Source organism: Pseudomonas sp. FW305-28, assembly GCF_017351395.1.
GTDB classification, from domain to species: Bacteria; Pseudomonadota; Gammaproteobacteria; order Pseudomonadales; family Pseudomonadaceae; genus Aquipseudomonas; species Aquipseudomonas fluorescens_AA.
This window is the reverse complement of record NZ_JACNDD010000053.1, coordinates 1-41,642: the sequence shown is the minus strand read 5'-3', so window position 1 is coordinate 41,642 and position 41,642 is coordinate 1. Positions and strand designations below refer to the sequence as shown.

The following is a 41,642-nucleotide window of genomic DNA, read 5'->3' as shown; positions in this document are numbered from 1 at the left end:
ACAGTAGCCAGACAAAAAAAGACCCCGCTCAACCTGGTTGAGCGGGGTCTTTTTTTACCGGTATCGCTTAAGGACGCTTGCGATTGCTGATCAACGTACCCACACCCGTATCGGTGAAGATCTCCAGCAGAATCGCATTCGGCACCCGGCCGTCGATGATCAGCGAGCTGCCGACGCCGCCCTGTACCGCTTCCAGCGCGCAACGGATCTTCGGCAGCATGCCGCCGTAGATGGTGCCATCGGCGATCAGGTCATCTACCTGCTGGGTCGACAACCCGGTCAGGACCTTGCCGGTCTTGTCCATCAGGCCGGCGATGTTGGTCAGCAGCATCAGCTTTTCAGCTTTCAGTGCCTCGGCAACCTTGCCCGCCACCAGGTCGGCGTTGATGTTGTACGACTCACCGTTGGCGCCCACGCCGATTGGCGCGATCACGGGGATAAAGTCGCCCTTGACCAGCAGGTTCAGCAGGTCGGTGTTGATGCCGACCACTTCGCCCACATGACCGATGTCGATGATTTCCGGCTGGGTCATCTCCGGCGTCTGGCGGGTGACGGTGAGTTTCTTCGCCCGGATCAGCTCGGCGTCCTTGCCCGTCAGGCCAATGGCGCTGCCGCCATGGCGGTTGATCAGGTTGACGATGTCCTTGTTGACCTGGCCGCCGAGGACCATTTCCACCACATCCATGGTCTGTGCGTCAGTCACGCGCATGCCGTCGATGAAGTGGCTCTCGATGGACAGGCGCTTGAGCAGGTCGCCGATTTGCGGGCCGCCGCCGTGGACCACCACCGGGTTGATGCCCACGGCCTTCATCAGCACGATGTCGCGGGCGAAGCCGGTTTTCAGCTCCTCGCTTTCCATCGCGTTGCCGCCGTATTTGATCACCAGGGTCTTGCCGACGTAGCGTCGGATATAAGGCAACGCTTCGGACAGGACCTTGGCGGTGTTGGCGGCGGCTTCGCGTTCGAGGGTCATTCAGGGCTCCGGTAGTGCTTCAAAAAATCAAAACGGTAGTTGGAGATCAGGTGCAACACGTTTGAGTTGGGTGTGGAACACGTCCTTGATGCGCTGCAGTTCGGCCTCGTTGTCGGCCTCGAAACGCAGCACCAGCACCGGGGTGGTGTTGGACGCGCGGACCAGGCCCCAGCCTTGTGGGTAGTCGACCCGTACACCGTCGATGGTGGTCAGTTCGGCGCCTTCGCCCCACTGGGCGTCGTGCAGTGCATCAATGATGCTGAATTTGCTCTCTTCGGTCACATGGATATTGATTTCCGGCGTAGAAATATCGTTCGGGAAGGTCGCGAACAGCTCTTCGGCCGTGGATTTTTCCTTGCTGAGGATCTCCAGCAGGCGCGCGGCGCTGTAGATACCGTCGTCGAAACCGAACCAGCGCTCCTTGAAGAAGATGTGGCCGCTCATTTCACCGGCCAGCAGGGCGCCGCTCTGTTTCATTTTTTTCTTGATCAACGAATGACCGGTTTTCCACATCAGCGGGCGACCGCCATATTCCTTGATCAGCGGGACCAGGCGACGGGTGCACTTAACGTCGAAGATGATTTCGGCGTTCGGATTGCGCGCCACCACGTCGCGAGCGAACAGCATCAGCAGGCGGTCGGGGAACACCACGCTGCCGGTATTGGTCACCACGCCGACGCGGTCGCCGTCGCCGTCGAAGGCCAGGCCCAGGTCGGCGTTGGTTTCCTTGACCTTGGCGATCAGGTCTTGCAGGTTTTCCAGTTTGCCCGGGTCCGGGTGGTGGTTAGGGAAGTTGCCGTCCACGTCGCAGAACAGCGGGATGACTTCGCAGTTCAGGGCTTCGATCAGTTGCGGAGCGATCACGCCGGCCGCGCCGTTGCCGCAGTCGACCACCACTTTCAGGCGTCGGGAGAGCTTCACGTCCTTGACGATCTCGTCGTTGTAGCGCTCGAGGATGTCGACCTTGGTCACGCTGCCCTGGCCGCTGCTCAGGTCGTTGGTCTTGAGGCGGGTGTGCAGGGCCTGGATCTGCTCGTTGGCGAGGGTGTCGCCGGCGATGACGATCTTGAAGCCGTTGTAGTTCGACGGGTTGTGGCTGCCGGTGAGCATGACCCCGGACTTGCCGGCCAGCACGTTGGCGGCGTAGTACAGCGCAGGCGTGGGCACCAGGCCCACGTCACTGACGTGGCAGCCGCTGTCGGCAACGCCTTTGATCAATTGTTCGACCAGCTCGGGGCCCGACAAGCGGCCGTCGCGGCCGACGCACACGTTCGGTTCACCCTGGGCCAGGCTCTGGGAGCCAATGGCGCGACCGATCCAGTAGGCGGTTTCGGCGGTGAGGGTTTCCGGTACCACGCCACGGATGTCGTAGGCGCGGAAGATGCTATCAGGGAAGATCGGGGCGATTGCGGCTGGGGTGTTCATGGGCGGGGCGCTCTATCAGGAAAGTGACTGGACAGGCCGACGCTGGGCGTCGGCAGGCTCAAGCTGAAGGGTATGACGGCGTTTTTGACAGAGAGTTCGTGGTGGGAAATTGCCATGAGACAGCGTTACCTCGGCCTCGCTCGCCTAATACATTGATTCCGGATGGGAAACCTAGCAGAAAGCCATTGCGCATTTTTTGTCCTGAAACAGAAGCTTAACAAACGGGCCGGGCAGGACGCCCGGCCCGGAACTGCACGGTCAATGGCTGCCGGAGTGCCCGAAACCACCGGCGCCGCGCTGGCTCTCGTCGAATTCCTCGACCAGTTCGAAGTGGGCCTGGACCACCGGCACCAGCACCAACTGCGCGATGCGCTCGCCCACGGCAATGTTGAAAGCCGTTTGGCCGCGGTTCCAGCACGACACCATCAGTTCGCCCTGGTAGTCGGAATCGATCAGGCCCACCAGGTTGCCCAGCACGATGCCGTGCTTGTGGCCCAGGCCCGAGCGCGGCAGGATCAGCGCGGCCAGGCCCGGGTCGCCGATGTACACCGACAGGCCGGTAGGAATCAGCAGGGTCTGGCCTGGTTCCAGGATCGTGTCCTGCTTGAGCATCGCCCGCAGGTCGAGGCCGGCGGAGCCCGGTGTGGCGTATTGCGGCAGCGGGAATTCGCTACCGATGCGTGGATCGAGAATCTTGGCTTGTAAGGCGTGCATGAAAATTAAACCTGGTTCAGACGTTCGGCGATAAAAGTGATCAGCTGGCGGGCAATCTTGCTCTTGCTGGTCTGGGCGAAAAGCGTGGCGTGCAACTGGCGGTCGATCACGCTGCAGGCGTTTTCTTCGCTGTTGAAGCCGATGCTCGGATTGGCGACGTCGTTGGCGACGATCAAGTCGAGGTTCTTGTCCTTGAGCTTGCGGGCAGCGTAATCGAGCAGGTGTTCGGTCTCGGCGGCGAAGCCGACACTGAACGGACGGTCGGGGCGGGTGGCGATGCTGGCCAGGATGTCCGGGTTGCGCACCATTTGTAGTAGCAGGCCGTCGCCGCTTGTAGGGTCTTTCTTCAATTTTTGCGGGGCAACGACTTCGGGGCGGTAGTCCGCTACCGCAGCCGAGGCGATGAACAGGTCGCAGGGGATGGCCGCTTCACAGGCCGCGAGCATGTCCCGGGCACTGACCACGTCGATGCGCGTGACCCGGTCCGGGGTTGGCAGGTGCACGGGGCCGGTGATCAGCGTCACCCGGGCGCCGGCTTCCACGGCGGCTTCGGCCAGGGCGAAGCCCATTTTCCCGGAGCTGTGATTGGTGATGTAGCGCACCGGGTCGATGTTTTCCTGGGTCGGCCCGGCGGTGATCAGCACGTGCTTGCCGGTCAGGGCCTGGCGCTGGAAGCAGTCGGCGGCGCACTGGGCCAGGTCCGTGGCTTCGAGCATGCGCCCCATGCCGACATCGCCGCAGGCCTGGCTGCCGGAGGCCGGGCCAAAGACTTTCAGGGCGCGGCTTTCCAGCAGTTGCAGGTTGGCCTGGGTGGCCGGGTCGCGCCACATGGCCTGGTTCATGGCGGGTGCGACGGCGACCACGGCGTCGGTGGCGAGCACCAGGGTGGTCAACAGGTCGTCGGCGATGCCTTGGGCCAGGCGGGCGATCAGGTCGGCCGTGGCCGGGGCGATCAGCACCAGGTCGGCCCACTTGGCCAGTTCGATATGGCCCATGGCGGCTTCGGCCGCCGGGTCGAGCAAGTCCAGGTGGACCGGGTGCCCCGACAGGGCTTGCATGGTCAGTGGGGTAATGAACTCGCTGCCGCCACGGGTCATGACGACCCGTACTTCCGCGCCCTGGTCGATGAGTCGGCGAACCAGCTCGGCGCTCTTGTAGGCGGCAATGCCGCCGCCGACGCCCAGAACGATGCGTTTCCGATACAGCCGCTGCATAGGCCTGCCTTTCGATTTCAGTGGTCAGTGCAAGGCGAACCCCTTGGCAGCAGCTGCCAGGGTGCAAATCACCTGCAAAAAAGATGGGCTACGATATCACAGCGACCGCTACGGAACAGCGGCGCCCACAATCAGGGAGATGCCATGAGTATTCGCGATTGGCCTGTGGCCGAGCGGCCGCGGGAGAGGTTACTGGCGCTGGGGGCGGGGAGTCTTTCGGACGCCGAGCTGCTGGCGATTTTTTTACGAACCGGCGTGTCCGGCAAAAGCGCGGTGGATCTGGCGCGACAACTGTTGATTCAATTTGGCAGCCTGCGCGCGCTGCTTGAAGCGGATCAGATCACATTCAGTAACCACATGGGGCTCGGGCCGGCGAAGTTTGCCCAACTGCAGGCGGCTCAGGAAATGAGTCGGCGGCATTTGGCTGAACGGGCGCGGGAAAAGACCATGCTGGAAAGCCCGTTGGCGGTTCGTGAATACCTCAAGTCCATGCTGCGTCACGAACCCCACGAGGTGTTCGGTTGCCTGTTTCTCAACGCCAAGCACCAGGTGCTGACCTTCGAGGCGCTGTTTCGCGGTTCTATCGACAGCGCCAGTGTCCATCCCCGGCAGGTGGTCAAGCGCGCGCTGGCCCACAACGCCGCTGCGTTGATCCTGTGCCACAACCACCCCTCCGGCAACACCGAGCCCAGCCAGGCCGACCGGGTGCTCACCGAGCGGCTCCAAGAGGCCCTGGAACTGATCGACGTGCGGGTGCTCGACCACTTCATTGTTGGCGATGGGGAGCCGCTGTCGATGGCGGAGTATGGGTGGATGTAGCCAGGGTCATGCTTGAATAATCCCTTGTGGGAGCAAAGCTTGCTCGCGATGACGTCGACACATACAACACTTCTGTTGGCTGTAAAACCGCTATCGCGAGCAAGCTTCGCTCCCACAGGCTCCCACAGGAGGGGACTGTGGTTACTTGAGGCTGACCTTGGAGTAATCCTGCCGTCCAAACGGGCTCACCGCATAACCCTGCACATCCTTGCGGGTCAGTGCGAAGGCGGTGGGGTGCGCCAGGGGCAGCCACAGGGCCTGCTGCTGGATCTGGGCCTGGGCCTGCTCGTAGAGCTTGGCACGCACGCCTTGTTCGCCGGTGGTCTTGCCGGCGCTGATCAGTTTGTCCAGGTCCGGGTTGCAGTAGCGGGCGAAGTTGGTGCCGGACTTGAGCGCCGCGCAGGAAAACTGCGGTGTGAGGAAATTGTCCGGGTCGCCGTTGTCGCCGGCCCAGCCCATGAACAGCAGGTCATGTTCGCCGGCCTTGGCGCGGCGGATCAGTTCGCCCCATTCGATCACGCGGATTTCCGCCTGGATGCCGATCTGCGCCAGGTCGGATTGCAGCAGCTGGGCGCCAACGCTGGGGTTGGGGTTCAGCAGGCTGCCGGAAGGGCGGGTCCAGATGGTGGTCTGGAAGCCTTCCTTCAAACCGGCCTTGGCCAGCAGGTCGCGGGCCTTCGCTGGGTCGTGGGCATAGCCGGGCAGGCTCTTGGCGTAGCTCCAGGTGTTGGGCGGGTAGGGGCCGTTGGCGGCTTCGGCGGTGCCTTCGAAGACGGTCTTGAGGTAGCTGGCCTTGTCGAAGGCCAGGTTGATGGCTTGTCGCACCTCAGGCTTGTCCAGTGGCGGATGCTGGCTGTTGATCGCCACGAACGCGGTCATGAAGGCGTCGGTCTGGGCCACGCTCAGGGTCGGTTCCTGCCGGGCGGCCTGGACGTCCAGCGGCTTGGGCGACAAGGCGATCTGGCATTCGTTGCGGCGCAGTTTCTGCAGGCGCACATTGGCATCCGGCGTGATAGCGAAGACCAGCGGGTCCACTTTGGGCTTGCCGCCGAAATAGGCGTCGTTGGCCTTGTAGCGGATCGAGGCGTCCTTCTGGAACCGGCTGAAGATGAACGGGCCGGTGCCGACCGGCTGGTTGTTGAGTTTTTCCGGCGTGCCGGCCTGCATCAGTTGATCGGCGTATTCGGCCGAATAGATGGAGGCAAAGCCCATGCTCAACGTTGCCAGGAAGGTCGAATCGGCGTGATCGAGGGTGAAACGCACGGTCAGCGGGTCCAGGGCGTCGATTTTCTTGATCAGCGCCGGCAATTGCATGGACTGGGCGTGGGGGAAGCCGCTTTGCGCGACCTTGTGCCACGGGTTCGCCGGGTCGAGCATGCGCTCGAAGCTGAACTTCACGTCCTCGGCGGTCAGGTCGCGGCGCGGCGTGAAGTACTCGGTGTGATGGAACTTGACCTGTGGCCGCAGCTTGAACACGTAGGTCAGGCCATCGGTAGAGATCTCCCAGCGCTCGGCCAGGCTGGGGACCACTTTGCCGCTGGCGGTATCGAAATCCACCAGGCGGTTCATCAGCACGTCGGCGGAGGCGTTGGTGGTGGTCAGGGAGTTGTACTGGACGACATCGAACCCTTCCGGGCTGGCTTCGGTGCAGACGCTCAGGGCGGCGGCCCAAGCCTGCGGGGTGATCAGCAGAGGGGCGAGCAACAACGGTAGGGCAGCGAGGCGCATGGTCGGTTTCCTGTGCAAGTCGAAGGCCCATCTGCGAGTGCAGTCTGGAAAAAGCCTACCCTAGTGGGCTCGCTGCCAAATGACTATCCCCTTTTTGCATTTTCCGGCACTCTGCGGCGACGGGATGGGTGGCCAGAACCTGCCGCACGTGAAAAAAACCTGCGTGCAGCGACGAGCGGTCAGGGGCCGTGCCAGCCTCTGCCCCAGCCGTCCGGGGCGGTGAGCCGATGTTTCTCCAGGAAGACAAATCACATCGGCTGTTGTTGCGCTGTGGTCTTTCTGGTATAAAGCAGCGCTCTTTTCTAGGGGCCCGGTTCCTTCACTGTAGGTGTAGCCGGTAAGACCCTTAAAGAAACGCGGCGCCTGGCGCCAAATGACTGAGAGATTAAGCGGCCAACCCATGCCGGGTTGGGCATGTGGTTTTAGAGGGCTGAGGCATGTCGAGAGTCTGTCAAGTTACCGGTAAGGGTCCGGTGACTGGGAATAACATTTCCCACGCAAACAACAAAACCCGTCGTCGTTTCCTGCCGAACCTGCAGCATCACCGCTTCTGGGTTGAAGAAGAGAAACGTTTTGTGCGTCTGCGCGTATCTGCCAAGGGCATGCGTATCATCGACAAGCGTGGCATCAGTGTCGTGCTGGCCGAACTTCGTCGCGATGGCAAGGTTTAAGGGAGCTAATCATGCGTGAATTGATTCGTTTGATCTCGAGCGCCGGTACTGGTCACTTCTACACTACCGACAAGAACAAGCGTACTACCCCGGACAAAATCGAGATCAAGAAATATGATCCGGTTGTTCGCAAGCACGTGATCTACAAGGAAGGCAAAATCAAGTAATTGATTTTTCCCTCTTACGAAAAAGGCCCGTATCGCGAGATACGGGCCTTTTTTGTTGCTCAGGTTTCGTGGTCAGCAACGAGAGGGGTCAACCGCAGTGGATGCTGACAATGATCCTGTTGGCATCGGTGTGCAGGTTGATGCGTCGCGGACGCAGGTCCCAGCTCGAAGGATACTTCGGCCCCGTGGCGCGTACGGGAGCCCCATTGGCCAAGGCGCGAACCTCTTCAAGCAGCTCGGGGGTGCATTTTTGGCCGATGGTGTATCGGGCGATGGCCAGGTCGCATTGATCGGGTAAGACGGGCATGTTTGCCTCCTTGCAAATGATAGGTCAGGGCGCTCACTCGTCGGGTTGGCCGCACGTCCTGTGCGTAGCCGTCGCGACGATAAAATGTGTGACGCCCGCGAACAGTCTCATCTGCTTCGCGGGTGATTGACCAGCGCTAGAGTGTCAGCTGCTTTTTCAGTCGGGCTCAGGCCTTCTGCTCGAACACCACGTAGATCTTGCGGCAAGGCTCGAGCACTTCCCAGGTGCCCTTGAACCCGGCCGGGATCACGAAGCGGTCGCCGGCCCGCAGGGTCTTGGCGTTGCCATCGTTGTCCCGCAGCACGGAGACGCCCTGGACGATCTCGCAGTATTCATGTTCGGTGTAATTGACCGTCCACTGGCCGACGGCGCCTTCCCATACGCCAGCGTTCATTTGCCCACAAGGGCTGCTGTAGTGGTTGAACACGGTTTGCTCGGGATCGCCCTTGAACACCTTGGCCGGGTCCGGGCGATAACGTTCGGCGGTGGTATTGGCCTGGCTGAAGTCGACGATGTCCTGAATGCTCATGCGGGTGATCCCCAGTGATCGCTTGGAAGGCCTCGAGTCTATGTTTATTAAAACGAACATCGCAAGGTCGTTTGCCACCGTTGTGTCAAATATATTGAAACATGACCGGCCGCTGGTTTAGGGTGGCGGGTGCCCTATGCCGAAAACAGCGCCGAAAACAGGCTGGCCGGGCAGAATTCTTTTGAGCGCTGCGCATTGCGCGGCGTTCGTACTCAATAAGAGGAGGACACACGCATGACCACCCTGACTCGTACCGATTGGGAACAACGCGCCCGCGACCTGAAGATCGAAGGCCGCGCCTTCATCAACGGTGAGTACACCGATGCGGTGTCCGGCGAAACGTTCGATTGCCTCAGCCCGGTCGATGGCCGCCTGTTGGGCAAGATCGCCAGCTGCGACGTGGCCGACGCCCAGCGTGCTGTCGAAAATGCCCGCGCCACCTTCAACTCCGGCGTCTGGTCGCGCCTGGCGCCAAGCAAGCGCAAAACCACCATGATCCGTTTCGCCGGCTTGCTCAAGCAGCATGCCGAGGAACTGGCGCTGCTGGAAACCCTGGACATGGGCAAGCCGATCAGCGATTCGCTGAACATCGACGTGCCCGGCGCGGCCCAGGCCTTGAGCTGGAGCGGTGAAGCCATCGACAAGCTCTACGACGAAGTGGCGGCCACCCCGCACGATCAACTGGGCCTGGTGACCCGTGAGCCGGTGGGTGTCGTGGGGGCTATCGTGCCCTGGAACTTCCCATTGATGATGGCCTGCTGGAAGCTCGGCCCGGCGCTGTCCACCGGTAACTCGGTGGTGCTCAAGCCGTCGGAAAAATCCCCGCTGACCGCCATCCGTATCGCTGCGCTGGCGATCGAGGCCGGCATTCCGAAAGGCGTGCTGAACGTGTTGCCAGGCTACGGCCACACCGTCGGCAAGGCCCTGGCCCTGCATATGGACGTCGATACGCTGGTGTTCACTGGCTCGACCAAGATCGCCAAGCAACTGATGATCTATTCCGGCGAATCCAACATGAAGCGCATCTGGCTGGAAGCCGGCGGCAAGAGCCCGAACATCGTGTTCGCCGATGCCCCGGACCTGCAGGCCGCCGCCGAATCCGCTGCCAGCGCCATCGCCTTCAACCAGGGCGAAGTCTGCACCGCTGGCTCGCGACTGTTGGTGGAGCGCTCCATCAAGGACACGTTCCTGCCGCTGGTGATCGAAGCCCTCAAGGGTTGGAAGCCGGGCAATCCCCTGGACCCGGCCACCAACGTCGGTGCCCTGGTCGATACCCAGCAGATGAACACCGTGCTGTCCTACATCGAGGCGGGCCATAGCGACGGCGCCAAACTGGTGGCCGGTGGTAAGCGCATCCTTGAGGAAACCGGCGGCACTTACGTCGAGCCGACGATTTTCGACGGTGTGAGCAACGCCATGAAAATTGCCCAGGAAGAGATTTTCGGCCCGGTGTTGTCGGTCATCGCCTTCGACACCGCCGAGCAGGCCATCGAGATCGCCAACGACACGCCATATGGCCTGGCCGCAGCGGTATGGACCAAGGATATCTCCAAGGCTCACCTGACCGCCAAGGCCCTGCGTGCCGGCAGCGTATGGGTCAACCAGTACGACGGCGGCGACATGACCGCACCGTTCGGTGGTTTCAAGCAGTCGGGCAACGGTCGCGACAAGTCGCTGCATGCATTCGACAAATACACCGAACTGAAGTCGACCTGGATCAAGCTCTGACAGTGACGGCCCCGGATCTTGTCCGGGGTCTCATGCAGCGCTGATTCCCTCTGTGGGAGCGAGCTTGCTCGCGATAGCGGTACGACAGTCGACGACCTTGTTGAATGTTGCGCCGCCATCGCGAGCAGGCTCGCTCCCACATTGGTCGGGGATGAGCGGAAGATTGGCGGTCAACACACATCCCCTGTGGGAGCGAGCTTGCTCGCGATAGCGGTACGACAGTCGACGACCTTGTTGAATGTTGCGCCGCCATCGCGAGCAAGCTCGCTCCCACAGTGTTTTGGGTGATGGTTGAGATTGATAACTGTCCACAGGAGCGTGGAAATGCGTTGGGCAACCTATTTCGCCGTGCTGGCGTCTGTCCTGAGCGTCGGCTTGGCCCTGGGCGTGAGCATGCCGTTGGTGTCGCTGCGCCTGGAGGGCTGGGGTTATGGCTCGTTCGCCATCGGTGTGATGGCGGCCATGCCGGCGGTGGGGGTGTTGCTCGGGGCCAAGGTGTCGAGCCGGCTGGCGGCGCGGTTCGGCACGGCGGCGTTGATGCGCCTGTGCCTGTGGGGCGGTGCGGTGTCCATCGGGTTGCTGGCGCTGCTGCCCAGCTATCCGGTCTGGTTGCTGCTGCGCTTGATGATTGGCGTGGTCCTGACCTTGGTGTTCATTCTGGGGGAGAGCTGGATCAACCAACTGGTCATTGAAAAATGGCGTGGACGGTTGGTGGCGCTGTACGGCAGTAGCTACGCCCTGAGCCAGTTGTCCGGCCCGTTGCTGCTGGGCGCGCTGGGGACCGATCATGACTACGGGTTCTGGGTGGGCGTCGGCCTGCTGTTGGTCGCACCCTTGCTGTTGCTGGGCCGTAGCGGTGCGCCGAGCAGCGAGGCCGGCAACGTTACGTTCGGCGATTTGTGGAGGTTTTGCCGTGGCTTGCCGGCGATTGCCTGGGCGGTCTCGTTGTTCGCTGCGTTCGAGGCGATGATCCTCACGTTGTTGCCGGTGTATTGCCTGCGCCAGGGTTTCACGGCCGACATTGCGCTGGCGATGGTCAGCACCGTGGTGGTCGGTGATGCCTTGCTGCAATTGCCCATCGGCGCCCTGGCCGATCGCGTGTCTCGCCGGTCGTTGTTCACCGGATGCGCGGTGGCGCTGACGTTATCGAGCCTGGCGGTACCCCTACTGATCGATACGTTGCTGATTTGGCCGCTATGGGTGCTGTTTGGTGCCAGCGCAGGCGGGTTGTTCACCTTGTCGCTGATCCTGATCGGCGAGCGTTACCGCGACGATGCGCTGGTGCGGGCCAATGCCCATATCGCGCAGTTGTGGGGGATCGGCTGCCTGGTCGGCCCGCTGGTGGCGGGAGCGGGCAGCCAATGGGTCAGCGGACATGCGCTGCCGTTGTTCATGGCGGCCGGGGCGTTCGGGTTGGTGATCCTGCTGTTGCGCCAAGGGGCGTTCGGGGCAACCCAAGCGGCCTGAGCACACCCAAATCCCTTGTCACAAAAGCGGGCTGCCTCTAAAGCATCCGCTCCAACCCGACAGTCGTGGCGAACCAGGCATTGAACCGGCGCCACCAACTGCCCGGTTCGCGGTCCAGGTCGTGGATCTTGCCGTTGTCTTCGGTGGTCCATACAAGCTTTCCATCTTTCAGCCTGGCCTGGTAACTCAGGGCCGGCGCCATGCCTTGCAAGGCCAGCTCGCGGACTTGGCCGGCGAGTTCCGGGCTGTCCACCAGCACGCCGACTTCGGTGTTCCACAGCACTGAGCGCGGGTCGAAATTGAACGAGCCGATGAAGGATTTCTGCTGGTCGAAGATGATCGCCTTGCTGTGCAGGCTGGAATCCGATTCGCCGTAGGATTTGCTGTAGAACAGATGCGGGCTGCCGCCGGTGTCGCCCGGTTGTCGTCGCAGTTCGAACAGGCGCACGCCATGTTGCAGCAGGGCCTTGCGGTACGGTGCATAGCCGCCGTGCACGGCGGGCACGTCGGTGGCTTCCAGGGAGTTGGTCAGCAGGCTCACCGACACGCCGGCATCGGCGCGACTGGTCAGGTACACCAAGCCTGGCTGGCCGGGGACGAAGTAGGCGGAAATCATGATCAGTTCTTTGCTGACGCCCGTCAGTTCGGGGGCCAGTTGGGTGGTCAGCAACAACTGAGGGTCCGGTTCGTCCTTGGCCAGCACCTTGCTGGGTGCGTCCCACAGCGCCTGGTTCCAGGCCCAGATCAACTGGTCGCGCCAGGTGTCCAGGCGCGGTTGGGTCTTGTAGGCGGTCAACTGCTGGTAGAGCGCGTGGTTTTCCTTGTGGGTCTGCTCCAGGGACTCTTGCAGGCGCAGGCGGCTGTTGGCCAGGTCCTTGGGCGTGGGGCGATGGGACAGGAACTGTTCGATGGGTTTGCTCAGGGCGCTGTTCCAGTACTGGTCGAAGCTATGGCCCAATTGTTCGGCCACCGGACCGACACTGAGCAGGTCGATGTCGGTGAAGTTCAGGTTGGGTTCGGCGTCGAAGTACTCATCGCCCAGGTTGCGACCGCCGACGATGGCCATGCTGTTGTCCGCCAGCCACAGCTTGTTGTGCATCCGGCGGTGTTGCAACGACAGGTCGAACAGGCGTCCGAGGCCGCGAGTCACGCCGGTGGCGCGTCCCAGGTGCAGCGGATTGAACAGGCGGATCTGGATCTGCGGATGGGCGGCGAGGGTGGCGATGATCTGATCCTGGCCATCGCTGGTGGTGTCGTCCAGCAGGATCCGCACGCGTACGCCCCGGTCGGCGGCCTTGAGCAGTTCATCCACCAGCATTCGCGTGCTGATGCCGTCATGCACGATGTAGTACTGCAAATCCAGGCTGCCTTGGGCGTGGCGAATCAGCTCGGCCCGGGCGGTGAAGGCCTCGGTGCTGTCCGACAGCAGCCGAAAGCCCGAACGCCCTTCATGGGCGGCGGCCTGGGCCTGGACCGAGCGGCCGAACGAGGATTCGGTGGCCGGCAGGGCCTGGGACGGCTCGCGGGTGATATCAAGACCGGCGCAGCCGCTCAGCAGTGAGCCGACTAACAGTAGCGCAGGCAGGATCGGTCTGGATCTCACGTAGGATCGTTCCGCTTGTTCACGTTGATCGGCTATTGGGTGCTGCTTCCCTGGATAAAGTTCAGACGACGTCGCGCTGGGTTTCGTTCAACAGCGCGATAGCGGCGGCTCCGACCTTGCGCACGGCCTCTTCGATCTGGGCCGTTGGCTTGGCAGCGTAGTTCATCCGCAAGCAGTTGCGGTACTTGCCCGATGCCGAAAAAATACTGCCGACGGCCACCTGCACGCCTTGGTCCAGCAGCACCCGATTGAGCTTCAGCGTGTCGAAGCCGTCGGGCAATTCGATCCACAGCATGAAACTGCCCCGTGGGCGACTGGCACGGGTGCCCGCTGGAAAATAGCGGCTGACCCAGTCGATCATCACGTCGCGATTGCGCTGGTATTGCGTACGCATCCGCCGCAAATGGGGTTCGAAATGCCCGCCCTTGAGAAACTCGGCAATGGCAATCTGCGGCTGTGGCGCGGTAGAGCCGGTGCTGATGTATTTCATGTGCAGCACCCGCTCCAGATACCGGCCTGGCGCAACCCAGCCAATGCGCAGGCCAGGCGCCAGGGTCTTGGAAAACGAACTGCAGAGCAGGACGCGACCGTCTTCATCGAAGGACTTGATGGTGCGTGGACGGGGGTATGTGTAGGCCAATTCCCCATACACATCATCTTCGATGATCGCCACGTCGAAGCGCTGTGCCAGGTTCAGCAGCGCGCGTTTATTGGCGTCGGGCATGATGTAGCCCAGCGGATTATTGCAGCTGGGGGTCAACTGTATGGCCTTGATGGGCCATTGCTCCAGGGCCAGCTCCAGTGCATCCAGGCTGATGCCGGTGAGCGGGTCGGTGGGGATTTCCAAGGCCTTCATGCCCAGGCCCTTGAGGGTTTGCATGGCCCCGTGAAAGCTGGGTGAGTCCACGGCGACGATATCGCCTTGTTCGCAGGTGGCGCGGATGCTGACCGACAGGGCTTCATGACAGCCGGTGGTGACGATCAGGTCGTTGGGGCCCAGTTGGCAGCCGGAGTCCAACGACAGTCGGGCGATCTGTTCACGCAACTCGAGGTTGCCGTAGATGTTGTCGTAATACAGGCCGGGCATGTCTTGCCGGCGGCTGATCTGCGCCAGGCTGCGCAGCAGCGGTTTCATGGTCGGCGAGTTGATGTCCGGCATGCCGCGTCCCAGTTGCACCACATCCGGGCGCGGTACGGCGCGTATCAGCTCCAGCACCTGGTCCCACTGGGAAATATCCACGGGGCGCTGGGCCGGACGGCCTACTACCGGCAGGTCTGGCAATTCGCGGCCCACGGGTACGAAGTAACCGGACTTGGGTCTCGGCATCGCCAGCCCACTGTCCTCCAGCACCCGATAGGCCTGCTGCACCGTACTCAAGCTGACCCCATGTTCGGTGCTCAATGCCCGCACCGACGGCAGCCGGTCGCCGGGGCGGTAGAAGCCCTGTTCGATGCGGGTGCCGAGCAGTTCGGCGAGGTTCACATAGAGGGTCATGGTGCGCTCCCGATGAGATGGACAACTGCGACCGATACAGTTGGATTGGAAAATGACAATTCAGTGGCGGAAATACCGAATCTGTATGCTTATAAAAGGAATAGGTTGAATCTGTATTGCTTTTAGCCGTTCGCGCATCATGAAACCTCTGGCTACCCAAGTAAACAGGAGCGATCAAAATGAACGGCTTGAGCGATGTGCGGCTGACGTTACACAGTCAGGAACTGGCGGCAGGGCAGGAGAAGGGGCTGCGCAGCGCGACATTGCGCAATTCGCCGTCCGGCCTGAGCCGCTGGGCCCTGTTCTGGCATCGTCTGCATACACGCAGGGCCTTGTTGGAACTTACACCCGAACAGTTGCGTGACGTCGGGCTGAGTCGGGAGCAGGCGTTGGAGGAGGGGCTCAGGCCGTTCTGGCGGCTTTGAAGCAATAGGAACCCGGTGGCGAGGGAGCTTGCTCCCGCTGGGCTGCGTAGCAGACCGTCTTTTTGCGGTTGCTGCGCAACCGAGCGGGAGCAAGCTCCCTCGCCACGGATCCAGGACTAAACCAACTCTTTCAACCGATGCCACAACATCCCCAGCGCCAACAGCGGTGAGCGCAAGTGCTTGCCCCCCGGGAAGGTCATGTGCGGGACCTGGGCGAACAGGTCGAAACCGCTGCTGTGCTGCCCGCTGATGGCTTCGGCCAACAGTTTGCCGGCCAGGTGCGTGGCATTCACCCCATGGCCGGAATAGGCCTGGGCGTAATACACATTGGGCTGGTCCTTCAGCCGGCCGATCTGCGGCAAACGGTTGGCACCAATGCCGATCATCCCGCCCCATTGATAATCGATTTTCACATCCGCCAATTGCGGGAACACCTTGAGCATTTTCGGACGCATATAGGCGCCAATGTCCTGCGGGTCGCGGCCGGAATAGTGACAAGCCCCGCCGAACAACAAGCGGCGATCCGCCGAAAGCCGGTAGTAATCCAGCGCTACCCGTTGATCACAGACGGCCATGTTCTGTGGCAACAGCGCCTGTGCCTGGGCCTGGCTCAAGGGCTCGGTGGCGATGATGTAGCTGCCGGCCGGCAGGACTTTGCCGCCGAGTTGCGGATTGAGTCCATTGAGGTAGGCATTGCAGCCCAGCACCAGCGTCTTGGCACGGACCGAGCCCTGTTGGGTGTGCACGTTCACCTCAGGGCCGTAGTCGATGCGCGTGACCGCCGATTGTTCGAACAGTCGGACCCCCAATTGCTGCGCCGCGGCGGCTTCGCCCAGGGCCAGGTTCAACGGATGCAAATGGCCCGAACCCATGTCGATCAGTCCGCCGACGTAGCGATCCGAACCCACGACGCTGTGCATTTCGTCGGCTTGCAGCAGTCGGGTCGGGTGGCGATAACCCAGGCTGCGCAATTCTTCGGCGTCTTCGGCGAAGCCTTCCAGGTCGCTGGGTTTGTTGGCGAGGTCGCAGTAGCCCCAGGTAAGGTCACAGGGGATTTGAAAACGCTCGACGCGCTGTCGGACGATTTCCACGGCCTCGAGGCCCATGAGTTTCATCTGGCGCACGCCGTCGGTGCCGATGATCGGCGCGAACTGGTCGAGGCCATGACCGACGCCACGGATCAATTGGCCGCCGTTGCGCCCGCTGGCCCCCCAGCCGATCCGGTGCGCTTCCAGCAGCACCACGCTCATGCCGCGTTCGGCCAGTTCGATCGCCGTGTTCAACCCGGAGAACCCGCCGCCGACGACGCAGACATCCGCCCGCAACTCACCCTGCAGCAGCGGATGGTCCGGTTGCGGCAGGCTGCTGGCGGCGTAGTAAGAGGCGGCGTGCGCGTGGTTCGGGACCGGTTGCTGAACACGGGCGTTCATGTGCGTAATCCTGATTGTTGTGTTTGAGAAATTTTACGGAGCATAAGCCGGGGCTTCCTTCCTGGGCAACACCGGTCGGTTTGCGCTGTCTGGCACGCGGCCTTTAAGGCAGAATCCCGGTTTGTCCCTCTCGGTAAACGCCTCGATGAGCTGCAACAGTCAGAAGATCCGCACGCTACGCCAGCAGATTCCCTCGTTCGAGTGCGTACCGGGTTGCCATGACTGCTGCGGTCCGGTCACCACCTCGCCCGAGGAAATGGCCCGCTTGCCCCGCAAGACTCGCGCCGAACAGGACGCGGCCATGGACGCCTTGGACTGCGTGCACCTGGGGCCCAACGGTTGCACCGTCTACGACGAGCGACCGCTGATCTGCCGGCTGTTCGGCACCACGGCGACCTTGCCGTGTCCCAATGGCCGGCGGCCAGTGGAACTGATTCATCCACGGGTCGAGAAGCAGATTCATGAGTACATGGCCAGCACCCGGCAGGTGTTGGTCTAGTCGCCAGGAGACCGAGTCGCCGACTTCGCGAGCAAGCTCGCTCCCACAATGGATCTCGGTTCGTTCGCAAGAACGTGCTCACCCCTCACCTGTTTGGGAGTGAGCCTGCTCGCGAAAGCGGTCCGGAGCCAGGCTCAATCCGGAATCGGCAGGTTCAAGCTTTCCTTCACTTCTTCCATCACGATGTAACTCTTGGATTCGCGCACGTGGGGCAGCTTGAGCAGGATGTCCCCCAGCAGCTTGCGGTACGAAGCCATCTCGGAAATCCGTGCTTTCACCAGGTAGTCGAAATCCCCTGACACCAGGTGACATTCCAGCACGTGAGGCAGTTTCAGCACGGCGCGTCGGAACTCTTCGAAGGTGTCGCCGGATTTGTAGTCGAGGCTGATCTCGACAAATACCAGCAGGCTGCCCTTCAAGTGCTGCGGATTGAGCCGGGCGTTGTAGCCCATGATGATGCCCTCGCGCTCCAGGCGCCGAACCCGCTCGGTACAGGGCGTGGTGGACAGGCCGACCTTTTCCCCCAGCTCGGTGAAGGAGATCCGCCCGTCCGCCTGGAGAATGCGCAGGATGTTGCGGTCGATCTTGTCCAGCTCGCGTTTGGTCTGGGTGTTGGTACGCACAGGTGATGCGCCTCCATGAAAAGGGGTTTTGCCGAGAATTCTCGCCAAATATAGGTGTTTATATAGTGAAAAGCACTGGCTGATCTTTTTTACACTGCGCCCATCAAAGCTTTGTACAACAAACGTCAGCGGTTCATCCGCGATGAGGGCATCAACATGCGCGTTCTGGTCTTGGGTAGCGGCGTCATCGGTACCGTCAGTGCTTATTATCTGGCTCGTGCCGGGTTTGAAGTGGTGGTGGTCGACCGTCAGCCAGCACCTGCCATGGAAACCAGTTTCGCCAACGCCGGCCAAGTGTCGCCGGGTTATGCCTCGCCATGGGCCGCGCCGGGCGTGCCGCTCAAGGCCATCAAGTGGCTGCTGCAACGGCATGCGCCACTGGCGATCAAGGCCACGGCCGACATCGATCAATACCTGTGGATGGCGCAGATGCTGCGCAACTGCACCGCCAGCCGCTATGCCATCAACAAGGAACGCATGGTGCGCCTGTCCGAGTACAGCCGTGATTGCCTCGACGAGCTGCGCGCCGAAACCGGCATTGCCTACGAGGGCCGTAGCCTGGGGACTACACAGTTGTTCCGCACCCAGGCCCAGCTCGATGGCGCGGCAAAAGACATCGCCGTGCTGAAGGAGTCCGGCGTACCGTTCGAAGTGCTCGACCGCGAAGGCATTGCCCGGGTCGAGCCGGCGCTGGCCAATGTCACCGACATCCTGGCCGGTGCCTTGCGCCTGCCTAACGACCAGACCGGCGACTGCCAGATGTTTACCACGCGCCTGGCGGAAATGGCGGTGAAGCTGGGTGTGCAATTCCGCTTTGGCCAGGATATCCAGCGCCTGGACTTCGCTGGCGACCGCATCAACGGTGTCTGGATCGACGGCAAGCTGGAAACCGCCGACCGCTATGTGCTCGCCCTGGGCAGCTATTCGCCGCAATTGCTCAAGCCCCTCGGGATCCGCGCGCCGGTGTATCCGCTCAAGGGTTACTCCCTGACCGTGCCGATCACCAACCCGGCGATGGCCCCGACCTCGACCATTCTCGACGAAACCTACAAGGTCGCGATCACTCGCTTCGACAATCGCATTCGGGTGGGCGGCATGGCGGAAATCGCCGGTTTTGACCTGTCCCTGAACCCGCGTCGGCGTGAAACCCTGGAGATGATCGTCAACGACCTTTATCCTCAGGGCGGCGATCTGGCCGAGGCCAGTTTCTGGACCGGCTTGCGTCCGACCACCCCGGATGGCACGCCCATCGTCGGTGCCACGCCCTTCAAGAATCTGTTCCTGAACACCGGCCACGGTACCCTCGGATGGACCATGGCCTGTGGTTCCGGTCGCCTGTTGGCCGACCTGATGGCGAAGAAAAAGCCGCAGATCAGCGCCGAAGGCCTCGATATTTCCCGTTATGGCAGCAAAACCCAGGAGTCTGCAAAACATGTCAATCCAGCGCCAGCTCACCAATGACCGCATGAGCCAGGTTGTCGTGCACAACGGCACCGTTTACCTGGCCGGGCAGGTCGGCGACGACATGAACGCCGGTATTGAACAGCAGACCCGCGAATGCCTGGCCAATATCGAGCGTTTGCTGGAGTTGTCCGGGACCGACAAGACGCGGCTGTTATCGGTGACGATCTACCTGAAGGACATCGAGGCTCACTTCGCAGGCATGAACGCGGTCTGGGATAAGTGGTTGCCCAAAGGCGTCGCCCCGGCCCGGGCCACGGTGGAGGCCAAGCTGTGTGAACCGCAGATCCTGGTGGAGCTGTCCGTCGTGGCTGCGCTGCCTTAATACCTGCCTAAACGATCCCTCTTCCGGCGCTGGGTGGTTCACCCTGCCAACCTGCGCCGGTTTTTTATTCATGACCGCCTAGAAGCCTGCCGCCATGCGTCCTGCCCGTGCCCTGATCGATCTCCAAGCCCTGCGTCACAACTACCAATTGGCCCGCGAAGTCACGGGGGCCAAGGCCCTTGCGGTGATCAAGGCCGACGCCTACGGGCACGGTGCGGTGCGGTGCGCCGAGGCGCTGCAGGCCACGGCGGACGGGTTCGCCGTGGCCTGCATCGAAGAAGCCCTGGAGCTGCGGGCCGGTGGGATCCGTGGGCCGATCCTGCTGTTGGAGGGGTTTTTCGAAGCCGATGAGCTGCCGTTGATCGTCGAGCATGATTTCTGGTGCGTGGTGCATTCGTTGTGGCAACTCGAAGCGATTGAAAAAGCCGCGCTGAGCCAGCCGATCACGGTCTGGCTCAAGCTCGATTCCGGCATGCACCGGGTCGGCCTGCATCCGGCGGATTACCAGGCGGCCTACCGTCGCCTGCTGGCCAGCGGCAAAGTGGCGAAGATTGTCCTGATGAGCCACTTCGCCCGTGCCGATGAACTGCACGATCCCAGCAGCACCGAGCAACTGGTCGTGTTCGAGGCGGCCCGTCAGGGGTTGGCGGCAGAGATCAGCCTGCGCAACTCCCCAGCGGTGCTGGGCTGGCCGCAGATGCCGAGCGACTGGGTGCGGCCGGGCATCATGCTCTACGGCGCGACCCCCTTCGACGAACCCAACACTGTCGCCTCGCGCCTGCAACCGGTGATGACCCTGGAATCGAAGATCATCTGCGTGCGTGAGTTGCCCGCCGGTGAGCCGGTGGGCTACGGTGCTCGCTTCGTGACCACGCAACCGACCCGGGTCGGGGTGGTCGCCATGGGCTATGCCGACGGCTACCCGCGCCAGGCGCCGAACGGCACGCCGGTGCAGGTGGATGGGCAGCGCAGCCAGCTGGTCGGGCGGGTGTCGATGGACATGCTGTGTGTCGACTTGACCCATGTCCCCCAGGCCGGGCTCGGCTCGACCGTGGAGTTGTGGGGCAAGAACATCCTTGCCAGTGATGTCGCCAAGGCCGCCGACACGATTCCTTATCAGATTTTCTGCAACCTGCGGCGGGTGCCACGGCTCTATTCCGGGGGCTGAGACGAAGCGCCACCTACCGAAAGTCGCTTCACCGCACAGGATTCGGGTCAAAGTGTTGTAAATACTGAACGCTGTCGCCATGATAACGCTCACTTTCCTCACAACCTGATTCCCTGGAGGCTCCAGCATTGGACGTCGGTGAACGACTGCAATCCATTCGTAAACTCAAAGGCCTTTCCCAGCGTGAACTCGCCAAGCGCGCGGGCGTCACCAACAGCACTATTTCGATGATCGAGAAGAACAGCGTCAGCCCCTCGATCAGCTCGCTGCGCAAGGTCCTTGGCGGGATTCCCATGTCCATGGTCGAGTTTTTCTCCGAAGAGATCCTTCAGGAAAAACCGACCCAGATCGTCTACAAAGCCAACGAACTGATCGACATCTCCGATGGTGCCGTGACCATGAAGCTGGTGGGCCGGGCGCATCCGAGCCGGGCGATTGCCTTCCTCAACGAGATCTATCCGCCGGGTGCCGATACCGGTGAAGAGATGCTCACCCATGAGGGCGAGGAGACCGGGATCCTGGTGGAAGGACGGCTGGAACTGGTGGTCGGCGTCGAAACCTTCGTGCTCGAGGCTGGCGACAGCTACTATTTCGAAAGCACCAAGCCCCACCGTTTCCGTAATCCGTTCGACGTGCCGGCGCGACTGATCAGCGCAGCCACGCCGGCCAATTTCTAGACCAAGAGGCGCCAGGCCCGCGTGGCAAAGGCGCCCACCTGTTGGGCTGTCATGACAAACAAGACCCTTGCGACTTTGGGGTTGTTTCAGAGTGACAGGCTTACCGCTATACTTGCGCCCGCCTGCAAACCGTGGCCGCAGGCGTGACTAGCCACCATTGAGGGTGTACGCGTGAACCTAATTATGAAAATGCTGGCTGCACCAGCAACCGTATTGGCCCTATGGGCTGCGACCGCTCAAGCGGCGCCGAACGACGAAATCGCCAAGCGCCTTGAACCCGTCGGCCAGGTCTGCGTCCAGGGCAAGGAATGCAAGGGTATGGAAGTCGTGGCCTCGGCCGGCGGCGCCGGCGGTGCCAAGGCGCCGAAAGACGTAATTGCAAAGCATTGCAACGCTTGTCACGGCACGGGCCTGCTGGGCGCGCCGAAAATTGGTGACAAGGCTGCGTGGAAAGAACGCGCCGATCACCAAGGCGGTCTCGACGGCATCCTGGCCAAGGCCATTACCGGCATCAACGCAATGCCACCTAAAGGCACCTGCGCCGATTGCTCGGATGACGACCTCAAGGGCGCCATCAAAGAGATGTCCGGTCTGTAATACGCCGGCATCCTTCACAAAAAAGCCGCTTACGAGCGGCTTTTTTGCGCCTCGGATTTTTCGGGACTGTTCATCGCAACCAAGACCCGGCAAGCTCGGTCCAACCCACATTCATGGAATGTCCTGGAGGGTCCGATGGTGCAGTTGTGTTCAATCGAACAGGCGGTGGATGACGTGCTCGAGCGCCTGCCCGCGCATATTCACCTCGGCATGCCCCTGGGGCTGGGCAAGCCCAACCTGTTCGCCAACGCGTTGTACCGGCGCATCGCACAGCTGCCAGAGCGACAGCTGACGATCTACACCGCCCTGAGCCTGGGCCGGCCCAACCTGGGCGATGGTTTGCAGAAGCGCTTCCTCGAACCCTTTGTCGAACGGGTCTTCGGCGACTATCCCGAGCTGGATTACCTGGTCGACCTGCACCAGGACAGTCTGCCGGCCAACATCCGCGTCCAGCAGTTCTTCATGCAGCCCGGCAGCCTGTTGCACAGTGCGTCGGCCCAGCAGGACTATGTCAGCAGCAACTACAGCCATGCGGCCCGGGACATCAACGCCGCCGGCTTGAACCTGGTGGCGCAACTGGTGGCGAGCGCCCCGGAACACCCGGACCGTCTGAGCCTGAGCTGCAACCCGGACATCACCCTCGACCTGCTGCCGATGATCGCCAAGCGCCGGGCGGCCGGGGAAACCATTCTCCTGGTCGGCCAGGTGCACAACGACTTGCCTTACATGCCGGGCGACGCGGAAGTCGGCATCGACACTTTCGACCTGTTGATCGACGAGAAGGACAGCCACACGCTGTTTTCCACGCCGAACATGCCGGTGGGTTTCCAGGATCATCTGATAGGCCTGCACGCCAGTACCCTGGTGCGTGACGGCGGGACATTGCAGATCGGCATCGGCGCCATGGGCGACGCGTTGACGGCGGCGCTGCTGGCGCGTCAGGCCGATAACGCCGGTTACCAGGCGTTGCTGGCGGACCTGAACCTTAGCCAGTGGGCGCAACTGATCGAGCGCGAGGGCGGGGTCGAGCCGTTTGCCAAAGGGCTGTACGGTTGCAGTGAAATGTTCGTCAACGGTTTGCTGGTGCTGGCCGAGGCCGGGATCATCCGGCGCAAGGTCTACCCCGACGAGCCGACCCAGGAACGAGCGAACGCCGGAACCCTCGACGAGGCGGCACAACCCGACGGCATCTGCATACACGGCGGCTTCTTCCTCGGCCCGCGCAGTTTTTACGAGCGCCTGCGCGAGTTGCCGCAGAGCCGTCGTCTCGAATTCAACATGACGCGCATCAGTTACATCAACGAGCTCTACGGCCAGGAGCCGCTCAAGCGCCTGCAGCGCCTTGATGCCCGCTTCATCAATACCGTCTTCACCATGACCCTGATGGGGGCCGGGGTGGCCGATCAGTTGGAAGACGGGCGGGTGCTCAGCGGCGTGGGCGGGCAATACAACTTCGTTGCCCAGGGCCATGCGCTGGAGGGCGGGCGCTCGATCCTGCTGCTGCGCAGTTGGCGCGAGGCCGGGGGCGAGATCAGCTCGAACATCGTCTGGGAGTACGGCCATTGCACGATTCCCCGGCACCTGCGCGACATCGTGGTGACCGAATACGGCATCGCCGACCTGCGCGGCAAGACCGACGCCGCGGTGATCGAGGCGTTGCTGAACATCAGCGACTCACGCTTCCAGCCCGGGCTGATCGAGCAGGCGCAGAAGGCTGGCAAATTGCCGAAGGATTTCCGCCTCGATCCGCGGTTCGCCGACAACACGTCGGAGCGGTTGCAGGCGATCCAGGCCCGGCATCCGAATCTGTTTCCCGAATACCCGCTGGGCTGTGATTTCGACGGGGTCGAGCGGGACCTGTTGCGGGCGCTGAACTGGCTCAAGAGCAAATTCAAGCTCACCGAGATCCTGGAGTTGGGCAAAGCCGCGCTGGATGCGCCGGAGCCCTGGGAATTTGCCGGGCATCTGGAGCGGATGCAGCTGACCAGTCCTGAAGGGCTGAAGGAGGAGCTGTTCCAGCGGTTGCTGTTGGCCGGGCTCAAGGCTACTGCACAACAACAATCAACCTGAAACCCCTGTGGGAGCGAGCTTGCTCGCGATGGCGATCTGTCAGACACCTTTTATTTGACAGATACACCGCTATCGCGAGCAAGCTCGCTCCCACAGGGGGGGATTGGGTCAGTCGATGAAGGTCACGACCCCACCCGCCAGCGACTGCACCCGGGCCAACGACTCGACGCGATAACCCTGGGCATCCAGTTCCGCGCGGCCGCCCTGGAACGACTTCTCGATCACGATCCCCAGCCCGGCGACGGTGGCGCCGGCCTGCTTGATGATGGAAATCAGCGCCTGGGAGGCTTTGCCGTTGGCCAGGAAGTCATCGATGATCAGCACCCGATCGCTGCTGGTCAGGTGACGCGGGCTGATGGCGACGGTGCTTTCGGTTTTCTTGGTAAACGAATACACGGTGGCCGACAGCAGGTTCTCCGTCAGGGTCAGGGATTGTTGCTTGCGGGCGAAGATCACCGGTACGCCAAGGTTCAGCCCGGTCATGATCGCCGGGGCAATGCCCGAGGCTTCGATGGTGACGATCTTGGTGATGCCCGAATCCTTGAACAGCGCGGCGAATTCGTCGCCGATCAGCTTCATCAATTGCGGGTCGATCTGGTGGTTCAGGAAAGCGTCGACTTTCAGGACCTGATCGGAAAGCACGATGCCTTGTTCACGAATTTTCTGGTGCAGGGCTTCCATGAAGCCTCCTCTGATGACGCCTTCAGCGCCTGAAGTCGTTGAAAAAAAGTAGTCGATTCTAGCGCTTTAGCATCGCGCGTATATCCGCCAGGGCACTGTTGCCGCGAACGACTTTGACTTCCGTGGGCGTGTCGTCGTTGCCTTCCCAGGCCAGGTCGTCCGGTGGCAGCTCATCGAGAAAGCGGCTGGGGGCGCAGTCGATCACTTCGCCGTACTGCTTGCGCTTGGCGGCGAAGGTAAAGGCCAGCGTCTGGCGTGCCCGGGTAATGCCGACATAGGCCAGGCGCCGTTCTTCCTCGATGGTGTCGGCCTCGATGCTGGAACGGTGCGGCAGGATTTCCTCTTCCATGCCCATGATGAACACGTAGGGAAATTCCAGGCCCTTGGAGGCGTGAAGGGTCATCATCTGCACGCCTTCGGCGCCGTCTTCCTCTTCCTGCTGGCGCTCGAGCATGTCCCGCAAGACGAGTTTGCCGATGGCGTCCTCGACCGTCATCTCGCCGTCTTCGTCCTTTTCCAGGGTGTTCTTCAACGCCTCGATCAGGAACCAGACGTTACCCATGCGGTAATCGGCGGCCTTGTCGCTGGAGCTGTTGGTGCGCAGCCAGTTCTCGTAGTCGATGTCCATGACCATGCTGCGCAGCGCCGAGATCGGATCTTCCCCGGCGCACTGCTCACGGACCTTGTCCATGAAGCGCTTGAAGCGCGCCAGGCGATCGGTGAAGCGGCTGTCCAGATGTTCGCCCAGGCCGATTTCATCGGTGGCGGCATACATCGAGATCTTGCGCTCGGTGGCGTAGTTGCCGAGTTTTTCCAGGGTGGTCGAGCCGATTTCCCGGCGCGGCACGTTGATCACCCGCAGGAAGGCGTTGTCGTCGTCCGGGTTCACGATCAGGCGGAAGTAGGCCATCAGGTCCTTCACCTCCTGGCGCCCGAAGAAGCTGTTGCCCCCCGACAGGCGATAGGGGATCTGGTGATGCTGCAATTTCAGCTCGATCAGCTTGGCCTGGTAGTTGCCGCGGTACAGGATCGCAAAGTCGCTGTACGGCCGATCGGTGCGCAGGTGCAGGCTGAGGATTTCCATGGCCACGCGCTCGGCTTCGGCGTCTTCGTTGCGGCAACGGATCACGCGGATCTCGTCGCCGTGGCCCATCTCGCTCCACAGTTGTTTTTCGAACTCGTGGGGGTTGTTGGAAATCAGCACGTTGGCGCAGCGCAGGATGCGGCTGGTGGAGCGGTAGTTCTGCTCCAGCATCACCACTTTGAGCGACGGGTAGTCGTCCTTGAGCAACATCAGGTTTTCCGGCCGCGCGCCGCGCCAGGCATAGATCGACTGGTCATCGTCGCCCACCACGGTGAACTGGTTGCGTTTGCCGATCAGCAGCTTCACCAGCAAATACTGGCTGGCGTTGGTGTCCTGGTATTCGTCCACCAGCAGGTAGCGGACCTTGTTCTGCCATTTTTCGAGAATGTCGGCGTGGTCCTGGAACAGCTTGACCGGCAACAGGATCAGGTCGTCGAAGTCCACCGCGTTGAACGCCTTGAGGGTACGCTGGTAGTGGGTATAGACGATGGCGGCAGTCTGTTCCTTGGGGTTGCGGGCGTTCTCCAGGGCTTCGGCGGGCAGGATCAGGTCGTTTTTCCAGGAACCGATCATATTCTTGATCTCGTCCACGCCGTCGTCGCCCGAGTATTCCTTTTGCATGATGTCGGTCATCAAGGCCTTGACGTCGGTCTCGTCGAAAATCGAGAAGCCCGGTTTGTAGCCCAGCCGCGCGTGCTCCTTGCGGATGATGTTCAGGCCCAGGTTGTGGAAGGTACACACCGTCAGGCCGCGGCCTTCGCCGGCGCGCAACAGGCCGCCGACCCGCTCTTTCATTTCTCGGGCGGCCTTGTTGGTGAACGTCATGGCGACGATGTATTGGGCGCGGATGCCGCAATTCTGGATCAGGTGCGCGATCTTGCGGGTGATTACGCTGGTCTTGCCGGAGCCTGCACCGGCGAGCACCAAAAGAGGGCCGCCGACATAGTTCACGGCTTCTTGCTGCCGGGGATTGAGTCGGGACATGACAGAGTCAGGGAGTCGTTTGCGAAATGGGCCGGCATTTTAACAGGCTCAGAGAATTGTGCTGCTCTGTCCGACTTGTGACGCACACAGGATTGTCATTTGCCGCTTCTGCCACTTTCACGCAGGATGTGGAACCAATTGGGTCCCGCGCAGCATTTCGAGCGGGAAAAACCACCGAAAGCGCGTGTTTGAGAACCGTTGGCATTGGTCATTGCCCATCGGCAGGTCATAATGCCCGGCGCCTACCACCTTGCAGAGTCTAGGGAGTCAGCTTGTCAACGCCTGTCGAACCCTTGCGTTTGCTGTTATTGGCCCAAGAGCCAGAGTGGTCAGCAATACTGCGCGAGTGCCTGGTGCCCATGGGGCCCTCGGTCGTGTTGATCAGCGCCCCGAGCTGGGAGTCCGTCAGCAGCCTGTTCGAAGACAATCGCAACGCGGTGTTGCTGACTGTTGCGGCGTTGCAGCCGACGCCGGGCCGTTGCAGCCTGCCGACCATCCTGTTGCTCGAGCACGAGCCGGCGGTTGCCCCCGACGGTGCCAGCGACTGGTTGGTGCGCGATGTCCTCGACAGCGCGACCCTGCGTCGTTGCCTGCGCCATGTGCGCGAGCGCGGCGTGCTGGAAAACACCCTGCAGCGCCTCGCCGAGCAGGATCCATTGACAGGCATCGCCAATCGCCAGGGTTTCCAGACATTGCTGGCGGCGCGCCTGGCGGAAAACGACGGCCGAGGCCTGGCCCTCGGTCACCTGGACCTGGACAACTTTCGCCACGCCAACGACGCCCTCGGTCACCAGGCCGGCGACCGTTTGATCCTGCAAGTGGTATCGCGGCTCAAGGGGTCGCTCGAAGCCGGCGATCAATTGGCGCGGCTGGGCAGTGATGAATTTGCCTTGCTGATCGACACCCGCCGCGCACCGCAGCGGGCCGAATGGATGGCCGAGCGTATTACCGAAGCCTTGGCCGAACCCTATTGGGTGGACGGCGAAAGCCTGCTGATCGGTTGCAGCCTGGGCGTCGCCCATGCTCGCGCCCAGGCTGGCGCCGATCCGCTGATGTGGCATGCCCACATCGCCATGCAGCAGGCCAAGAGCACCCAGGGCTGCACCTTTCATATCTTCAACGAGCGCATCAATCGCAATGCCCGCAGCCTTGCCGACCTGGAAAGCGAACTGCGCCGGGCACTGCGCCGTGACGAGCTGGAATTGCATTACCAGCCGCGCCTGGACCTCGATGGCGGCCACATCGTCGGCCTCGAAGCCCTGGTGCGTTGGCGCCATGGCGAACGCGGCTTGTTGCCACCAAGTGAGTTCGTGCCGCTGGCTGAACAGAGCGGCCTGATCGTGCCGTTGGGCTACTGGGTGATTTCCCGGGCGCTGCGGGACATGCAGGCCCTGCGCGAACGGGGGCTGGCGCCGTTGCACATGGCGGTCAACCTGTCGTTCCGGCAGTTCCAGGACAGCCAGTTGCTGCCGACCTTGAGCCGACTGATTGCCGAGCGGGGTGTCGAGGCGCAATGGCTGGAGTTCGAACTCACCGAAACCGCGGTCATGCGCCGCAGCGAACTGGTCAAGCAGACCATGGATGCCCTGGGCCGCCTGGGGGTGCGCTTCTCCCTGGACGACTTCGGCACCGGGTTCTCCTCGTTCGTGCACCTCAACAGCCTGCCGATCGCCTTGCTCAAGATCGACAAGAGCTTCGTCGGCGGCATGGAGCAGCGCGAAGAGAACCGCAAATTGGTGCACGCCATGATCAACCTGGCCCACAACCTCAACCTGGAGGTGGTGGCCGAAGGTGTGGAAACCCAGGAACAACTGGACCTGCTACGCGGTTTCGGTTGCGACCAGGTGCAGGGCTTCCTGATCAGCAAGCCGTTGCCGTTGCCGGAATTGGTTGAGTATTTGACGTTCGAGGGTGATCAGCACTCCACACACGACGTCGTGGTCTGACGCAAAACCTTGTGGGAGCGAGCTTGCTCGCGATAGCAATAGGTCTGTCACATCGATTTTGACTGACACACCGCTATCGCGAGCAAGCTCGCTCCCACAAAGGCATGGACTTCACTTGGCCTGAATGGCTTCGAAACCGGGCTGCCCAGCTTCACTGCGAATCATCCGCTTCATCTTCCATTCAAACGCCAGGGTCAGGCTCACGGCCGCGCAGGCCAGCCCCAGGGCCAGGCCCCACCAGACACCGGTCGGTCCCCAGTTCAAATGGAACGCCATCCACCACGCCGACGGTGCGCCGATGAGCCAATAGCAACCCAGGCCCACCAGGAAGGTGGTCTTGGCGTCCTTGAGCCCGCGAATGCAGCCCATGGCGATGGTTTGCGTGCCGTCGAACAGCTCGAACCACGCCGCCACCGCCAACAGGCTCACGGCCAGGTTGATCACGTCGCGGAACGCCGGGTCATCGTGGTCCAGGAACAAGCCGATCAATTGATGGGGCAGCAGCCAGAACACCATGGCGAACGCCAGCATCGCGGCCGCGCCAAAGCCAATGCCGACCCGACCGGCCAGGCGCGCCCTCAACAGCTGCCCGGCGCCGTAGTGCTGGCCGATGCGCATGGTGATGGCGTAGGACATTCCGGCCGGCACCATGAACGCCACCGAGACGATTTGCAGGGCGATCTGGTGGGCCGCCAACGGCGTGCTGCCCATGGTGCCCATGCACAGCGCGGCGAACGCGAACAGCCCGACTTCCACCGCATAGGTGCCACCGATCGGCAGGCCCAGGCGCCACAGCTCCTTGAGGTATTGGCGATTGGGCCGCGACAGCCCATCCAGCAGCGGATAGGCACGGTAGGCCGGGTGCCGATGGATGTGCCAGGCCAGGGCCAGGGCCATGCAGTTGGCGACAATGGCCGTGACTAGGCCGATGCCCATCAGGCCGAGTTTTGGCAGGCCGAACATGCCGGTGATGAGCGCGTAGTTGAGCAGGAAGTTGGCCACCGTGCCGCCGAGGCTGATCACCATGACCGGCGTGGCCCGGCCGATGGCGCTGGTGAAGCCGCGCAGGGCCATGAAGCTCAGGTAGCCGGGCAGGGCGAACGGCAGCGCCAGCAGGAACTGGCCGGCGGACAACACGTTGGTTTCGGTCTGGCCGAACATCAGCAGTACGGGCTTGAGATTCCACAGCAGCAACCCGGCCATCAACGCCATCAACCAGGCCAGCCAAAGCCCTGCCTGGGTCAGCCGGGTGGCGCCTTCGACATCGCCCGCGCCCTGGCGGATCGCGACCAGGGTGCCCACCGCGGCGATCACGCCGATGCAGAAGATCGACACGAACGAATAGGTGGCCGCTCCGAGCCCGCCCCCGGCGAGGGCTTCGGGGCTCAGGCGCGCCATCATCACGGTGTCGGTGAGCACCATGAGCATGTGCGCCAACTGCGAGGCAATCAACGGCCCCGCCAGCCGCAGGATGGCCCAGAGTTCGGTACGCACCGGATGCCGCATGATCATCACGCTCCATGTTCAAACAAGGCAGTAAAGCGACGATTCTCGGCGCTCTTGGCGGATTGCACAAAAGGATAAAAAAGATCGCTGGCATGATTAAAACTCATGCTGGATGGGTTTCTGGTAGGGTTTGCAGACCACGCCATGGAGCTTTTGCGATGTCCCGTCGTCTTCCTCCTCTTTATGCGTTGCGGGCATTCGAAGCCGCGGCGCGCTATAGGTCGTTCACCCGGGCCGCCGAAGAGCTGTCGATCACCCAGAGCGCCGTCAGCCGGCACATCCGCACGCTGGAAGATCACTTTGCCTGCCGGCTGTTCCTGCGCAGCGGCCGCAACCTGCAGTTGACCGAGGCGGCGCGGTTGCTGCTGCCGGGCGTGCGCGAGGGTTTCATGGCGCTGGAGCGGGCCTGCCACACCTTGCATGGCGAAGACGGCATCCTGCGCATGAAAGCGCCTTCCACGCTGACCATGCGTTGGTTGTTGGCGCGCCTGAGTCGCTTCCGGCATTTGCAGCCCGGTAACGAGGTGCAACTGACCAGTGCCTGGATGGACATCGATTCGGTGGACTTCAACGTCGAGCCCTTCGATTGCGCCGTATTGCTGGGCAACGGGCATTTTCCGGCGGACTGGGAGGCCAGTTTGCTGTTTCCCGAGGAATTGATTCCGGTGGGCGCGCCGAACCTGTTGAACGATCAGCCCTGGGATGTGGCGCGGCTGGCCAGTGCTGAGCTGTTGCATCCGACGCCGGATCGCCGGGACTGGCGCAACTGGCTGCAACGCATGGGCCTGTCCGACAAGGTCTCGCTCAAGGGGGGGCAGGTGTTCGATACCCTGGAGCTGGGCATGATCGCGGCCGCACGTGGCTATGGGGTCTCCATGGGCGACCTGCTGATGGTGGCCGAGGACGTTGCCCAAGGGCGCCTGAGCCTGCCATGGCCGACAGCTGTCGCCAGTGGGGAACACTATTACCTGGTCTGGCCGAAAACCCGGCCGGGAGGTGAACGTTTGCGCCGGCTCAGCGACTTTCTCCAAGGCGAGGTCAAGGCCATGCAACTGCCTGATGTACAACGTCTAAGCTGAAACGTTGAAGTTGGCGTGCTAGCCACTTGGCACTAATCCGTGCAAACCGCTCAAGTATTTGGCTTTGCCGCCGAATCCGTGAACATGGAACCCTCGTTCAGAAAGGGTCTACTTACACCTCACCCGAATAAAATGCCGAGCGTGCGACGTGATCAGGATGATCCGGTCTCTCGGCCAGGAGCCGTCATGTCTCAACCCCGCGCCCGGATCGCCTCACAGCTAGGCCTTGCCCTTGCCGTGATACTGGCGATCGTGATCTCCGGCAGTACCGTCTTCGCCTTGCGTTCGCTGGACGCTGCCAACCTTGCCACCCGTGAAGAGCACCTGGCCAGCGAAGCGCGCCTGATGGCCGATCAGCTCAATACGTTCCACGGCACTTTGCGCGAGAGCACCCAGCGCTTGGCCGGTCTGTTCGAAAAGCGCTTCAGCGCGGGCCTGAGCGTGCATCCGGACCAGCCGGTGACGGTGGCGGGCGTACAAACCCCAGGCTTGAGCCTGGGTAGCGAAGTGTTGAACAACAACTTCAAGGAAGTGGATGACTTCAAAGCGATGACCGCTGGGGTCGCCACGGTATTCGTGCGCAGCGGCGACGATTTCATCCGAGTCAGTACCTCCGTCAGCAAGCAGGACGGTACGCGGGCCATCGGCACCGTGCTCGACCGCGCCGGCCCCGCCTACGGTCCGGTGATCAGCGGGCAGAGCTACATTGGTCGGGCCCTGCTTTTCGGGCGCTTCTACATGTCGCAGTACACGCCTGTGCGCGACAGCAGCGGCAAGATCATTGCCGTGTTGTACGTAGGCTTCGACTACACCGATGCTCAGAACGCGCAGTTCGAGAACCTCAAGCGCTTCCGCATTGGCCAGACCGGCTCCCTGGCGCTGCTGGACGAACAAAACAAATGGCTGGTGCCGCCCGCCGGCGTGCAGGCGCTGGACAACGCTACCACCACCATCACCGGCTTGATCAAAAAGCCGGGCAAGGGCGCGTTCTGGGCCGATACCGCCGAAGATTTCTACAGCGTTGCCGTACCGTTCGAGGGTGGGCCGTGGGCGGTGGTGGCGAGCATGCCGAAAACCGAGATCCGCGCCGTGACCTGGAGCGTCGGTACGCAATTGGCCATTGGCAGCCTGCTGGCGATGCTGTTGGCGGTCGGTTCGGCAATGTGGTTGTTGCGTAGCAAACTGGCGCCACTGGGGGATCTGGTGCGCCAGGCCGAAGCGTTGGGTGCTGGCGACCTGAGCGTGCGCCTGAACGTGTCGAGCCATGACGAAATCGGTCAGTTGGCCCGTGCCTTCAACCAGATGAGCCAGGCGCTGTCGACCATGGTCGAGCACATCCGCAAGGCCTCCCAGGAGGTCAATAGCCGCGCCCAGGCCCTGTCCGGGTTGTCCAGCGGGGCGTACGAAGGCATGGAGCAGCAATCCGGCGAAATCACCAGCATGGCCGGCGCGGTGGAAGAGTTCAGTGCGACCTCCCTGAACATTGCCGACAACATGGGCAACACCGAGCGCCTGGCCCAGGAAAACGCCCAGCAAACCCGCATTGGCCGGACCTCGATGGATGAAGCGTCGTCGTCCCTGGAACAAATCGCCGGCGCGCTGAACAGCACGGCCACGGTCATCAATACCCTGGGCCAGCGTTCCCAGGAAATCGGCGGCATCGTGGGGGTCATCACCTCGATTGCCGAGCAGACCAACCTGCTGGCCTTGAACGCCGCCATCGAAGCTGCCCGCGCCGGCGAGCAGGGCCGTGGTTTCGCCGTGGTGGCCGATGAAGTCCGCAGCCTGGCGTCCCGCACCCGCCAGGCCACTGACGAAATCTCCAGCATGATCAATAGCATCCAGCAGGAAACCGGCAATGCCATCAGCACCATGGAACAGGGCAACCTGTTGATGCAGGAAGGCCTGTCGCGCAACGCCAATGTGGCCTCGGCCCTGGCGCGAATCGATGAGCAGAGCCGTTCGGCTGGCCAGCAATTCGCGGCGATCACCACCGCCACCCAGGAACAAAGCAGCACCGCGACCCTGCTCAGCAGCAACCTGCAGAGCATCGCCATGGCCAACAGCGAACAGCGCCAGGTGGTCTCGAACCTGGCGGTCACCGCCAAGGAACTGGAAAAACTGGCCCAGGACCTGCGCCAAGAGGTTGATCGGTTCCGCTGAAGCCTCTCACAAGCCCGCTCCCAGAGATTCCCTGTGGGAGCGGGCTTGCTCGCGATGACGGCTGCCCAGCCAGCATCATCCCAATCTGACCCACCGCTATCGCGAGCAAGCTCGCTCCCACAAATCGCTGTCGATAATGTAGTCGTGATTTTTTAAGGGTATTGCTGTTTTTAAGCTTGCTGAAACGTTTCTTCAAGTCTATAAAAACCGCACAACTCCAATAAAAGGTCGCGTCCATGACTCCGCTCAAACTCCTCATTACCCTTGGCGCCTTGGGCGCTGCCTCCCAGGCGATGGCTTGGGATTACGTCCTGCTGGATACCGACAAAGCCGCCCAACCCTGGCAAATCACCAGCCAGCAGCTCGGCGTGAAAACCGACAAACCTTTCTCTGTGACGATGCGCACCCTGCATGGTGGCCGGCAAGAGGGCGTCAGCATCGTTGATATCGACAACGGCACCCTGAAGCTTTCAGTCGTCCCGACCCGTGGCATGAATGTGCTGCAGGCGTCGGTCGGGAATGTGCGCATGGGGTGGGATTCGCCGGTCAAGGAAGTGGTCAACCCGGCGTTCATCGAGCTCAACGGTCGAGGCGGCTTGGGTTGGCTCGAAGGCTTCAACGAGTTGGTCACCCGCTGCGGCTACGAATGGGTCGGCCATCCCGGCATGGACAATGGCGAGCTGCTGACCCTGCATGGTCGCGCCGCCAATATTCCGGCCAACAAAGTCACTTTGCACATCGATGAAAAACCGCCCTACGCCATCACCCTACGGGGCGAGTTGAAGGAGCAGGCGTTCAAGAAGGTCGATTTCTCGGTGCAGACCGAACTGGTCACCGAGCCTGGCAGCGTGACGTTCGCGCTCAGCGACACGCTGACCAACAACGGCGATTACCCGAAGGAATACCAAGCGCTCTACCACAGCAATTTCAGCACGCCTTTCCTGGAACAGGGTGCTCGTTTCGCGGCACCGGTCAAGCAGGTCTCGCCGTTCAACGACAAGGCCAAGGGCGACTTGCCCGATTGGCAAACCTACCGGGCCCCGACCAAGGATTATGACGAAACCGTCTACAACGTCGTGCCCTACGCCGACGCCAAGGGCGACACCCTCACCGTGCTGCACAACAAGGCCGGCAGCCTCGGTGTGTCGGTAGGCTTCAACACCAGCACGCTGCCCGTGTTCTCCCTGTGGAAAAACACTGATACCCAGGGCCAGGGCTACGTGACCGGGCTGGAACCAGGCACCAGTTTTTCCTACAACCGCCGGTACCAGCGCCCCCTGGGCCTGGTGCCCACGATCGGGCCGAAGGAGCACAGGCAATTCCAGATCCGCTACAGCCTGTTGGCGGACAAGGGCGCTGTGGATAAGGCGCTCAAGCGCATCGATGCGATCCAGAACGGTCAAAAAACCGAGGTCCGGGAAACACCGTTGGTAGACCTGAGCAAACCGTAAAACGGTTCACGCCGTAGCCGGCCGATACTGCAACGCTTCGGCCAGGTGCTCGCGGCGAATGTTCCCCGCTTGCTCCAGGTCCGCCAGTGTCCGGGCGACCTTGAGCAAGCGGTGGGCGGCGCGCAGCGACAGGGTCAGCCGCTCGCAGGCGGTTTCCAGCCAGGTTTCATCGGTTGTGGATAACGTGCAATGCCGGCGCAACCCCGGTAGATCGAGGAAGGCGTTGGCGCAGCCCTGGCGGCGGTGCTGGCGCTCCCGGGCTTCGGCTACGCGCTCGGCGACCGTGGCCGTATCGTCCCCGGGTTCGAGCCTGGGGTTCAATGCCGTGGCTTCCCGGGCGACGGTCAAGTGCAGGTCGATACGGTCCAGCAGCGGGCCGGAGAGTTTGTTGCGGTAGCGCTGCACCATATCCGGTGTGCAGGCGCAACGGCCGCTGGGCTCGCCAAGATAGCCACAGGGGCAGGGGTTCATCGCCGCCACCAACTGGAAACGGGCAGGGAAGCGTACTCGGTCCCGGGCGCGCGAGACCACGATGTGCCCTGACTCCAGCGGTTCTCTCAAGACTTCCAGCACCTTGCGGTCGAACTCCGGCAGCTCGTCGAGAAACAGCACGCCATGGTGGGCGAGGGTTATTTCCCCGGGTTGCGGTTTCGACCCGCCACCCACCAGCGCTGGGCCGGAAGCCGAGTGATGGGGCTGGCGAAACGGCCGCTGCGGCCAATGGCTCAGCGGCACGCAACTGGCAACCGACTGAATCGCCGCCACCTCAAGGGCCTCGCTCTCGGCCAGGGGCGGCAGCAGCCCGGGCAGACGACTCGCCAGCAAGGTCTTGCCGGTGCCCGGTGGTCCGCTGAACAACAGGTTATGTGCCCCCGCGGCAGCGATCAGCAGGGCACGCTTGGCCCCGGCCTGGCCTTGTACTTCATTCAGGTCGGGGTAGGGCTTGCTGGCCGAGAGCAGTCCATTGGAAACGAAAGGCTCGACCGGTGTGTGCCCATTGAAGTGGGCCACTGCTTCGAGCAGATGATCCACGGCGATCACCTTGAGGCCCGACGCGAGGCAGGCTTCCTCGGCGTTGGCCCGCGGCACCACCAGCATGCGTCCGGCCTTGCGAGCCGCCAGCGCCGCTGGCAGTACCCCGCGCACCGGGCGCACCGCGCCGGACAAGGCCAACTCACCGAGACACTCGACGTCGTCCAGCGTCAGGGTTGGCACCTGCACACTGGCTGACAGGATGCCCAGGGCAATCGCCAGGTCGAACCGCCCGCCGTCCTTGGGCAGATCCGCCGGCGCCAGGTTCAGGGTGATGCGCCGCGCCGGAAAATTCAGCCCCGAGTTGATGATCGCGCTGCGCACCCGATCCTTGCTTTCCTTCACCGCCGCTTCCGGCAGGCCAACCATCGTCAGTGACGGCAAGCCATTGGCCAGGTGGACTTCAACGGTAACGGCAGGAGCCTCGACCCCCACTTGGGCGCGGCTGTGGACAATGGCGAGCGACATGAATCGTTCCTTGAGTGAATGGGGTGCCGCGTCCTGCGACTTTTGAAGGGTAGTCGTGGGGATGAACTTGGGCGCAGCAATCGAGGGGAGAAAATTTGGCAGGATGTTTCGACTGTCAGTGACAGCCGAGGCGGCAAGCGCGATACGGTTCAGCCGATGCCATCCTTCACCCGCCCAAGCGAAATGCCCGGGACCGGCCTAGACTCCGACTTGCCCAGTCGGCACTTGGCGGTATCAACGGCACAGGGAGGAAGTGGCCATGAACGATCTGCTGGCTCTGTTAACTGACAAGCGCTTCATGCCCCACGGGCATTGCTACATGTGGCGTCCGGATCTGCTGTGGACGAATGTGATCGCCGATAGCTTGATCGCCCTGTCCTACGTCACCATCCCCTTCACGCTCCTGTACTTTATCCACAAGCGCAAGGACGTGCCGTTTGACTGGATGCTCGCGGCCTTTGGCGTGTTTATCCTGGCCTGCGGGACCAGCCATGTGATGGAGATCCTGACCATCTGGCAGCCTTATTACTGGTTGATGGCGCTGGTCAAGGTCATCACCGCGATTGCGTCGGTGATTACCGCCATCCTGCTGGTCCGGCTGGTGCCGGCGGCCCTGAAGATCCCCAGCCCGCAGCAATTGGCCAAGGTCAACGACGAGTTGCGCGAGGCCCAGGCCGAACTGGTCACCACCGCCCGCCGCGCCGGCATGGCGGAGATCGCCACCAATGTGCTGCACAACGTGGGCAATGTGCTCAATAGCGTCAACGTGTCAGCCCAGGTCCTCTACGAGAAGGTGCACACCTCCAAGGGGCCCGGGGTGGCCAAGGTCGTCCAGTTGATGAAGGAGCATCCCGACGACCTCGGCGACTTCATCAGCAGCGACCCGAAAGGACGCGCGCTACCGGACTATCTCGACAAGCTGGCCGACGCGCTGGCCGTCGAGCAGCAGGGCATGATCGCCGAGTTGGCACAGTTGACCCGCCGCATCGACCACATCAAGGAAATCGTCGCCACTCAGCAATCCTACGCCGGCAACGCCAGCGTGCTGGAGCCGGGCTCGTTGCGTGAGCTGGTCGAGGATGTCGTGCGCATTTGCGATGTGTCCCTGGCTCGCCACCACATCACGCTGGTCAAGGAGTTCAGCGATATCCCGCAGATGCCACTGGACAAGCACCGCGTGCTGCAGATCCTGGTCAATCTGATCAACAACGCCAAGCAGGCGCTGGACGCCGGTGTGAACCGGCCACCGCAGATCATCCTGCGCCTGAAGGTCGTTGACGATGGGCGCGTGCGGGTCGAGGTCGAGGACAATGGCGAGGGGATTGCGCAGGACAATCTTGCGCGGGTGTTCGAGCACGGCTTCACCACGCGTGTCGACGGTCACGGCTTTGGTTTGCACAGCTGCATTCTGGCGGCGCACGAGATGGGCGGCGAGCTGACGGCGCAGAGCGCGGGGCCGGGGCAGGGCGCGCTCTTTATCCTGGAGCTGCCGCTGGCACTGACCCCGGAGCAGTCTCAACACGCTGCGAGTGGTTGAGTGGCCCGCAGGGGCTGCTTATTCCTGGGCCGGAGCCAGTCGCGCTTCCAGCTCAGCGACCTTGGCCTCCAGGCTTTCGAGCCGTGCTCGGGTCCGGGCCAGCACGACCATCTGGCTGTCGAATTCTTCCCGGCTGACCAGGTCCAGCTTGCTGAAGCCGCTTTGCAGCAGGGCCTTGAACTGGCTTTCGATTTCGCTTTTGGGCAGCGGCGTGTCGCCACTCAAGATACGGGAGGCGTGGCCGCTCAGGGCGTCGAGGAGGTCTTTGGGCGCAAGCATGTGCAGGTGTCCTGGAAACGATGGCGGGCAGTGTACCACGCAGTGTCTATAGTCAATTCGCCAGCCAGGGATGCACGCTTTTCGCGCATGGGGCCGGGCGGCGCTGCACTGTTGTTGTGCGTATCGCTGCGGTTCGTGGTGCGGTGCACGTCGAGCCGGTGGCCAAGGGGCTGAAATCAGAGGGTTTGGGTGCAGATGGCAAGGTTTCTGCTTAGAGGCTGATGACCCATGCACTGATGCAGTCGCTGTGACGAATGCAGTGCAGCAGGCGGAACGGGGAGTTTCGTCAGGATCGGTTAACTGGCACCTGTCGGGCAACTTGGGCCGACGACGCGTTACAAAGCCAGGCACTGCGCTTAGACTTGAGTCGGGTTTGTTTTCCTGGGGCAAGTCCACCAATTCGGGAGAAAGTTTCATGAAGCTAGTCACTGCCATCATCAAGCCGTTCAAGTTGGACGACGTGCGCGAGTCGTTGTCCGAGATCGGCGTGCAGGGCATTACCGTTACTGAGGTCAAAGGCTTCGGTCGGCAGAAGGGCCACACCGAGCTGTATCGCGGCGCGGAGTACGTGGTCGATTTCCTGCCCAAGGTGAAGATCGATGTCGCCATTGACGACAAGGATCTGGACCGGGTGATCGAGGCAATCACCAAGGCCGCCAACACCGGCAAGATCGGTGACGGGAAGATCTTTGTGGTCAATCTGGAACAGGCTATCCGCATCCGTACCGGCGAAACCGATACCGACGCTATCTAAGCCGCCAAACCCAACGCCCCAGGAGAAAACAATATGACTCTGCGTAAATTCGCAGGGCTAGGAGCCCTGTTGTCCTTCGCAATGCCTGGCCTGGCCATGGCAGAAGAAGCGGCAGCCCCTGTCCTGAACTCCGGCGACACCGCCTGGATGCTCACGGCCACGATTCTTGTACTGTTCATGACCATTCCAGGATTGGCGCTGTTCTACGGCGGCATGGTCCGTTCGAAGAACATTCTTTCCGTGATGATGCAGTGCTTTGCCATTACCGGTCTGATCAGCATCCTGTGGGTCATCTATGGCTACAGCATCGCGTTCGACACCACCGGCATGGAGCAGGGCGTCGTCAACTTCAACTCCTTCATTGGCGGTTTCGGCAAAGCGTTCCTGGCAGGTGTCACGCCAGCCAGCCTGACCGGCCCGGCGGCGCTGTTCCCTGAAGCGGTGTTCATCACCTTCCAGATGACGTTCGCCATCATTACCCCGGCCCTGATCGTCGGTGCATTTGCCGAGCGGATGAAGTTCTCCGCCATGCTGATCTTCATGGGCGTGTGGTTCACCCTGGTGTATGCACCGATTGCGCACATGGTCTGGTCCGGCAACGGCGGCCTGATGTGGGACTGGGGCGTGCTGGACTTCGCTGGCGGCACCGTGGTGCACATCAACGCCGGTATCGCCGGTCTGGTGGCGTGCCTGGTATTGGGCAAGCGCAAAGGCTTCCCGACTACGCCAATGGCACCCCATAACCTGGGTTACACCCTGATGGGCGCGGCCATGCTGTGGGTCGGCTGGTTCGGCTTCAACGCCGGTTCCGCTGTCGCCGCCAACGGCACTGCCGGCATGGCGATGCTGGTGACCCAGATCGCTACCGCTGCGGCGGCGCTGGGCTGGATGTTTGCCGAGTGGATCACCCACGGCAAGCCAAGCGCGCTGGGCATTGCCTCGGGCGTGGTGGCCGGCCTGGTTGCAATCACCCCGGCTGCCGGCACCGTGGGCCCGATGGGCGCCCTGGTCATCGGCCTGGCGGCGGGCGTGGTGTGCTTCTTCTGCGCCACCACCCTCAAGCGCAAGCTCGGTTATGACGACTCCCTGGATGCCTTCGGCGTGCATGGCATCGGCGGTATTCTCGGCGCGATCCTGACCGGTGTGTTCGCCGCACCGGCCTTGGGTGGCTTCGGCACCGTGACCGATATCGGCGCGCAAGTGTGGATTCAATTCAAGGGCGTGGGTTTCACGGTGGTCTACACCGCGATCGTCACCTTCATCATCCTCAAGGTCCTGGACGCCGTAATGGGTCTGCGTGTCACCGAGGAAGAAGAAGCTGTGGGCCTGGATCTGGCCCAGCACAACGAGCGTGGCTACAACCTGTAAGTACGCGCAACAAAAAATGCCCGGTTCGCCGGGCATTTTTTTGTCTGGAGTTTGTCATTGCTCACAAGGTGTGGCGGTTTTTCCGACGCCTTTTGTTGTGGATGCGACATGGGTTTTTATACCGCCAAAGGCTTACACCGAAGCAAGAATATTAGGGCCTTTGTTTTTTCCCAGAGCGCGCTAGAATGCGCGCCGAACGTGCGGAGATCTGTATGTGGCAACAGACGCTGATAACCCTGCGGGCAAGGCCCCGGGGCTTTCATCTGGTGACGGACGAGTTGCTGGCCGGCCTGCCTGAAGTCCAGGCGTGTCGTGTCGGTCTGTTGCATCTGTGGCTGCAGCATACCTCGGCCTCGTTGACCATCAACGAGAACGCCGATCCGGCGGTACGTCGAGACTTCGAACGATTTTTCAATCGGCTGATCCCACAAGGAACCGCCGGCTATGAGCACAACGACGAAGGCTTGGACGACCTCCCGGCGCACTTCAAGGCCAGTGTGCTCGGTTGCCAGCTCAGCCTGCCGGTTACGGCGGGACGGCTGGCATTGGGAACCTGGCAAGGTGTTTATCTGGGCGAGCACCGTGATCACGGCGGTGCTCGTAAAGTCCTCGCCACCTTGTACGGTGAAGGGGCATAACCGCTGATTGCCAGCGGATGTTGAATTTTTTCTGGCAGCCTTCGAACAGATGGCGAAGCTGGGCTATAACTAATCTGCTTTTCGCAAGTCATGAGGTAGAACATGAGCGACGATGATCTGGAAAACGACGACCTCGAAGTAGGCGACGAAGACGAGACCGAAGAAGGCCTTGAAGTGGCGGCTGAAGACGTTGCCGAAGACGATGGCGCCGACGTTCCGACGCCTACCGCCAAGGGCAAGGCCAAGGCCGCGGTGTCGGTCGACGAGTTGCCGAGCGTAGAGGCCAAGAACAAGGAGCGTGATGCGCTCGCCAAGGCCATGGAGGAGTTCCTGGCCAGGGGCGGTAAGGTGCAGGAAGTGGAAGCCAACGTGGTCGCTGATCCGCCCAAGAAGCCTGACAACAAGTACGGCAGCCGCCCTATCTGAGTATCGGCTTCTTGCTTGCTGAAAAAGCCCGCCGTCGCTGCGGGCTTTTTCATGGGCGCGATTCTATTCCCAAATCAGGCGCAGTCCCTGTGGGAGCGAGCTTGCTCGCGATAGCGGTGGGCCTGTTGGCA

37 protein-coding genes and 2 pseudogenes are annotated in these 41,642 nt (G+C 62.0%); 23 read left to right on the top strand and 16 right to left on the bottom strand.

Annotation, left to right across the window (positions count from 1 at the left end):
* Window positions 1–67: 67 nt before the first annotated feature.
* From argB to coaBC, 4 genes and pseudogenes are all read right to left on the bottom strand, one after another.
* Window positions 68–973, bottom strand: a complete 906-nt coding sequence (gene argB, locus J4E53_RS14405; protein ID WP_025216133.1) for an acetylglutamate kinase — start codon at window positions 971–973, stop codon at window positions 68–70.
* A 27-nt stretch (window positions 974–1,000) separates the two neighbouring features.
* Window positions 1,001–2,404: pseudogene (locus J4E53_RS14400) on the bottom strand (phosphomannomutase/phosphoglucomutase); the annotation flags it as partial.
* Window positions 2,405–2,656: 252 nt separating this feature from the next.
* The gene (gene dut / locus J4E53_RS14395; protein ID WP_053126549.1) at window positions 2,657–3,112 is read right to left on the bottom strand and encodes a dUTP diphosphatase; all 456 of its coding nucleotides are present in this window, start codon (window positions 3,110–3,112) and stop codon (window positions 2,657–2,659) included.
* A 5-nt stretch (window positions 3,113–3,117) separates the two neighbouring features.
* On the bottom strand, window positions 3,118–4,326 hold the full coding sequence (gene coaBC / locus J4E53_RS14390; RefSeq protein WP_003206865.1) for a bifunctional phosphopantothenoylcysteine decarboxylase/phosphopantothenate--cysteine ligase CoaBC: 1,209 nt from the start codon (window positions 4,324–4,326) through the stop codon (window positions 3,118–3,120).
* A gap of 144 nt (window positions 4,327–4,470) precedes the next feature.
* Here coaBC and radC point away from each other — a divergent pair, with 144 nt between their 5' ends.
* Window positions 4,471–5,145 (top strand): RadC family protein, encoded by a 675-nt coding sequence (radC, locus tag J4E53_RS14385; RefSeq protein WP_103311001.1) that lies wholly within the window; start codon window positions 4,471–4,473, stop codon window positions 5,143–5,145.
* Window positions 5,146–5,286: 141 nt separating this feature from the next.
* On the opposite strand, the gene J4E53_RS14380 is transcribed toward radC, so the two are convergent.
* Window positions 5,287–6,873 (bottom strand): ABC transporter substrate-binding protein, encoded by a 1,587-nt coding sequence (locus J4E53_RS14380; RefSeq protein ID WP_103310999.1) that lies wholly within the window; start codon window positions 6,871–6,873, stop codon window positions 5,287–5,289.
* Between the two features lie 437 nt (window positions 6,874–7,310).
* On the opposite strand from J4E53_RS14380, the gene rpmB reads away from it, so the two are divergent.
* Window positions 7,311–7,544 (top strand): 50S ribosomal protein L28, encoded by a 234-nt coding sequence (gene rpmB / locus J4E53_RS14375; RefSeq protein WP_003177273.1) that lies wholly within the window; start codon window positions 7,311–7,313, stop codon window positions 7,542–7,544.
* 11 nt (window positions 7,545–7,555) lie between these two features.
* Window positions 7,556–7,711, top strand: a complete 156-nt coding sequence (gene rpmG / locus J4E53_RS14370; RefSeq protein WP_003177274.1) for a 50S ribosomal protein L33 — start codon at window positions 7,556–7,558, stop codon at window positions 7,709–7,711.
* Window positions 7,712–7,799: 88 nt separating this feature from the next.
* Here rpmG and J4E53_RS14365 read toward each other — a convergent pair whose 3' ends face one another.
* Window positions 7,800–8,018 carry a peptidase inhibitor gene (locus J4E53_RS14365; RefSeq protein ID WP_103310997.1) on the bottom strand — a complete coding sequence of 73 codons (219 nt, stop codon included), beginning with the start codon at window positions 8,016–8,018 and terminating at the stop codon, window positions 7,800–7,802.
* A gap of 166 nt (window positions 8,019–8,184) precedes the next feature.
* Window positions 8,185–8,547, bottom strand: coding sequence for a cupin domain-containing protein (locus J4E53_RS14360; RefSeq protein WP_046064464.1), 363 nt, complete (start codon window positions 8,545–8,547; stop codon window positions 8,185–8,187).
* A gap of 234 nt (window positions 8,548–8,781) precedes the next feature.
* On the opposite strand from J4E53_RS14360, the gene J4E53_RS14355 reads away from it, so the two are divergent.
* Window positions 8,782–10,275, top strand: a complete 1,494-nt coding sequence (locus J4E53_RS14355; protein WP_060740066.1) for an aldehyde dehydrogenase — start codon at window positions 8,782–8,784, stop codon at window positions 10,273–10,275.
* Window positions 10,276–10,599: 324 nt separating this feature from the next.
* Entirely contained in the window at window positions 10,600–11,742 is a 1,143-nt protein-coding gene (locus tag J4E53_RS14350) for an MFS transporter (RefSeq protein WP_060740067.1), read from the top strand.
* Window positions 11,743–11,779: 37 nt separating this feature from the next.
* Here J4E53_RS14350 and J4E53_RS14345 read toward each other — a convergent pair whose 3' ends face one another.
* Together J4E53_RS14345 and J4E53_RS14340 are read right to left on the bottom strand one after the other, a co-directional pair.
* Complete coding sequence (locus J4E53_RS14345; RefSeq protein WP_103309573.1) at window positions 11,780–13,345, bottom strand: phospholipase D family protein; 1,566 nt, start codon at window positions 13,343–13,345, stop codon at window positions 11,780–11,782.
* A gap of 61 nt (window positions 13,346–13,406) precedes the next feature.
* On the bottom strand, window positions 13,407–14,840 hold the full coding sequence (locus tag J4E53_RS14340; RefSeq protein ID WP_103309571.1) for a PLP-dependent aminotransferase family protein: 1,434 nt from the start codon (window positions 14,838–14,840) through the stop codon (window positions 13,407–13,409).
* Between the two features lie 179 nt (window positions 14,841–15,019).
* Between J4E53_RS14340 and J4E53_RS14335 the strand changes: the two genes are divergently transcribed.
* Window positions 15,020–15,265 (top strand): DUF1127 domain-containing protein, encoded by a 246-nt coding sequence (locus J4E53_RS14335; RefSeq protein ID WP_060740070.1) that lies wholly within the window; start codon window positions 15,020–15,022, stop codon window positions 15,263–15,265.
* A 116-nt stretch (window positions 15,266–15,381) separates the two neighbouring features.
* Here the strand turns inward: J4E53_RS14335 and J4E53_RS14330 are convergent, their stop codons facing one another.
* Window positions 15,382–16,695 carry an FAD-binding oxidoreductase gene (locus tag J4E53_RS14330; protein WP_103309569.1) on the bottom strand — a complete coding sequence of 438 codons (1,314 nt, stop codon included), beginning with the start codon at window positions 16,693–16,695 and terminating at the stop codon, window positions 15,382–15,384.
* A gap of 145 nt (window positions 16,696–16,840) precedes the next feature.
* Between J4E53_RS14330 and J4E53_RS14325 the strand changes: the two genes are divergently transcribed.
* Window positions 16,841–17,194, top strand: a complete 354-nt coding sequence (locus tag J4E53_RS14325) for a YkgJ family cysteine cluster protein (RefSeq protein WP_018602566.1) — start codon at window positions 16,841–16,843, stop codon at window positions 17,192–17,194.
* 134 nt (window positions 17,195–17,328) lie between these two features.
* Here J4E53_RS14325 and J4E53_RS14320 read toward each other — a convergent pair whose 3' ends face one another.
* Window positions 17,329–17,817 (bottom strand): Lrp/AsnC ligand binding domain-containing protein, encoded by a 489-nt coding sequence (locus tag J4E53_RS14320; protein ID WP_003206849.1) that lies wholly within the window; start codon window positions 17,815–17,817, stop codon window positions 17,329–17,331.
* A gap of 156 nt (window positions 17,818–17,973) precedes the next feature.
* Here J4E53_RS14320 and dadA point away from each other — a divergent pair, with 156 nt between their 5' ends.
* The 6 genes from dadA (at window position 17,974) to J4E53_RS14290 (ending at window position 24,115) form a co-directional block, all read left to right on the top strand.
* Window positions 17,974–19,278 carry a D-amino acid dehydrogenase gene (gene dadA / locus J4E53_RS14315; protein WP_060743108.1) on the top strand — a complete coding sequence of 435 codons (1,305 nt, stop codon included), beginning with the start codon at window positions 17,974–17,976 and terminating at the stop codon, window positions 19,276–19,278.
* Entirely contained in the window at window positions 19,250–19,603 is a 354-nt protein-coding gene (locus tag J4E53_RS14310) for a RidA family protein (RefSeq protein WP_060740072.1), read from the top strand. Before dadA ends, J4E53_RS14310 begins: the two co-directional genes overlap by 29 nt.
* Before the next feature lie 94 nt (window positions 19,604–19,697).
* Window positions 19,698–20,771: an alanine racemase gene (gene alr, locus J4E53_RS14305; RefSeq protein WP_103309567.1), complete on the top strand. Its 1,074-nt coding sequence runs from the start codon at window positions 19,698–19,700 to the stop codon at window positions 20,769–20,771.
* A 128-nt stretch (window positions 20,772–20,899) separates the two neighbouring features.
* On the top strand, window positions 20,900–21,448 hold the full coding sequence (locus J4E53_RS14300) for a cupin domain-containing protein (RefSeq protein ID WP_003206841.1): 549 nt from the start codon (window positions 20,900–20,902) through the stop codon (window positions 21,446–21,448).
* 183 nt (window positions 21,449–21,631) lie between these two features.
* Entirely contained in the window at window positions 21,632–22,045 is a 414-nt protein-coding gene (locus J4E53_RS14295) for a cytochrome c5 family protein (RefSeq protein ID WP_092174467.1), read from the top strand.
* A gap of 135 nt (window positions 22,046–22,180) precedes the next feature.
* Window positions 22,181–24,115 (top strand): acetyl-CoA hydrolase/transferase C-terminal domain-containing protein, encoded by a 1,935-nt coding sequence (locus J4E53_RS14290; protein WP_103309565.1) that lies wholly within the window; start codon window positions 22,181–22,183, stop codon window positions 24,113–24,115.
* A gap of 108 nt (window positions 24,116–24,223) precedes the next feature.
* On the opposite strand, the gene J4E53_RS14285 is transcribed toward J4E53_RS14290, so the two are convergent.
* Entirely contained in the window at window positions 24,224–24,796 is a 573-nt protein-coding gene (locus tag J4E53_RS14285; protein ID WP_014340844.1) for a xanthine phosphoribosyltransferase, read from the bottom strand.
* Window positions 24,797–24,854: 58 nt separating this feature from the next.
* Entirely contained in the window at window positions 24,855–26,864 is a 2,010-nt protein-coding gene (gene rep / locus J4E53_RS14280) for a DNA helicase Rep (protein ID WP_060740076.1), read from the bottom strand.
* Between the two features lie 272 nt (window positions 26,865–27,136).
* On the opposite strand from rep, the gene J4E53_RS14275 reads away from it, so the two are divergent.
* Window positions 27,137–28,810, top strand: coding sequence for a bifunctional diguanylate cyclase/phosphodiesterase (locus J4E53_RS14275; RefSeq protein ID WP_060740077.1), 1,674 nt, complete (start codon window positions 27,137–27,139; stop codon window positions 28,808–28,810).
* Window positions 28,811–28,921: 111 nt separating this feature from the next.
* Here the strand turns inward: J4E53_RS14275 and J4E53_RS14270 are convergent, their stop codons facing one another.
* Entirely contained in the window at window positions 28,922–30,316 is a 1,395-nt protein-coding gene (locus J4E53_RS14270; RefSeq protein ID WP_081015468.1) for a NorM family multidrug efflux MATE transporter, read from the bottom strand.
* 158 nt (window positions 30,317–30,474) lie between these two features.
* On the opposite strand from J4E53_RS14270, the gene J4E53_RS14265 reads away from it, so the two are divergent.
* The 4 genes and pseudogenes from J4E53_RS14265 to J4E53_RS14255 all read left to right on the top strand — a co-directional run bounded on the left by J4E53_RS14265 (window position 30,475) and on the right by J4E53_RS14255 (window position 35,009).
* Entirely contained in the window at window positions 30,475–31,395 is a 921-nt protein-coding gene (locus J4E53_RS14265; RefSeq protein ID WP_103309563.1) for a LysR substrate-binding domain-containing protein, read from the top strand.
* A gap of 84 nt (window positions 31,396–31,479) precedes the next feature.
* A pseudogene (locus J4E53_RS31095) lies at window positions 31,480–32,655 on the top strand (Cache 3/Cache 2 fusion domain-containing protein); the annotation flags it as partial.
* A gap of 42 nt (window positions 32,656–32,697) precedes the next feature.
* Window positions 32,698–33,558, top strand: a complete 861-nt coding sequence (locus J4E53_RS31090) for a methyl-accepting chemotaxis protein (protein ID WP_371919222.1) — start codon at window positions 32,698–32,700, stop codon at window positions 33,556–33,558.
* Between the two features lie 236 nt (window positions 33,559–33,794).
* On the top strand, window positions 33,795–35,009 hold the full coding sequence (locus tag J4E53_RS14255; RefSeq protein ID WP_103309559.1) for an aldose 1-epimerase family protein: 1,215 nt from the start codon (window positions 33,795–33,797) through the stop codon (window positions 35,007–35,009).
* 6 nt (window positions 35,010–35,015) lie between these two features.
* On the opposite strand, the gene J4E53_RS14250 is transcribed toward J4E53_RS14255, so the two are convergent.
* Window positions 35,016–36,509 carry a YifB family Mg chelatase-like AAA ATPase gene (locus tag J4E53_RS14250; RefSeq protein ID WP_103309557.1) on the bottom strand — a complete coding sequence of 498 codons (1,494 nt, stop codon included), beginning with the start codon at window positions 36,507–36,509 and terminating at the stop codon, window positions 35,016–35,018.
* A 259-nt stretch (window positions 36,510–36,768) separates the two neighbouring features.
* Here J4E53_RS14250 and J4E53_RS14245 point away from each other — a divergent pair, with 259 nt between their 5' ends.
* Window positions 36,769–38,046 (top strand): sensor histidine kinase, encoded by a 1,278-nt coding sequence (locus J4E53_RS14245; RefSeq protein WP_103309555.1) that lies wholly within the window; start codon window positions 36,769–36,771, stop codon window positions 38,044–38,046.
* An 18-nt stretch (window positions 38,047–38,064) separates the two neighbouring features.
* Here the strand turns inward: J4E53_RS14245 and J4E53_RS14240 are convergent, their stop codons facing one another.
* Window positions 38,065–38,325: an accessory factor UbiK family protein gene (locus J4E53_RS14240; protein WP_060740084.1), complete on the bottom strand. Its 261-nt coding sequence runs from the start codon at window positions 38,323–38,325 to the stop codon at window positions 38,065–38,067.
* A gap of 415 nt (window positions 38,326–38,740) precedes the next feature.
* On the opposite strand from J4E53_RS14240, the gene glnK reads away from it, so the two are divergent.
* The 4 genes from glnK (at window position 38,741) to sutA (ending at window position 41,511) form a co-directional block, all read left to right on the top strand.
* Entirely contained in the window at window positions 38,741–39,079 is a 339-nt protein-coding gene (gene glnK / locus J4E53_RS14235; RefSeq protein ID WP_002555808.1) for a P-II family nitrogen regulator, read from the top strand.
* A gap of 33 nt (window positions 39,080–39,112) precedes the next feature.
* Window positions 39,113–40,447, top strand: a complete 1,335-nt coding sequence (locus J4E53_RS14230; RefSeq protein ID WP_060740085.1) for an ammonium transporter — start codon at window positions 39,113–39,115, stop codon at window positions 40,445–40,447.
* A gap of 212 nt (window positions 40,448–40,659) precedes the next feature.
* The gene (locus J4E53_RS14225; protein ID WP_060743109.1) at window positions 40,660–41,085 is read left to right on the top strand and encodes a secondary thiamine-phosphate synthase enzyme YjbQ; all 426 of its coding nucleotides are present in this window, start codon (window positions 40,660–40,662) and stop codon (window positions 41,083–41,085) included.
* 102 nt (window positions 41,086–41,187) lie between these two features.
* Entirely contained in the window at window positions 41,188–41,511 is a 324-nt protein-coding gene (gene sutA, locus J4E53_RS14220) for a transcriptional regulator SutA (RefSeq protein ID WP_060740086.1), read from the top strand.
* The last annotated feature ends 131 nt before the right edge of the window (window positions 41,512–41,642 follow it).

Coding starts and splice junctions, on each gene's coding strand:
- argB (WP_025216133.1), bottom strand. CDS start 973: ATGACCCTCGAACGCGAAGCCGCCGCCAACACCGCCAAGGTCCTGTCC.
- J4E53_RS14350 (WP_060740067.1), top strand. CDS start 10,600: ATGCGTTGGGCAACCTATTTCGCCGTGCTGGCGTCTGTCCTGAGCGTC.
- J4E53_RS14245 (WP_103309555.1), top strand. CDS start 36,769: ATGAACGATCTGCTGGCTCTGTTAACTGACAAGCGCTTCATGCCCCAC.
- J4E53_RS14290 (WP_103309565.1), top strand. CDS start 22,181: ATGGTGCAGTTGTGTTCAATCGAACAGGCGGTGGATGACGTGCTCGAG.
- J4E53_RS14265 (WP_103309563.1), top strand. CDS start 30,475: ATGTCCCGTCGTCTTCCTCCTCTTTATGCGTTGCGGGCATTCGAAGCC.
- J4E53_RS14335 (WP_060740070.1), top strand. CDS start 15,020: ATGAACGGCTTGAGCGATGTGCGGCTGACGTTACACAGTCAGGAACTG.
- J4E53_RS14325 (WP_018602566.1), top strand. CDS start 16,841: ATGAGCTGCAACAGTCAGAAGATCCGCACGCTACGCCAGCAGATTCCC.
- rep (WP_060740076.1), bottom strand. CDS start 26,864: ATGTCCCGACTCAATCCCCGGCAGCAAGAAGCCGTGAACTATGTCGGC.
- J4E53_RS14240 (WP_060740084.1), bottom strand. CDS start 38,325: ATGCTTGCGCCCAAAGACCTCCTCGACGCCCTGAGCGGCCACGCCTCC.
- J4E53_RS14230 (WP_060740085.1), top strand. CDS start 39,113: ATGACTCTGCGTAAATTCGCAGGGCTAGGAGCCCTGTTGTCCTTCGCA.
- J4E53_RS14295 (WP_092174467.1), top strand. CDS start 21,632: ATGAAAATGCTGGCTGCACCAGCAACCGTATTGGCCCTATGGGCTGCG.
- J4E53_RS14270 (WP_081015468.1), bottom strand. CDS start 30,316: ATGCGGCATCCGGTGCGTACCGAACTCTGGGCCATCCTGCGGCTGGCG.
- J4E53_RS14380 (WP_103310999.1), bottom strand. CDS start 6,873: ATGCGCCTCGCTGCCCTACCGTTGTTGCTCGCCCCTCTGCTGATCACC.
- J4E53_RS14255 (WP_103309559.1), top strand. CDS start 33,795: ATGACTCCGCTCAAACTCCTCATTACCCTTGGCGCCTTGGGCGCTGCC.
- coaBC (WP_003206865.1), bottom strand. CDS start 4,326: ATGCAGCGGCTGTATCGGAAACGCATCGTTCTGGGCGTCGGCGGCGGC.
- rpmB (WP_003177273.1), top strand. CDS start 7,311: ATGTCGAGAGTCTGTCAAGTTACCGGTAAGGGTCCGGTGACTGGGAAT.
- J4E53_RS14360 (WP_046064464.1), bottom strand. CDS start 8,547: ATGAGCATTCAGGACATCGTCGACTTCAGCCAGGCCAATACCACCGCC.
- glnK (WP_002555808.1), top strand. CDS start 38,741: ATGAAGCTAGTCACTGCCATCATCAAGCCGTTCAAGTTGGACGACGTG.
- J4E53_RS14285 (WP_014340844.1), bottom strand. CDS start 24,796: ATGGAAGCCCTGCACCAGAAAATTCGTGAACAAGGCATCGTGCTTTCC.
- J4E53_RS14355 (WP_060740066.1), top strand. CDS start 8,782: ATGACCACCCTGACTCGTACCGATTGGGAACAACGCGCCCGCGACCTG.
- J4E53_RS14310 (WP_060740072.1), top strand. CDS start 19,250: ATGTCAATCCAGCGCCAGCTCACCAATGACCGCATGAGCCAGGTTGTC.
- J4E53_RS14340 (WP_103309571.1), bottom strand. CDS start 14,840: ATGACCCTCTATGTGAACCTCGCCGAACTGCTCGGCACCCGCATCGAA.
- alr (WP_103309567.1), top strand. CDS start 19,698: ATGCGTCCTGCCCGTGCCCTGATCGATCTCCAAGCCCTGCGTCACAAC.
- J4E53_RS14365 (WP_103310997.1), bottom strand. CDS start 8,018: ATGCCCGTCTTACCCGATCAATGCGACCTGGCCATCGCCCGATACACC.
- rpmG (WP_003177274.1), top strand. CDS start 7,556: ATGCGTGAATTGATTCGTTTGATCTCGAGCGCCGGTACTGGTCACTTC.
- J4E53_RS31090 (WP_371919222.1), top strand. CDS start 32,698: ATGAGCCAGGCGCTGTCGACCATGGTCGAGCACATCCGCAAGGCCTCC.
- J4E53_RS14250 (WP_103309557.1), bottom strand. CDS start 36,509: ATGTCGCTCGCCATTGTCCACAGCCGCGCCCAAGTGGGGGTCGAGGCT.
- J4E53_RS14330 (WP_103309569.1), bottom strand. CDS start 16,695: ATGAACGCCCGTGTTCAGCAACCGGTCCCGAACCACGCGCACGCCGCC.
- sutA (WP_060740086.1), top strand. CDS start 41,188: ATGAGCGACGATGATCTGGAAAACGACGACCTCGAAGTAGGCGACGAA.
- radC (WP_103311001.1), top strand. CDS start 4,471: ATGAGTATTCGCGATTGGCCTGTGGCCGAGCGGCCGCGGGAGAGGTTA.
- dadA (WP_060743108.1), top strand. CDS start 17,974: ATGCGCGTTCTGGTCTTGGGTAGCGGCGTCATCGGTACCGTCAGTGCT.
- J4E53_RS14225 (WP_060743109.1), top strand. CDS start 40,660: ATGTGGCAACAGACGCTGATAACCCTGCGGGCAAGGCCCCGGGGCTTT.
- dut (WP_053126549.1), bottom strand. CDS start 3,112: ATGCACGCCTTACAAGCCAAGATTCTCGATCCACGCATCGGTAGCGAA.